The following is a 57,671-nucleotide window of genomic DNA, read 5'->3' as shown; positions in this document are numbered from 1 at the left end:
CTGATTCATACTTTGTCCCAATCTCATTTAAGCTGTTATAAGAAAGAGTCCCGTCGTACATCAGAATAGGAGGCACCGTAATGAGTGCAACTAAACCTAGGCTGATCAGTGGCCTTTTAAATGAAAAACGCCCAGCCCATTCCCACATTTTACTTTGCGGGTGGCGAATGTTTTCTCTTTTAGATGGCCAGAAAAGGGATTTTCCAAAAACAGACATAAAAAAGGGAACGATGGTGACAAGGGCGATCAGCAGGATGCCAACTCCTACAGCAACACTAACAGCCGATTGATACAATTGAAATTTGGCAAACCCAATGCTTGAGAAGCCGACTAACACGGCTAAGCCACTGAAAAGGACCGTTTTCCCTGCACATTTATATGTGATGATAATTGACTCTTTGACATCACGACCTTGACCGATTTCTTCTTTAAAACGGCTTAAAAGCAAAATACAATAATCTGTTCCTATACCGAACATAATCGCTACCATAAAAATCTGAGTAAAATTAGATAGAGGAAATTGCATATATTCTACTAGAAAAGCCACAATACAACGGCTGACAGCATAAGAAATGCCGATCGTAATGAGCGGAACAACAGGTGCCAAAATCGATCTGAAAACAATGATTAAAATAAAGAAAATAAAAATGATCGTTATAAGTTCAGTTTTCTTCAGACCTTGTTGAGAGCTTTGAATGACATCTGAATCCACAAATTTTTGTCCCGTCATTTCATATGAGACATGATAGGGCTTTAAAACTTCCTCAATTTGTTCTTTAATCTTCACAGCTTTTGTTTCGTAGTGGTCGAATTTGAATGGAACAAGAAGTGTACTTTTATCCTTTGATAAAAGTTGTTTTTGAATGTCCGGATCTACATGAAAATACGAAGTAATTCCGTCAATGTGGAGGTCTGGAGCATGTGTCATGAGTGCAGATAAAGCCTTTTTTAATTCCTGCTCTTTCTTAGGGAACAGATGTTGTTCGGAGAATACAATAACACCCGTATCTTTTTTCCCGTTTTGATCTGTGAGCTTATCCAATAAGTGAAGTGCCTCAGCTGTTGGTGTCCCCTCCGGAACCTTTAATTGCCCTTTTTCTCTTGTTAATTCCTCTAAATTGGGCGCAGTAATAAACAGAATCACAGCTGTTATCATCCACACCACTAATACAATCCATCTTGCTTTAATTATTTGCAACATAGCTGCTTCAAGCTCCTTCTAGTTCATCAATCAATTTGCTATATTTGAGCGTGTCTGAAGTGCTGACTGCGTCTCCTTCAACGTGCTAATGGCAGGATGACCTATTCAATTGTCTTTTCGTGTTGAAGAAACACACATTCATCATCACCACGCGAACTCAATTTCTGCCTAAAGAAGGACAGAAAATGAATGTTTTTGAACACCTCCCGCTTGGAATAATTTAAAAGATATTACTATACATTAGTTTAACTATCAAAATTTTACATGTCAATTTATAAAAAAGAAAAAAGATGGCAAAATACCGTCTTTTTTCTAGATTAAACCGTTTTTAATTGTTCACTTTCATCTTCTTCATCTGGCTGGATGAAGAAGATGACCAAAAATAGAGAAATAAGACTGCAAATGGTCGAGAGAATAAAAACGATGGAGTCCCCTTTATCCATGAGATAAGCGTAAATCGGAGGTCCTAAAGCGACACCGATAAAACGCATACTGCTGTAAAACGACGTAATGGTTCCGCACTGCTCTTTTTCAATTCCTTCTGTGATCAGGGCATCAAGTGCAGGCAGGACAATACCGATGCCAACACCACCAATGCTTAAGCAGGTAAACAATACGTAAAAGCTGTGATTCCACCATAAAAACATATAGGAAAGTGATAACAAGGCCATGCCTACGATTAAAAAGATTCTCATTTTCCCTTTTTCTTTTCCAATCGTTTTCCCAGCAACGTATGAGCTGATGGATAGAAAAAGGAGCGGAATGCTAAGCAGGAGCCCTTTTTTGACACCCTTAATTTGATAAGCTGCCTCTAGGTTATCAGATAAGTAAAAAAGCACACCAAAAAGAAGAAACATAATAAAACCGCCAATTGCAAAAATGGCATACAGCCAGCGTCCTTCATGCTTAAATATGGTCTTTGTTGATTTTAAAAATTCTTTAAATGAAGGCGGGTCCTCCTCTTTTTTCGCGGATTCTACCATGAACAGTACCATGAGAAAGCTGATGATTGAGAAGAACGGAATAAACCAAAACGGCACAAACCAAAACCATGAAGCCAAAAGCGCCCCAATAATCGGGCTCAATACCTTTCCAGCTGTGTTAGAGGTTTCAATGGCGCCTAGTCCCGCACTGACTTCTTCATCATCATGAAACAAATCTCCAATAAACGGCATCACGACAGGCGCTGCCCCGGCTGAGCCAACACCTTGAAGGACCCTGCCAAATAGAATCCACATGTACGGTTCTTTCATGATCGTTGAGGCAACTGCTGCCACAGCCCCTCCAAGTCCTGCGATTAACAGACACGGCAGGAGTACCTTTTTTCGCCCGATTCGATCTGATAAATAGCCGGCGATCGGAATACATAAGATCGCGACAACGGAGTATACCGTAATAATGAGGGAGACTTGAAAGGAAGTAATGGAAAGTGTCTTTTCTATCTGTGGCAATACGGGAATGAGCATCGAGTTCCCAAGTGTCATGATTAAAGGCACTGATGATAATGCAATAATATTCTTTTTACTGACTGTTTTCTCGCCCAACATCATTCACCCAATTCTATATACTGTTACGTATTAGTGTGGCAAGTTTTACGGGTATTATGTATGGGCAAACAAAAAGCAACCGCTTATGAAAGCGACTGCTCGTTAAAATCGTTTACGTATCACATGAAAGCTGAATTTATCCGCTCGAAAATAATTTAGCGAGTATAAGACCGGCTGATCATCCTGATCATAGTGTATTTGTTTCAGTAATAATAATGCTGTTTCAGGGTCACATTCTAGTATCGGTGAAACCTGATCGTGGTAGCCGATTGGTTCAATGTCAGCAACTGCATATTTAATCCCGCTGTGTGGTTCTCTTCCAAACAGCTCAAAAAGAGACTCTTCTTCATGGGTAAAAGATGCAGGAAGATGCTTGACCGGAATTTTATCTAAACAGTAAACCACGGGCTGTCCATCGGCCGTTCGAACGCGCTCCATTGAAAAAATCTCATCAGATTCATCACACTGAAAACGAATCACATCATTCTCTGTTGGCTCCCCTTCTTGCGAGGATAAAAAGATGGTACCAGGCGTCATATTGACCTGCTCTATCATTTTCGTGACACTTGCCAGCTGTTCTATGCCTGTTGAAAAGAGTGGTCTTGTGTTGACGAACGTACCCACACCATGCCTTCTAATTAAATATTTCTCTTCTTCTAATATACGAAGGGCTTCACGCAGTGTCGCTCTGCTCACGCCTAAAAGCTTTGAGAGCTCAAATTCAGAAGGTAGTTTCTCTTTTTCGGCATATACGCCTGATTGTATATCTTCTTTAATACGGTCAATCACTTTCAAATATAAATGGCGATTGTCTGTTTTGGTCGACATGTTTTCCCTCCGTCTAATCAATGCAAATGATAAGATGAGAAATCTCTATTCCGAGATAAGTTGAACATAACTATATCATGTTTTTGCAAATAAATAAATAGTCTGACTTCCAGTTAACATAATCATACTATCGTTCACTTTTTTTAGAAAGCTCTCTTCGTTTTATGAAGAGAGCTCGTCATATTGTTCTTTTGAAAGCAGGACTTCTCTCGGTTTACTTCCTTCATAAGGACCGACAACGCCTCGCTCTTCCATTGCGTCAATCAGGCGGGCGGCCCGGGTATAGCCGATACGGAATCTTCTTTGAAGCATAGAGACAGAAGCCGTCTGCATGCCGATGATGAGTTCCACTGCTTCATCATATAAATCGTCATCCACAGCTGTAAGCTGATCCTGTGTTTCTTCAGTTGGAATCATTTCTTCTTGATATTGTGCTTTTTGCTGAGTGATCACATGATCAACGACATGTTCTACTTCTTCATCTGATAAAAAGGCGCCCTGCACACGAACTGGTTTGTTTGCTCCAACTGGTAGAAACAGCATATCCCCTCTGCCGAGCAGTTTTTCTGCGCCCCCCATATCAAGGATCGTCCTTGAATCGGTTTGCGAGGACACGCTAAAGGCAATGCGAGATGGGATGTTGGCTTTAATGACACCTGTAATGACATCGACAGAAGGTCTTTGTGTGGCAATAATTAAATGAATTCCGGCTGCACGAGCCATTTGCGAAAGTCTTGTAATCGAATCTTCCACATCAGAGGAAGCGACCATCATTAAATCTGCAAGCTCGTCTACAATGACAACAATATAAGGAAGTTCTGGCTGTTTCGCCTCTTCTGATTGATTCATTCGTTTAATGTAATCATTGTACCCTTCAATATTTCTTGTCCCCGTATGAGAAAATAATTCATAGCGGCGTTCCATTTCACTGACGACTTTTTTCAGTGCCTGTGAGGCTTTCTTAGGGTCCGTTACAACGGGAGCGAGCAAATGCGGAATGCCATTATACACATTTAGTTCAACCATTTTCGGATCAATCATCATCATTTTCACTTCATGAGGTTTCGCTCTCATCAGAATACTTGTGATAATGCCATTGATACACACACTTTTTCCGCTTCCAGTCGAACCTGCTACAAGTAAATGCGGCATTTTGTTCATTTCAGCCAGAACGGCTTCACCCGAAATATTGCGGCCGAGTCCAATCAGTAGCTTGGCATTTGGACGGTCATTTTGCTTCGATTCTAATACCTCTTTTAAAGAAACCATCGCAATTTCTGCATTCGGAACCTCAATACCGATGGCTGATTTACCAGGAATCGGCGCCTCAATCCGAATATCTTTTGCTGCGAGAGCAAGGGCTAAGTCATCACTTAGATTGACGATTTTACTTACCTTCACGCCGACATCTGGATAGACCTCATATTTGGTAACGGCTGGTCCTAAGTGAACCTGTGTGACTTTTGCTTTGACGCCAAAGCTTTGAAACGTTTTTTCAAGCTTTCTTGCATTTTCGTATATATTTTTCTTGTCTGTTTGCTGCCCTGAGTGCTGCGGCTCTGCCAAAATATCCAGTGACGGCAATTCGTAATCTTTGTTTTCAAGTTCCGTAAACGTCATCGGCGGCGCCTCTTTTGGTTCATCAGCTGAATCTGATGGAACCGGCGTACTTTGCACAGATTCTTGAAGAGGTGAAGTCTCTTTTGCCGTCTGCTCTTTTTGAACGAGCGGTGTGAGAATGTCATCTCTGTCAGCAAAGCTTGAGATAATCGGCTGACTATTGTCAGGCACCGGTGTTTCCTCTTCCATTAAGATCTGATCATCTTCGTCCTCTTCTTGAATACGAGACCGTTTTTTCTTTTCGACCGTTTTCTGAGAGGGCGCGCTCTTTTTCGCCTGCCTGATTCCTTTCATATCTTCAACAAACGCTTTCCACTGCTTCACCATAAATTGCGAGACAGGCAGCGTCACTTTTTTCACCATTTCTTGAAGAGATCGATTTGTAATCAGAACAATTCCAATCAGCATCAGAACGATTGCCATGATTTGAGAGCCTGCTTGTGCAAATAAGAAATAAGAAGCAGCAAATAATACGGCACCGATCATGCCGCCTCCTAAATCAGGCGACCCCGTCTCACCTTTCATGTCCATCAAGAAAAGCTCAAATGTATTTCTAATCACACTTTGAGAGCCTATCGCACCCGCAGATGAAAGGTGCTGAAAAAGCTTCACATGAGACAAAAGCAAGATACTCGCAATGATGCAGTATAGCCCTGCCTTTCTCCTTGTCAACATATCTGGGATTTGTTTTTTCCAGAAGATGGTCACGCCAAAAAGAAATAATCCGATAAGGCAGAGAATGAACCATTCACCTGCAAAAAATCGGAATAAATGTACGAAGGTTTGTCCTACGACGCCTAGCTGTAAAATGGCGATGATCGCTATGGCAATACAGACTAACCCATTTAATTCATATTTCAGTTTTAGCTGTTTATTTTGTTTTTTTCTCGTTTTCCGTTTTCTCTTTTTAGCCATACTCATCACCTTACTACGAAAGAAAATATAACCTACCGAAAGATCAGAAAGAAAGCAGCCTGGTTTTGGCTGCTGCATCTTGTTGTAAGTTTTCCCTTTATTATAGCATAGAATCATTCATATGAGTCGGTTTGATTGGAGCCTAATTGTAACTTCAATCGCTTGCCTGGTGCAAGCTCTTGATTCAGAAAGTCCATTGGGTTGGTGCTCATGACTTGAACGATTTCTGCTTCATCCTCTTTCATTTCAACCATAACTGGCACGCCTTGGATGTTTACCTGCTGAAGTTTCCGGTCTCCTTGTTCCTCCGCGTAAATGGCTTCATATGGCATAGTTGTGTATAAAATCATTGGATCAGCCCCTCGTTTTGAGATGCCCTTTCTCCAATCAGCTCGTTCAACTTTTTAATCGCTTGTCCTACACCGCCTACTTCATTCATAAGTCCGTATTCTGCTGCCTCATGACCAACAACATTTGTTCCAATGTCTCTTGTCAAATTGCCTTTTGAGAACATGAGCTCTTTGAACTTCTCTTCTGTAATATTGGAGTGGCTTGTCACAAAGTTAATGACTCTTTCCTGCATTTTATCTAAGTATTCAAAGGTTTGCGGGACACCAATCACAAGACCAGTTAAACGCACAGGATGAATGGTCATCGTGGCTGTTTCCGCAATATAGGAATAGTCACACGATACAGCAATCGGGACACCAATAGAGTGGCCGCCGCCAAGTACAATCGATACAGTCGGTTTTGATAAAGATGCAAGCATTTCTGCAATCGCTAGTCCCGCTTCTACATCGCCGCCTACTGTATTTAAGATGATCAAAAGCCCTTCAATTTTTGGATTTTGCTCTACTGCTACGATTTGCGGTATGACATGCTCGTATTTGGTTGTTTTATTTTGTGGTGGAAGCTGCATGTGGCCTTCAATTTGTCCAATAATGGTAAGGCAATGGATATTTGTATCTTGCGGCAGCTGTGGTATGGCTGTTTCACCAAGCTGCTGTATTTTGCTCATAATGCTGTCTTTTTCTTCTGGCTTTCGCTCAGGCTGCTGTTCATTTTTTTCGTCCATTTGTCTCCATCCTTTCCTCAAACTCTCCTCCTATTATGAACAAGAAGGCCGTATTCAATCCGCATTCCTCACACCACATCAAAAAAGCCCAAAGAGCTTATGCACCTTGGGCTTTTTCATCATACTTCCATAATAATTGGAATGATCATCGGCTTACGTTTTGTTTTTTCATATAGGAATTGATTGAGTACGTCGCGCATGGATTGTTTCAATGTTGACCATTCAACAATTGAGTTTTCCGTTTGCTCTTTGACAATCCCTTTGACCATTTCTGTCGCTTTCACAATCAGCTCTTCAGATTCTCTGACATACACAAACCCTCTTGTAATAATTTCAGGTCCAGAAATTAATTGTTTCTTTTGTTTATCAAGTGTAATGACGACAATTAAGATACCATCTTGAGACAATAGGCGTCTATCGCGTAACACAATGTTTCCGATATCACCAACGCCAAGACCATCGATCAAAATATTGCCTTGGTGAACTTTTTCACCAATCTTGACGTTCTGTCCTCTAAACTCCACAACATCCCCTTTATCAATCAAGAAAATGTCACTGCGTTTCATTCCCACTTCTTCAGCAACACGAGAATGTGCTTTTTGCATACGATATTCGCCATTCACCGGAATTAAATACTTCGGCTTTAGTAAGTTCAGCATGAGCTTTAACTCTTCTTGGCAGCCATGTCCAGAAACATGCACACGTTTTTGCGCAAAAATGACTTGTGCGCCGCTTCTTGTAAGGAAATCCACTGTTTTTGAATAGGTGAGTTCTTGTCCAGGAAGAGGTGTAGATGCAATCACAACCGTGTCATCTTTTTCAATATGAAGCTGTTTGTGATTTTGTTTCGCCATTTTTGTTAACGCAGCAAGAGGCTCTCCGTGGCTTCCAGCTGTCAGAACGACCACATCGTTTTTCGCCATTTTCTTCACTTCTTGAACTGGTACAAATAATTCTTCGTCTGCTGTGACATAACCAAGTTTGATCGCCAGCTGTAGAGTCGTCATCATATTCTTTCCTGCTACCGCAAGCTTACGGCCATTTTGATTTGTTGCATTAATGATCTGCTGCACTCGGTTAATGTTAGATGAAGATACAGCCACAATGACACGATTTTCAGCATTGTACATCGCATTTGAGATTTCGTCTTGGACGAGCGCCTCAGAAGGTGTATAACCTGGTTTTTCAGCATTGGCACTGTCTGAAAGAAGTGCTAAAACGCCATTGTTTCCAATTTTCGCAATCTCTCCGATGTCACAGGCTTGGTTAAGCGCTGGGGTTTGATCAAATTTAAAATCACCTGTGCATACGATTGAACCAAGAGAGGTTTTGAAGCTGATCCCAACTGAATCAGGGATGCTGTGATTCGTTCTAAAGAATGATACCTTTGTTGTTTCAAACGTAATGACTGATTTTGCATGTACCTCACGCAAGTCAGCTTTTTGATTGAAGCCATACTGTTTTAATTTTTCTCGAAGTAACGCAAGGGTCAGCTTCGTTCCGTAAACTGGTACAGACAATTTGCTTAAGCAATGGAATACGCCTCCGATTGCTTCATCATGTCCGTGGGTAAGAAAGATTGCTTTCACCCGATCAGCACGTTCTGTTAAATAAGAGATATCAGGAATGACGACGTCAATGCCTAGCATTTCGTTTTCTGGATGCATCAAGCCTGCATCTACCACATATATGTCCGAATCAATTTCAATGACATATAAGTTTTTTCCGATTTCTCCAACGCCTCCCAGTGCAATAATTCTTACGTTCTCTGTATTTTTCTTTTTCAAAATTCTTTTCCTCCTAGTCTCAAGCCCGTCCATCATCGCTTAATGCTATTATAACTGAATCTAATTTTAGAAAACAAGATGAAGTCACATTTTAAGAAAGTGTTTATGTATAAAAAACGGTCATACTCAGGGACATCTGAGAATGACCGCTTACGAAATCTTTTGTTTTGATCAGCTGTTTAAGACGCTGCTTAAATCCAGTCTCTCTTCTTCTGACAAAGGTAAAAGCGGAAGACGAACCGATCCGACATCTAGTCCTTTCAGCTGAAGAGCTGTTTTGACAGGCGTTGGATTTGGCGCTGTGAAAAGCTGTTTCATGATTGGGAGCAGCTTTTGATGGATTAATGCGGCATTGGCCGTTTGACCTGAAGCATAGCTTTTCAGCATTTGCTGCATATCAAGCCCTACGATATGAGACGCCACAGAGACCACTCCTTTTGCACCAACAGATACAGCTGGAAGTGTTAAGCTGTCGTCACCTGAATAGACATCGAAATCTTCTGGTGTCTCTGCTATGATTTTTGTCATGGCATCAAGATCACCGCTTGCTTCTTTGATCGCGACAATGTTAGGTATTTGTGCAAGCTTAATGGTTGTTTCTGGGGCTAATGACGCAACCGTTCTCCCTGGTACATTGTAAAGCATGACAGGAAGAGATGTAGACTCGGCAATGGCTTTAAAGTGTGCATACATGCCTTCCTGTGATGGCTTGTTGTAGTAAGGTACGACAAGCATCACTGCATCAACGCCCGCTTCTTCTGCTTTTTTCGTTAGTTTGATAGACGCATTTGTATTATTACTGCCTGTTCCTGCAATGATTTTACAACGACCATTTGCTAATTTTACCGATTGCTGAAAAAGAGCGACTTTTTCTTCAGTCGATAAAGTTGGCGATTCGCCTGTTGTCCCTGCAACGACTAACGAGTCACTGCCGTTTTTTAACAAGTAATCAATGAGAATTGATAGCTTTTGGAAATCAATGTTGCCCTTTTTATCAAAAGGTGTAATCATAGCTGTTGCGATATTTCCGAAATTCATTTTTTTCACCTCATCATGATTCAATCACATTTATCTTGAAAGTTCAAACACTTCGTGCAGGGCATTGACAGCTGCTCTCATGTTTTCTTCGTTCACTAGCACCCAAATGGTCGTATGGCTGTCAGCCGATTGTAAAATCGGAATGTTTTGCTCGGATAGAGCCGATACAATTTTAGATGTGACACCTGGTACACCCATGATACCTGCGCCAACAGCTGATACTTTCGCACAATTTGTTGTGACAATTGGCGTATAACCAAGATCTTTTAGGATCGAGGTTGCCTTTTCAGTCATTGCACCTGTCACGGTATACACAATCTCACTCGGTGTAATGTTGAAGAAATCGACACTGATTTGTGCATTAGCCATTGCTTTAAAGACCTCTGTTTGGACGCTGTATTGCCCTTCTTTTGCCGGGACTTTGATTTGCGTCACATCATTGACATGTGCAATACCCGTAATGAGGCGGTCGTACACATCATGGCTCATTTTATCTGAGTAGTGTGACGTGACAAGTGTGCCCTCTTCATCAGAGTATGTTGAACGAACCCTCATTGGTACTTTTGCTTGCATCGCAATTTCGACAGCTCTCGGGTGAATGACTTTTGCTCCTTGATATGCAAGGTTGCAAATTTCTGTATATGTCACGACTCTGAGCGGCTTTGCATTTTCAACAATGCGGGGATCTGCCGTCATGACGCCTTCTACATCTGTAAAAATATCAATAAAGTCTGCCTGCAATGCAGCACCTAAAGCGGCTGCGGACGTATCACTGCCGCCTCGTCCAATTGTGGTCACGTCTCCATTTTTCGCGGCTCCTTGGAACCCAGCAACAACGACTACATCATGTTCAGATAGTGCCGCCTCGAGACGTTCGCACTTCATATCAATAATTTTCGCACTCGTATGTTCCTTATCTGTCACAAAACCAGCCTGTGCGCCTGTCATCGCTACAGCTTTTAGCCCGTTTTCATTCAGCATACTTGAAAACACAACAGCTGAAATATTCTCTCCGCAGGAAACGAGCAAGTCTTTTTCTCGATTTGTCATATGCTGCGCGCTGCCGTATAGCAGACCAAGCAGCGTATCTGTCGCATAAGGATCGCCTTTTCGTCCCATTGCAGATACGACGACAACCGACTTATAGCCTTTCTCTTTTGCCGATAAGATATGTGCAAGTGCCCTTTTTCTACCTTGATCATCTTTGACAGATGTACCGCCAAATTTTTGGACAATTATTTTCACTGTTTTCACTCCAAGTTCATTCTGACGTAACAGAAGAGAGCAGGCGAAAGATGCCTAACTCTCTTCTGTTCGTCCTCATCATCCATTGAATGTTAAACTAATTTTAATGCTTTTAAGCTTTCTGCAATTTGAACGGAGTTCCATGCAGCGCCTTTTAGCAGGTTATCAGATACAATCCACATATGGAACCCGTTTGGACGGTCCAAATCTTTCCGAATGCGGCCGACAAATACGTCGTTTTTCCCAACAGCATCTGCAGGCATTGGATAAATTTGCTGAGACGGATCATCTTGCAGTGTAATGCCTGGAGCATCTTTTAGAATGGACTTGACGTCTTCAACTGTTGCGTCGTTTGATTCTAGTTCGACGTAAACAGATTCTGAATGTCCTGTTTCAATTGGAAGTCTCACACATGTTGCCGCTACTTCCAGCTCTGGCATATGCATGATTTTTTTCGTTTCGTTGATCATTTTCATTTCTTCAAATGTGTAGCCATTGTCTTGGAATTTATCAATTTGCGGAATCGCATTAAATGCAATTTGATAAGGCATGACTTCCGGCTTCACATCTTCTTTATTTAAAATGGCTTGTGATTGGTTATATAGCTCGTCAATGGCTTCATGTCCTGCACCTGATACTGCTTGGTAAGTGGACACGATGACTTTTTTCATGCCATACGCCTGACGAAGCGGTTCTAATGCCGCTACCATTTGAATCGTTGAACAGTTAGGGTTTGCAATGATTCCTTTATGGTCATGCAAGTCTTTTTCGTTTACCTCTGGTACGACAAGAGGGATGTTTTCGTCCATACGGAAAGCACTTGTGTTGTCTACAACAATCGCACCTCGTTTGACCGCTTCAGGAGCTAGCACCTTGGAAACATTTCCTCCAGCACTGAATAATGCAATGTTCACTCCTTCAAAGCTTTCAGGTGTTGCTTCCTGTACGGTATACTCTTGACCTCTGAATGTCACTTTTGTTCCAGCAGAACGTTTTGAGGATAGTAGAGTCAGTGTATCCATTTCAAAATCTCTGTCAGCTAGTGTTTTTAACATTTGTTGACCGACAGCTCCAGTCGCTCCAACTACAGCTACATGCAATCCTCTTCCCATCAGTAAAACTCCTTCCGACCCATCCATGATTCTTTTCTTTCGGATGGCCATCCTATGACTTTTTACATTTTATTTTACCATAGAAAAGCAAGGCTTGAAGCATCTTTTTTGAATCTTTCATGATTTTCTAGTGAATCTATTATTCGTTTGGTCCAATTAAAATTGGCTGAATTTGTCTATGCTGAAGTGCCTCTTCTACTGTTTGAGAAAGCAAATCCATGTTCGCGACCATGGAGGTCGGTTTTTTAAATGGATCATCTTGACCAAATGGAATAAAGAAAATATTCTTTGTCGACATCAACCTCATCAGATTTGTACCATTTAAGCCTAGCGCATCATTTGTTGAAATTCCTAAAACGACAGGACGATGATTTCGAATGGTTGCTTTTGCAGCCATTAAAACAGGGCTGTCTGTCATAGCATTTGCGAATTTCGCCATCGAGTTCCCTGTTAATGGAGCAATGACCATACAATCAAGTGGCAGCTTAGGTCCGAGCGGCTCTGCTTTCACGATTGAGTCAATCGCCTTAAAGCCAGTCAGCTTCTCAATCCGCTCAATCCAGTCCGCCCCATCTCCGAATCTTGTATTCGTGTTCTGGACCGTATATGACACCACTGGACGCACTTCTGCTCCTTCTTTTACAAGTGCTTCGATTTGCGGATAAACAGCTTCGTACGTACAGTGGGAACCAGTTAAGCCAAAACCGATTCTTTTCCCTTTTAATGTTGTCATGATTCCATCCCCCTTTTTTCCTCTGCAAGTTCACATAAGAGCCCAGAAAGCACTTTTGCAATGATTTGCCCTGCTGTCTTTGGTGCGACAATCCCCGGGAGTCCTGGTGCAAGAAGCGCCTTCACTCCATGTTTTTGTGCAAAGTCAAAGTCTGTTCCTCCTGGGCGGGAGGCGATATCTAAAATGAGTGTCTTTGGTGTCATGCTGACGATGACAGATGAATCTAATACAAGGCTTGGAATGGTATTGATGATGATATCTATATCTGTTACTTCTTCTTTTAACCGATCCATTGAAAATGGATCGGGTCCCATTTCAAATGCCCGCGCTAAATGCGCTGTATCTGCTGCCCCTACTTTTACATCCGCACCGAGTGCCCGAAATGTGCGGGCAATGGTGAGTCCTGTTCTTCCGAGTCCGAGAACAGCGACACGTGATCCATGAATCGTATAATCCGTTTGCTGAATGGCCATCATGATAATCCCTTCAACTGTTGGAATAGAGTTATATATGGCAATATCATCTCGCTCAAACAGCTTCACAAGTTTTCGGTTCACCTGCTTTGCCAGATTGTCTAAGTACGTATTAGAAATACCTGAGTACAAGGTACAATGGGCAGGGGTTCTTTCTAAATATGTTGCTTCTAGTAACACCTGCTCATTTGAGAAAACTGTCGCGACAACACCTTCATCCGTTGCGCCTGATACTGGCAGGATCATACTGTCTACCTGTTCGAATGGAAGTTCTGACATTTTTAGCTTTTCAGCCCCAATAAATCCGTGATCCAGCTGATCAAATCCAACCAAAAACACTTTGGCATGCTGCTGTGACAGCTTGCGAATAATTTCAAGCTGCCTTGCATCTCCCCCGATCACCGCAACCGTTAAACCGCTCAACATACTGACCGTTCACCTTCTTTATTTAAAAAAGTCTGTAATATTTTCTGAATCTCCCTTTTAGCATATGAGGAGAGGATTCAGCCTGTGAACGAATCGAAGAGAGAAAAGAAAAAGAGCACCCATTTATGATGGATGCTCTTTTTCCCCGGGCGGCTGAAGTCCTTCAGGCACATCGAGAATGATCATATCTGATCCTATTTTTTGAATGTGATTCCACGGGACGCGGATGTCATTTCCTTGCTTTCGAAAGCCAAACCACTTCACCGAAGGTATGATGAGTGCTGTGATTTGACCGTCCTGTTCATTGATTTCAAGGTCGGTTTGTCCAAGCACGCCAAGCCGCTCCGCTCTTTTGATATCGACGATCTCTTTTCCTGACAGCTCACTTAGCCTCAAAATCGCATCACTTCCCTTCCGTATCATATATGCAGCCACAAGAAGAAATAGACCGTCACGCTTTTTCAAGTTATGAATGATGCCAATTTGAATACCAAGCTGGTTTCAGTTGATGAAAGTGATCATGGTCTGCCAGCATTTTCTCCACTCGGTTCACCATACCTTTTACATGTTCAGTGTCATAAGAAAGCGTCCAAACAATAGAAGAAAAGCAGCTCATTGCTGTATAGATAGAAAAAAGAAGCCAAAAATCGTCTGTGGCCTGCTTACTTACATAGTAATCCAGTTGCCCTGCTGAAAACGGAATACTATTTTCTCGGCTAAATAAGGACAGTTTATAAAAATCATGAACCGGGTCACCCCAGTCAGATTGATCAAAATCAATGATGCCGGCATACTCACCTTCTTGTATGATAATATTCCCCAAATGAAAATCATCGTGCTGGAATTGATTAGGTCTCGCCTTTACCGCATCAGCATGTGATTTGATAAAATCTAATACGAATTGCTCTTTCGTAAAGGTCACTCCACTTGATTGATAGGCATGTACATACCGCTCATATTTCGCCATGACTCTCTCATCCCATGGCACGACATGAGAAGGTGCGGGACATGTATGCATGAAATTCAGCTCTCTGCCTGCCCGTCTTCCGATTTCATACTGCTCTTCATTTGTAAGCAGATGGATGGATGCTCTAGCGTTCTCTCCTTCAATAAAAGAGAAAATACGATAGGTACACTTAAGTTCAGGATTCATTCCAACCTCCATGACTTCAGAACATAGAAGCCCTCGATTTTTAAACTTTTGCTGAACTGACGCTTTTCTTTTAAAATTAGCATACGTTTTGAGATTTGATAATTTGAGCACCAGCTTTTCACTTGAGGATGTTGTGACGAGATAAGTACGGTTTCCAGAAAAGCCAGATGTCATCGGCTGAAAGGAGATGGCTTGTGTCAGAAGCGGAGAGAGGAGTTTCAGTTTTTCAAGTTCCATGTAAGCAGTACCCCTTTCTACTTGATATACAATAAACGGCAGACCTCTTAAGAAGCCTGCCGTGTTGTTTACATTATGATGGCTGATCACCCGTAGGACTAATAAGCGAGAGTGCATAATCCTCTGTAAAGATTCGTTTTGATAAGTTATTCACACCGTCTAATGTGACTTTGTTGATTTCGTCAATAATTTCATCAAGTGTACGATGTTTGCCAAGGAGCAGTTCGTTTTTACCGTTTCGGCTCATTTTGCTGTTTGTGCTTTCAAGACTGAGCATCAGGTTTCCTTTCATTTGCTCCTTAGAGTTTTCAAGCTCTTTTTGCGTGATTCCCTCACGCTTTAAGACGTCTAGCGTTTGTAAGATGGTTTCAGAGAGCAGGTTTAACTGCTTCGCTCCTGTCCCGCCATAAATTGTCAGCATGCCGTTATCTGCAAATGAACTGTGATAGCTGAAAACAGAATAGGCGAGTCCTTTGTCCTCTCTTACATCCTGGAACAAGCGGCTGCTCATGCTTCCGCCAAGAACATTATTTAAGACGATTAAGTCATAGATGCCTTTGTCTCCAGCTGGGAGGCCATTAAACCCCATGCATAGATGCGCTTGCTCTGTTTCCTTTTTGCGTGTGAGCTTGTCATAGTGAAATTGCGGCGCTTCTACAGGCTGTTTTTTTCCTTTCGTTTCATACGAACCGAACAACTTTTCAACTTCACTAATGAATGTGTCATCCACATTCCCTGCAACAGAGATGACGACGCGATCCGGCGTGTAGAATTCATCCATATAAGCTCTAAGAGAGTCACCGTTAAAGGTAGAAAGTGTTTCTTCTGTTCCTAAAATCGGGAACCCTAAAGAATGATCACCATAAATCGCTTTGCTCAACAGATCGTGAACGATATCATCAGGTGTATCCTCATACATTTTGATTTCTTCATATACTACATTTTTTTCTTTTTTCAGCTCTTGTTCATCAAAAGCGGAGTGGAAGAACATGTCGCTTAATACATCGAGGGCGTAGCCAGCATGTGAATCAAGCACCTTTGCATAGTAGCAAGTGTATTCTTTTGACGTAAAGGCATTCACTTGACCACCAATGCGGTCAAAGGATTCTGCGATATCACGTGCAGATCTCGTCTTTGTCCCTTTAAAGAACATATGCTCTAGAAAGTGTGAGATCCCATTAATTTCTGGTGTCTCATGTCTAGAACCCGTTCCAATCCAGACGCCAATTGCGACAGATCTGACAGTGGGATTGTTTTCAAGTACAATTCTTACTCCGTTTTGGCATGTATACGTTTTGACCAAGTTTTGCTCCTCCTATTCAACAAACAGATCGGATCACGGATGTCTTTTTTCACTTAGGAGGTCAGAAACCGTTCCTAATTCATATCCTCTTTCCTTGATTTGAGTGATAAGTGCGTCAAGACTTTTCGCCGTCGAATCTGTTGGATGCATTAATATCATCGCCCCATTGTGAATTTTCCCAAGCACCCGTTTTTGTAGTATGTTTGGTGACGGTTTTTGCCAGTCAATGGTGTCTACCGTCCACATAATGGTTTCCATTCCTTCTTCTGCGGCAAGCTTCACTGTTTCTTCTTTAAAGCTACCGCTTGGAGGGGCGAACCACTTCGGTTTTTTTCCAAGGGATTCTTCAATTTGACGATTTGTTTTGGTAATCTGCTCTAATGCTCGTTCTCTTGTCAGTGTGCGCATATCCGGGTGATTGTATGAATGGTTTCCAATTTCATGACCATCTGCCACGATTTTTTTAGCAAGATCCGTGCTTTTTTTCACCCATTTGCCTTCTAAGAAAAAGGTCGCCTTGACTTGATGCTTTTCCAGTGTCTTTAACATCTTGATTAAATGCTCGTCACCCCAAGCCACGTTGATGAGGAAAGCATTCATTTTTTTATCTGGATGTCCCTTGTAAATGGGTTCAGCACCAAGTTCATGTAAATGAATAGAAGGTTTTGTTTCATTGAAAACAAGCAGCTTTTCATCAAATGACCCTTGTTTTTTCATTTTTTCGTAAGAGGCATCGATATTGACCGTCTGTCCATTTAGACCAGGCATCTTTTTCCACACTTTATCAATCTTAGCATTTTGCGCCTTCACTTCATAGTCAGAAGACTTCGATTCAATCTCTTGATATAAAATATCTTTTGAAACAGATGCAACCTCAGCATGCTCTTTCATTGATTCAATATATGTAACAGCAGCCGGCTGCTTCATCGTTTGATATGACACGAGCAGTAAAAATACAAACACAATGAATGGTAACGTTTTTTTCAATGGTTGTCCCTCCCCTTTACCACAAATTATGATGGGGAGAAACAAGCTAGAACTATTGTTAGCGCAAGAAAAGAAAGAAGCCTGGTACGGATACCTGGCTTCTAACATATTTCATTAAGACTGTTTTTCTTCTTTTTCCTTTTCTTCACGTAAAACAGCTTTGCGAGAAAGGTTCACACGGCCTTGTTTATCGATTTCAGTGACTTTGACAAGTAATTCATCGCCAATCTTCACGACATCTTCTACTTTGCCTACACGATCAAGCGCAAGCTCAGAAATATGAACAAGTCCATCTTTGCCGCTGAAGATTTCAAGGAAAGCACCGAATTTTTCAATGCGTTTTACTTTACCTAAGTAAAGTTGTCCTACTTCAACTTCTCTCACAAGATCTTCAATGATTTTCTTCGCTTTTTGGTTCATGTCTTCTTCTGTAGAAGAGATAAAGATTGTACCATCTTGTTCAATATCGATTTTCACACCGGTATCTTCGATGATTTTATTGATTTGTTTACCGCTTGGTCCAATGACATCGCGAATTTTATCAGGATTGATTTTCATCGTTAAGATTTTTGGTGCATAACGAGACAATTCACCTCTAGAAGCAGGAATCGTTGACAGCATGCTATCTAAGATTTCCATTCTTCCTTTTTTCGCTTGTTGGAGAGCTTCTTCCAAGATGTCTTTTGATAGACCATCGATTTTGATATCCATTTGAAGTGCTGTTACACCTTTTGATGTACCTGCAACTTTAAAGTCCATATCGCCAAGTGCATCTTCCATTCCTTGAATGTCTGTCAGCACTGTGTAGTATTCACCGGATTTCACAAGTCCCATTGCAATCCCTGCAACTGGTGCTTTAATTGGAACACCCGCATCCATCATCGCAAGTGTGCTTGCGCAAATACTTGCTTGTGAAGTAGATCCGTTTGATTCTAGTACCTCAGACACAAGGCGAACCGTATAAGGGAAATCTTTTTCAGATGGAATCACTGGTTCTAATGCCCGTTCACCTAGCGCTCCATGTCCGATTTCACGGCGGCCTGGGCCACGCATTGGACCTGTCTCACCAACACTGAATTGAGGGAAGTTGTAATGGTGCATGAAGCGTTTTGATTCTTCAACGCCTAGACCGTCAAGAATTTGCACATCGCCAAGTGCACCTAATGTACAAATACTGAGCGCCTGTGTTTGTCCTCTTGTAAATAGACCTGAACCATGCGTTCTTGGCAGAAGTCCTACTTCTGAAGAAAGTGGACGGATTTGATCTACACCACGTCCATCTGGACGTACTTTCTCTTCAGTGATCAGACGACGAACTTCATTTTTGACAAGCTTGTTTAATACGTCTTTCGCTTGTTTAATTGTCGCTTCGTCGCGATCTTCTTCTTCAAATTTCTCAACCACAGCTTTTTTCACAGCACTGATTGCATTTTCACGTGCATGCTTCTCATGTACTTGAATCGCTTTCAGCAGGTCTGTTTCAGCAAGTGCTTTTACTTCGTCTGCTAACGTTTGATCTACTTCATATAAAGGAATATCGATCTTTGCTTTACCAACTGCTTTGACAATTTCCTCTTGGAATTCGATTAAACGTTTGATCTCTTGGTGACCATACATGATAGCTTCAAGCATTGTTTCTTCTGGTACTTCATCAGCACCAGCTTCGACCATGTTGATCGCATCTTTTGTTCCAGCGACTACAAGGTTGATGTCACTTTGTTCAAGCTGTTCTACATTTGGATTGATGATAAACTTTCCATCAACTCGTCCTACTGTAACGCCGGCGATTGGTCCCTCAAATGGAATGTCAGACACACATAATGCTAAAGATGAGCCAAACATTGCAGCCATTTCAGATGAACAATCTTGATCCACACTCATGACGATACTAATAACTTGTACTTCGTTTCTAAATCCATCTGCAAATAATGGACGGATTGGTCTATCAATTAAGCGGCTCGCAAGGATCGCTTTTTCACTTGGACGGCCTTCTCTTTTAATGAAGCCACCAGGAATTTTACCTACTGCGTATAATCTTTCTTCGTAGTTCACAGTGAGCGGGAAGAAATCAAGTGGTTTTGGTTCTTTAGAAGCTGTTGCTGAGCTAAGCACAGCTGTATCTCCGTAGCGTACGAGGACCGCTCCGTTTGCTTGCTTTGCAAGCTGGCCAGTTTCAACTGTCAGTTGACGTCCAGCCCAGTCTATGGTGAAGACATGTTTCTCTTGTCCCATTCTGAGAAAAACTCCTCTCTTATCTTGAAATTTTAGTTAATTCTTATTATGAACAAAATGATTTTCACATATCAATGTGAAAGGTGTATGTAGAAGGGTTTTTGCCATTCTTTCAACATTTTAACCATAAAATATTAGTGATTATACGATAAAAAAGCGGGAATCCTCCCGCTTTTTACGATTATCGACGTAAGCCTAGTTTGTTAATTAACTCACGGTAACGAGTTACGTCTTTATTACGTAGATACGTAAGAAGATTACGACGTCTACCTACCATTTTCAAAAGACCGCGACGTGAGTGGTGATCTTTCTTATGAGTACGTAAATGCTCGTTCAAGTTGTTAATTGATTCTGTTAGGACAGCGATCTGAACTTCTGGAGATCCAGTATCAGATTCGTGTGTTTTGAACTCATTAATTAATTGAGTTTTACGCTCTTGAGTAATAGCCATCCTGTTTCACCTCCAAATCATGTTAGCCCCATCTACCTCGCAACCGTCGGTGAAGTCGGCCTGCCAAGTAAGTGGTTTTAAAGCTACAGGAATAATCATACTAAAAATATGCTGAATTTGCAAATGGTAGAGCTGTTTTTCTATGATTTTTTTGTTTAATTTCGCTGATGTTGAAAAAACTGAATCGCTTCTTCTTTATCTTGTCTGATTTGAGCCGTTAACTCCTGGATTCCGTTAAATTTTTGCTCACTGCGAATGCGCTTGAACCACTGTAATTTAATCGGTTCACCATATATTTCTTCGTTAAAATCAAAGAGGTTTACTTCAATGGCAGGCTGATCAGGGCGTTTTTCATAAAAGGTTGGTTTATAGCCAACATTACAAACACCGTCATACACTTTGCCTTTCACTTCTGCTCTTACTGCATAAACCCCTGTTGGCGGAATGATATATTCAGCAGATAAACCGACATTCGCAGTCGGAAAGCCGATCGTCCGTCCTCGTTTATCACCATGAATGACAATACCGCGCAGCTGATAAGGTTTTCCTAAAAGCTCACTCACATATTCAACATCCCCATTTTTCAATGCAGAGCGTATGAGTGTTGAGCTGACTTTTCGGTCTTGATTGGACAACTTAGGAACGATGGTGGCTGTAATACGCCCTTTTCCGTACTCATCGAAGGTTTCCATTGTGCCTGCACCAAAACGGCCAAACGTAAAATCAAAACCAGCTACTGCGTGCTTTACATTCAGCTCATCTAAATATTGATCGACAAACTCTTGAGGAGATAACGCTGCAAAGCTTTCGCTGAACTGCACAATGTATAAATAGTCAGCGCCCAGCTGTTCGATGAAATCAATTTTATCCTCAAGCGGTGTAATTAAGTCCTTGGGTTCACGTGCTTTTTGCAAAACATGTGATGGGTGCGGATGAAAGGTCATGACCGCTAAAGCCAATCCTTCTTTTCTCGCAATGCTTTTTGCTGCGCCAATCACTTTTTGATGTCCGAGGTGAACACCGTCAAAATACCCTAAAGCCATAACAGACGGGTCTTGATCCTTTTGATTCAATGTATGTGGGTGTGAAATATGTATAGTCTTCACGAGATGGTCACCTTTTCTTTAAGATTGCTTGTCCTGAGATAAGATCTTCGCCGGCTTCATCAGATTCTGTTTGGTCGGGTGCTTCATATATATCGCCATACACCGGCCTGAAGGAGCAAAGACAGCGACACGATCTTCCTCTGCGAAATGAGCGAATTCATCAGGCATTGGCAGGACTGCACCGTTTTCCACTTTACTTGCTAATGTATCATTTATCTCCCATTTCGGCAAATGATTGAGCGCACGCTCGATCGGGACAAGGTGCTCATCTACTGTGCCTTCTTCGCTTATATCACGCAGCTCATCAAGGGTGATGCACTCATCTAGTGTAAAATCACCTGACCCTGTGCGTATGAGGTGTGACATGTGAGCTGGAAATCCTAGTTTCTTTCCAATATCAACTGCTAAGGTTCTAACATACGTTCCTTTTGAACATAAAACGGTAAATCTAAAAGATACTTTTCCGTTTTCAAATACAGCAGGTGTTGTCCGCTCGATACGGTGAATTGTAATCTCGCGGCTCGGCCGCTCAATTTCAATGCCTTCTCTCGCATATTCATAGAGCTTTTTCCCGCCAATTTTCACAGCAGAAAACATTGGAGGAGTTTGTTCAATGGTTCCTTGAAACTGTTTCAGCACAGCATCAATGTCTTCTTCTGAGATGGGGTTTTGCACCTTTTTTTCTTCTACGATCTCACCTGTTTGGTCTTCTGTCGTCGTAGAAAAGCCAATCGTGATTTCTGCATCATACGTTTTCGATTTATCTGTTAAATACTCAACGATTTTCGTCGCTCTTCCAATACAAATGGGCAGAACACCTGATACTTCTGGGTCGAGGGTTCCTGTATGTCCGACTTTTTTTGTGTGCAATATCTTTCTCACTTTGAACACACAGTCGTGAGAGGTCATTCCTCTTTCTTTATGTAATAAAAGAACACCATTTATCATCTGCGTTCTCTCCTTTCATAAACGATGAAAAAGGACAGACGATCATCGCCTATCCTTATTTCAACGTCTTATTCGTGATCTTTTGTGTTTAGTTCAGCAATCAGGCTTTCAATTCGGTTTCCGTAATCCACGGATTCATCGAATTCAAAGTGTAGTTCTGGTGTTTTGCGAAGTCTAATTCGATTGCCAATTTCAGAGCGGATATACCCTTTAGCCTTTGCTAGGCCTTTTAAGGTTTCCTCTCTTTTCTTCTCGTCGCCAAGAACAGAAATGTAGACTTTGGCAATTTGCAAATCACCGGTCACTTCGACATCGGTTACAGTCAAAAAGCCGATTCTTGGATCTTTCAGCTTTCTGCCAAGGATGTCGCCCAATTCTTTTTTCATTTGCTCACCCACACGGGTCGCTCTCATACTCATGATCTTATCACCTCTAATTAAAACCACTCAGTTTTCGTGATCGTTCGTTCAATTTCAGGAAAAGAATCAATAAAGCTTAATACACGCTGCAGTTCCTTTTCCACTTGAACCCGAGATGAAGAAATCACGGCGATTCCAATTGATGTACGCTGCCATGTATCCTGATAATCCATTTCAGCCATGGTCACATTGAATTTATGGCGCGTTCTTGTCAATATACGCTGAAGAACCGCACGTTTTTCCTTCAGTGAGGATGCATCATAGATGATACACTCACATTCGGTATAACCGATCATTTTCTTTCGATTTCTTGCATAACGAATGATTCCAGAACATCGCCTTCACGGATATCATTGTATTTCTTAATGGTAATACCACATTCATAGCCTTGTGAAACTTCTTTCACGTCATCTTTGAATCGTTTTAATACGTCGACTTCGCCTTCAAAAATGACGACGCCATCACGGATTAAGCGGATACCACTATCTCTTGTGATGGTTCCTTCAGTGACATAGCCACCAGCAATTGTACCGATTTTAGATACTTTGAACGTTTGACGAACTTCAACTTGACCAATGACTTTTTCTTCATATTCAGGGTCAAGCATCCCTTTCATCGCAGCTTCAATTTCATCGATGACTTTATAGATAATGCGGTGCAAGCGGATATCTACGTTTTCTGTTTCAGCTGTGCTCTTCGCATTTCCATCAGGACGTACGTTAAATCCGATCACGATCGCATTAGAAGCACTTGCTAAAATGATATCAGATTCTGTAATCGCTCCAACACCCGTATGGATAATTTTCACTTTTACGCCTTCTACTTCAATTTTTTGAAGAGCTGCCGTCAGTGCTTCAGCAGAACCTTGTACGTCTGCTTTCACGATCAGGTTGATATCTTTCACTTCGCCTTGTTTGATTTGCTCAAATAGGTCATCTAAAGATAATTTTGCTTTGTCTGAACGCTTTTCATCAAGCTGTTTTGAAGCACGCGCCTCACCCACTTGACGAGCTGTTTTTTCGTCTTTGAATACGAGGAACTGATCGCCCGCATTTGGTACATCATTTAAACCAGTGATTTCAACAGGTGTAGATGGTCCCGCTGTTTTCACACGGCGTCCAATGTCATTGACCATTGCTCGTACACGGCCAAATGTATTTCCAACAACGATTGGGTCACCTACTTGAAGTGTACCAGTTTGAACAAGAAGGGTTGCAACAGACCCTTTTCCTTTATCAAGCTCAGCCTCAATGACAGTTCCTTTAGCCGCACGATTTGGGTTGGCTTTCAGTTCTGCTACTTCGCTGACAAGAAGGATCATCTCGATCAATTCATCGATGCCTTCACCTGTTTTTGCAGATAGTGGAACGAAGATCGTTTCGCCGCCCCAAGCTTCTGGTACAAGGCCATGTTCAGTTAATTCCTGCATCACACGGTCAGGGTTAGCTGTTGGTTTGTCAATTTTATTGACAGCGACAACGATTGGTACCTCTGCCGCTTTCGCATGGTTAATGGCCTCAATCGTTTGCGGCATCACGCCATCATCTGCTGCAACAACTAGGATTGTTGTATCAGTTACCTCGGCACCACGTGCACGCATCGTTGTAAATGCTGCGTGTCCAGGGGTATCAAGGAACGTGATTTTCTTGCCGTTTTCTTCAATTTGGTATGCACCGATATGCTGCGTGATTCCACCAGCTTCGCCTTCAACGACTTTCGTTTTACGAATGCTGTCAAGAAGCGTTGTTTTCCCATGGTCAACGTGTCCCATGATCGTAACAACTGGAGGGCGTACTTGCATATCTTCTTCTTTATCTGCAACTTCATACTTTTCAAGTTCAGTTTCTTCTAAAATGATAACTTCCTCTACTGGAACGCCATATTCAGAAGCGATTAATTCAACTGTATCTTTATCAAGCTCTTGGTTAATAGTTGCCATAACACCAAGCATCATCAGCTTCTTAATGATTTCAGCTGATTCTTTTCCAAGCTCTTCGGCAAGCTGGCCAACTGTCATTGAATTTGTAAATTCAATTTTTTCAGGAAGCTCTTTTTTAGGCTTCACAGGTCTAGCTTGCTGATGCTGTGACTTGTTGCCACCGCGTTTGTTTTTGTTTTTGTTTTGGTTGTTGTTTTTTTTGTTTTTATTAAATTGATTATTCTGCACGTCATTCTTCTTTCTATCATTGATTTTGTTAGATGATTGGTTTTTTTGTTCTGCGGGTTTCTCGTTAGCTGTCTCTTTTGCTTTGGCTTTTTTATATTTAGCGTCTAGCTTTTTCACAATGTCGTCTTCAAGCGTCGCCATGTGGTTGTTCACTTCCACGTTCATATCCTTAAGCGCTGCTATAATATCTTTACTTGAAACATCTATGGCTTTTGCATATTCATATACTCTCACTTTAGCCATTCGTTCACCCCCAAATAAATTAATCGAGCAAGCTTATAAGCTTCTTAGCGAAGCCTTGGTCAGTGACAGCGACAACTACGCGAGCTTCTTTCCCAATAGAACGTCCGAGAACGGAACGGTCTTCAATTTTTCTAACCGGAACATTATAAAATTTGCATTTGTCAGATACCTTTTTCTCTGTGTTCGGTGAGGCATCTGCTGCAAGAAGAACCAGCTTAGCACGCGCATGTCTAACTTCTTTGATCACAAGATCTTCTCCTGACACGACTTTACGAGCTCGATTTGCTAGACCAAGCAAAGGATACCACTTAGAATCAGTCATTTGGTTTTTTCACCTTTTCAGCTAGTTCTAGTAATTCTTCAAATATGTGTTCGTCAATCTGTGTCTGAAATTGCTGTTGTAAACTGCGTTTGTTCTTTGCCGCAAGAATGGTTTCTTTATCGAGAGAAAGGTAAGCTCCGCGTCCGTTCTTTTTTCCGGTTGCGTCAACAGACACTTCACCTTCTTTAGAACGAACAACACGGATCAGTTCTTTCTTTGGTTTCATTTCTCCCGTCACGACACATTTTCTAAGCGGGATTTTTTTTCGGCTATTCACCTTTTACATCACCTCTTATTCGTCAGATTCCTCAGCTACTGGTTCAGCCTCTAAGAAAAGAGATTCAGAGTCTTCAGTTCTTGGGAAAATACCGAGTTCCCTTGCATCTGTTTCGCTTTTAATGTCAATTTTCCAGCTAGTCAGCTTTGCTGCAAGACGAGCATTTTGACCTCTTTTACCAATGGCTAACGACAGCTGATAATCAGGGACAATGACTGTTGTCGCCTTATCTTCTTCATTCACAATAACATCAAGTACTTTTGATGGACTTAATGCATTGGCAACAAATTCAACTGGGTCATTAGACCAATGGACAATGTCAATTTTTTCGCCTTTTAGCTCGTTGACAATTGCTTGTACACGCTGGCCTTTTGGACCAACACAAGAACCAACTGGGTCAACATCAGGATCATCAGTACGAACAGAGATTTTAGAACGGTCCCCAGCTTCTCTAGCAACCGATTTAAGCTCTACAGTACCATCATAAATTTCTGGCACTTCAATTTCAAATAAACGCTTTAATAGACCTGGATGTGTTCTAGACACATAAATTTGTGGTCCTTTTGTTGTTTTTTCGACTTTTGTAATAAACACCTTAATGCGGTCATGTGGTTTGTAGTCCTCATTTGGCATTTGTTCGTTGACCGGAAGAAGGGCTTCGATTTTGCCAAGTGACACGTAAATGAATTTACTGTCAATTCGCTGAACGATTCCCGTCATAATGTCTTCCTCGCGATCGATAAACTCAGTGTAGATCACACCTCGCTCTGCTTCTCTCACTCGCTGCGTCACCACTTGTTTCGCAGTCTGAGCTGCAATGCGTCCGAAATCTTTTGGCGTGACTTCAATTTCAACGACGTCACCTACCATGTAATTCGGGTTCATATTGGCTGCATCATCTACAGAGATTTCAAGGCGAGAATCATACACTTCATCTACAACATCTTTTCTTGCAAATACGCGAATTGTTCCCGTTTCGCGGTTTAAATCAACACGAACATTTTGCGCTTGATTAAAGTTACGCTTATATGCAGAAATGAGTGCAGCTTCTATCGCTTCAATAATAATTTCTTTACTAATACCCTTCTCTTTCTCGAGAACAGTCAGGGCATCTAACAACTCACTACTCATTTTTATGGTTCCCCCTTATATCAATGAAAAGGTTAATTGAACGAAACTGCTAATCTTGCGTTAGCTATTTTTTCGTATGGAATATTGATCTCTTTCTTTCTTGTCTTGATCTTCACTGTCACTGTTGCAATCTCACCATCAAAGCTTGTAAGCTCACCTTCAAACGCTTTTTCACCATCAATTGGTTCATATGTTTTCATGAAAACATTTTTTCCAAGTGCTTTTTCAAAATCAGCTTTTTTCTTTAATGGGCGCTCCGCTCCAGGAGAGGACACTTCAAGAAAGTAGTTTTGGCTAATCGGATCTGCCTCATCAAGCTTTTCGCTCAAGGCTTCGCTCACTTTGGCACATTCTTCGATATCGACGCCTTTATCAGAGTCAATAAACACGCGAAGGAACCAGTTTTGACCCTCTTTGACAAATTCAACATCAACGAGTTCAAGCTGTAAGCCATCTAAAATTGGCTGTACCATTTCGCTTACGACATCCACTACTTTTTTGCTCATTCTCTTCCTCCTTGTGCTTTCGATAAACGCTCTTATCAATCATTCTGCATAAAAACCCTGCTTTATGTGAGCAGGGGGAGCAGAAAACGGATGAATAATGTCGAGACAAAAATTGCCTGTTCAATACAAAAGAGCGGGTTTCCCCACTCTTGTCTCGGTAATCGTTAGCATTTCCATAAAAACTATACCATATCCAAATTTTTTATGCAAATGAAGTTCCTTATTCAGCAGGCATTCGCCATCAGTTCTTTTCGTTCATTCTTTTCGCATGTTCACTGATAAGTGCTGCCTCCCTGCTCCCTTTTATGATGCGGAAACCGTCATAATCGGGATAGAGCGAATCATCGTCCTGAATGCTTGTTAAAATCCAAAATTGACTGCCAGCCCCTCCGAGCCGCTCAACCGCTGACAGCCAGCTTTGGTATACGTCAGGACGTGCTGATTGATTTTGATAGCCAAACTCTTCTAACACAACTGGTTTTCCGATTGTCTTCCCGCGGGTGATATGGTCTTCGATCCATTTCACTCCCCAAGCAGCAGACTTGTTCCAGTGATCTGGGTACAGATGATAGGTTCCATAATCGATATTAGAGAGAGCTGTCAAACGGTCCCAATCGACGCCTTCTCCGCCTCTGTAAAACCAATCTTCGTGGCCTGGTATGCGAAAAAACCCTTCATCTCCTACTGCAACAAGATGGTGACGATCCAGCGATTTAATCCATGTACTCATTTCATCTGCCCATTTGACTAGTATATTACCCGTTGGATCTGACTGCACACGCGGCTCATTGGCCAATTCCCAAGTCATAATAGCTGGATCGTCCTTATATTGAACACCTGTGTACGTATTCGTTCTTTCTAAAACATAACGCACATAATTTTTGTAAGCATGTTGAATACGAGGATCTGTATAAAAGGCATCATGTGATCCTGCATTGAACCACTTTACGTATTGATTCATCCCGCCAAAGTCATCCCAATTGTTCACTAGCGGGATGACAAGCTTTATTCCTTCCTGTCCCGCTTTATAAATCGCATAATCTAGTTTTTGAAAACCCGATTCTTCATAGACCCCTGGACTAGATTGTAAAACGGAGTTTTCTTGAGGGGCCCCGTCGTGAAATCCCCAAATACGTAAGACCTTTAAATTCATTGCTTTCATATCATCGAACACTGCATCTACCATCTTTTTAGATTTGTAATGGAAATAGTAATTATTTGTACCAGCAAAGTAAAATGGTTGATTGTTCAGCGTAAATTGTGTACCAGATGTCTGCACATATGCGGCGGCTTTAATCGTAAGTGAAAACCAGCCGGCCCATATAGCGACCACAAGTATGAAGCAGGACACTCTTTGAGTCCATTTTTTCATTTACATTCTCCTCACAATCTATCCTTCTTCAGGTACAATCACATCGAGCCGAAGCGGTGTTTGTTCTTTTGAATCAAGTTCAATTGTCTGTTGTTTCAACAGTTTACTTTCTTTACCGATTCGAATTTCATATGTCCCGTGAAATGCTCGACATGTCACATTGCCATTAGCATCTGTTTTTTCAACTCTTTGTGTCGTCCACTCATTTAGAAGCTTTTCGTAACGTCTGCCTGCTTCATTTAAAGTCCAATCGTAATTTACGATGGCCGCATGCTCACCTCTCCAATGGGCACCTGCCCAAAATCCCCACATTAGCACTCCTTTTACGGCTGGATGACTAAATGCGACGCGATATAAAGCCTCTAGGTTATCCGCTCTTCTATTAGCGTCAGGGTGAACAGAGTCGTACTCTGTAACCCATATAGGAAGACCAAGCTCAGCAAGCACATCGAGCCTCTCTTTTACAATGACTGGATCGACCCGTTCTTCAAAATGTCCTTGAACACCAATCGCCTCAATAGGTGCGCCTAACTGACGCAGTTCATTGATATGTGCTTTATAAGCCTGGTGCTCACCATATGAGATCACATTATAATCATTCACAAACAATAGTGCTTGAGGGTCAATTTTTTTCGTTTCTTCATACATCCACTTCCAAATACTTTTCCCGAATCGGTCTTTAAAAAATGAACCATGCATCATTTCATTGTTTACATCCCAATGGCGGAATCTCCCTTTAAAATGATTGCCTGCATGCTCAAGCCGGTTTTTCATGGCTTCATACACTTCGTGATTCGGTAGTGACCTCAGCCAGCTTGGATTGGCCTCCTCTACCTCCCAAAATAAAGCGTGCCCCCTTACTGGAAGTTGATGTTTATCTGCAAAATTCAGCATCGCATCTGCTTTTTCGTAGGTGATTCTCCCTCTTTCCGGCTCATTCGCATACCATTTTGCCTCGTTTTCAAAAACAGCCCAATTAAAATGCTTCACAAAAAAATCGGCATATTGTTGATTAAATAACACTTGGTCATTCATCGCTGAACCAAATGCGAATTCATGCCTGATTTGCTTCAACTCAACCTCTATTCCTGCTATTGGCTTTTTATCGTGATTTGTGACGTTTATTTCAAGATCTCTTTGTCTATGCTCTGAGATTCGATCATTCGCCTCTTTTTTCCACATCAGATTGTTCTGCTCATTTTCGCCCTTGTTTATTGATTGATGAAGAAAGCTTCTTTCTTTGACCATGTAAACACACCCTTATTTTCACTGGATTTATATTTCTTAAACAAACTGCCGGCTCAAAGAAACCGGCAGCTTAAATTTCACCTGTTAGTTGATCAGACGATGATATTCTGCGTAGGCAGTGGCCATATCCACTTGTGACCAAAAACGATGATAAGTGAAAACCGGTGCCCCATTTTCCCATTTGCCTGTTGCTTCATTAAATGAAGACTGATATTTACTCTCGAGTGAAGACCATGCTGGATCTTGTTTAATGTTCGGACGAAGATCAGCAAAACTCGTATAGACCCCATTACCTCCTCGCTGCGGATCAGAAGGAATAGTGCTTGATCCAGGAATCTGATTCCCTTGACCAAATGTCCCGTTCCAACCATTTGGGAAATACACCTCTTTTTTAAAGAAGCGGTCATAGTCCTCTCTTTCTTCCTCTGTCACAATGCCCACGCCATCATTGTAATTCCACGCAACCTCAAGGAGCTGTGCGGCGGCATCTTTCGCTCTAACACCAAGCGCTGTATAATCCCCTGTTTCTAGCTTAGTGGCAGCAGCAAAGAATGTTAAAGCCTTGACGAGACTCCCTAGTACGCCCGTATCCTGAGTTGGATCTTTTGTGACAGCTGTTAAGTTTGGATTTCCTGTTGCAGACTGGAATCCATTCCAAGTGTCAGGCTGTCCGCTCCATGCAATATTTCCAGGAAGCCAAAACTCGCCAGGTGCACTCGTTGTGGCAACAGCAGCATTTGTTCCTCCTAGAATTCTTTGTCCTTGGTCATCTAAGAAATAACCCTCTTCATCCGACACAGGACGGCTGCCGATAAAAATGTAATCTAATGCATAGTCGACCCATTTTGTGATGCAAGATTTGGCCATTTGGACATTTTCAGATGTTTTGTCTCCGTCTTTCACAAAAATATAATAAAGCTCTGCTACGCGCTCCATCGGCCATGCCTGCATCCCGAACCAGTTATTAGAAGGCGGATCAAGATATACAGGTGCATCCTCATATGCCATATCATAAAAAGTACTTTTTCCCGCCGGATATGCACTATAGTCTCCATTCCAGCTATTGGTTGCGCCTCCTGCTATCGCTCCCTCTTTTGATTGAAGCCATACATAAAATTCAAGCTGCCTTTTTAATGTTTTTTCCCAATCGCTTGCACCGGTAGCGGAAGATGGCTTTAAACCACCATTGTCTGAGGACAAAGCATAAGCGGCGACAGGGTTTTGATACCCTTGGTGGCAGTGGCTCGCTCCGATACGCCATGACCAGTTTGCATAGTCGCCAAGTCCTCCGCCCCAAGAGGTATACCACGCCATTAAGTAATGACAGGCACCCTTTCCGTTTCCAGGGTACGGATTCCCTTGCTTGCCGCTTCCAATCGTTTGAAAATACTTATCGTACATACCGTAACGGAGAAAATCACCCATTTTTTTCGCTTTATCAAGATAGGTTGAATTATTGTAGCCGAGTTCCTTTGCCCAATACATCGCTTGTATTGCACGCGCATCAGCATCCGTCGCATTGGTATAGCGCCACTGAGCAGCTGGTACTTGGTTTTCTTTTGTGAACAAGCTCATAAAGCCTTCATTTGGCTTCCCAAAAGATTTATCATCTTGTGATGGATGTGGGATCGCCTCCCATACAGATTCCTGCGGCCCGCGCTGGAACGTATTCACATATGCGGCTGTATGTGATGGATTGAGCAAGTTCCCATATTTATACCAGTTATCGACATCAAGCAGCCAGTGCATTAAATACGTTTCATTCGTTCCATAGGTTGATTTCAATTCACCATCAATCGGATCTTGACCAGCAGCACGAGCTCCGCTCAGCTGACTAGGATATTGATCTGGATATGGTTTTTCCGCTGCGTATGTGGCTGGGCTAGAAGGATTGTAGGCGCTCATATGCGGCTGCTCATCATTTCCATCTTCATTTACTGGGATGATGTACTTCTCCATATTGTCCCAGGCTGCCTCTAATTTGCTCCAATCCCCTGTGTAATGTCCGTACAACACCTCTAGCCACAGCCAATAGCTATACGCTTCTGACGTTGTCATATGCCCATAATCAGGCGCTTCGCAAATAAGCGTCTCAATTGAATGATACGGAATTCCTTCTGATGAAAAATATCCATTCCCATCACTTTTAATTTGATGATAAAGCGTTAAAAACCGTTCTTTGTTTGACAAATCCTTCACCCTTTCAAAAAATCTTGATTTTTATTTGTCTGGAAGTGTACCAAATACTAAAGCACCATCATCAAAAACAGGAATTCTCGTTGTTTTTTGCATATTGGATGTTAAGCCTTGAAAGGAATAATCATTTGAGGCATCCCATATATTCGACCCATTTGGTGCAGATAATCGAAATTGTATTTCCTTCTTATGCTCTGATTCTCCTCCAGGAAAAATCGCTACGCCTGTAAAATCAATTTCTGCATAATACACGTGAGCTGATGCGTCATATACCTTGAGCGGAGATAAGGAAGCGCCTTCATTGTAGGCTGCTGTCACTTGAATATCTTTTTCTGTGAATCCCTTTGCAAAGACCTCACTCAGATTGACGTAATATCTAAAGGAGAGCGTTTGACTACGTCTAGCCGGCCATCCGGACCGATTGTATAGAACCGCCTTTACTTGAGTAGATGTTACATCGTTATTCATCACTGCTGCCTCTACAAAAAACTCATCCTCTGGTTGTTCTTTAGGCGGGAAATTGGGCAGTTTTGATTGCCCTTTTCCAAACAGCTGCACCATTTTGGCTATATTTCCTGTAAAAGCGGCATTATAGTCCGTCGCCACCTCGTTTGATACATAATCAGAGATGTCATCGTCATATTGATCCTGTGCATTAGGTCCGCCAACGAGCGCCCCATAAAGAGTGTGACGATGATTCGAAGGATTTGTCAGTTGATTAGACCATGAACCGTGTGCAGTTCGGTGGTGTGGATGCTTCGGCGGGTTCTGGCCAAACCCAACGACATAGCTTCTATTAAGCGGATTATCACCAAGCATATAGTGAGTTTGGTTGATCGCGAACGTTTGGTATCGATTCTTTTTTTCTTTATCTGACACCCAATCAGCGTAAACAAAGGCTAAAAATGCTGCATTTGCTGTATAACGCAGTGAGCCCCATTGATCTAGCCATGCCAAACCGCCAGGCGTATAAGTGATTCTTTCGACTTTTCCATTTTGAACAAAACCCGTCGTCCAGTAATCGAGATTACGCTCTGTCGATTCTATAAATCGATTCTCTTTCGTGATTCTGGCGAGTAAGATTTGCGAAGCAAAAAAAGTATTGTCCCAAGACATGGTAAACGTATAATCCCAATCCTTCGGCCATTCCTCTACTGCTTTTAATGCTTGATTTAAATAGGTTTCTTCATTTGTTGCCAAGTACAGCCAGATTCCGCCCCAAATGAGTTCATCAATATAGCCGCTCCATGAGTTGTAAAACGGCTGAGCGTTTGTGACACAATCTGTATACTCGCCGCGATACCTGTCAGCAAATGCATAAAGCTGTTTCGCGTGCGTCAGAAGCTTTGCTGCATAAGGGGCATCTGTCTCTTTAAAAATGATAGAACCCGCTGCTAAAGCTGCCGCAGTTTGGGCGGCCACTTCTGTTCCAGGGCAATTTTCATCAATTTTAAAAGCTGGCCGGCTCATCGGCATCACTTCTGCCGGTCCCCACCAAGCATGATCAGCATTCCCATCACCTACCTGCGCCCAAAACTCATTCGGACCTGTATGTGCTTTCAAAAAATAATCTGTTGCCCACCTGATTTGATCTAAGATGTCATCAAGCAGTTCTGCCTCTTCATAGGCTTCTCGGTATTCATATACTGTCCATGCAAGCACAGCTGCTGAGTAGGCCATCGGAAGTCCAAATTTCACATGATCACCTGCGTCATACCAGCCGCCAGTTAAGTCATGCCCTACATCCTTCCCATCCTCTAGTCCAGAATCTCCCCGCCAGTTGAGACGGTTGCTTTTAGGTAGCTTTCCAGACCGCTGCGCTTCATAAAACAACAAGGATTTTTGAAGAACCTCTACATAGTTATAAGATGCCATTTCTGTATGACTCACCCCTTCTATTTAGTCAAACATGAATAGACAAGCCACCTCCTTTTATTCAGAACGTGATTTGAACAGCTTTGAAAAGAATCAAATATGTTTCAAAAATAAGCATAGTAAACAGCAATCAGCTTTGCGCTCATCGAAGTTTTTTTCTCTTGATTCTTTCTGTGACTGTACCCAGAATGATCATATGTCGCATGAGAACATTTCAGACGGCGAAATTCTCTTTTTTGCTCTATTTGGGTAGAAAGAATGACATACAATCTCTTCTTTTAAAACATCACGCTAAATCAAGGTATATGAATGAATTAGAAAATGATTCCATTTGGTGGAAATTCTTTATTAGTTAACATAATAATATTATTGTATAAATAAAAAAAGAAACGCCCCTTTAAGGGCGCTCTTCATTAATCGCATTAAAACAAAGAAAGCTGGTTTTGATCGGGAAGTGCTTCTAAGCAGCCTTGACGATCTAAATATTCTAGGATCGTTTTCGACACTTTTCCGCGTTTTTGTAAATCTTCTTTTGAAAGGAATTCCCCGTCTTGTCGTGCGCGAACAATATTTAACGCAACGTTCGTTCCGAGTCCAGGGATTGAGTTGAATGGCGGAATCAATCCGTCACCATCAATGATAAACTCTGATGCACTTGATCGGTAAAGGTCCACTTTTTTGAAATGGTAGCCTCTTTCACACATTTCAAGTGCAAGCTCTAGTACAGTTAATAGGTTCTTTTCTTTCGGTGATGCATCTAAACCTTTTGAGTTAATATCGTCCATGACCGCTCGAATCGCATTTGATCCTTTTGTCATTGTTTCAATATCAAAGTCATCTGCACGAACGGTAAAGTAAGCCGCATAGTATAAAAGTGCATGATGCACCTTAAAGTAGGCAATCCGTACAGCCATTAATACGTAAGCAGCTGCGTGGGCCTTAGGGAACATGTATTTGATCTTTTTACAAGAATCAATATACCAGTTCGGTACATTATTATTCTTCATTTCTTCTTCCCATTCAGGGGGAAGTCCTTTTCCTTTACGAACAGACTCCATGATTTTAAAGGCAAGTGACGGTTCTAAGCCCTGATAGATGAGATAGACCATAATATCGTCACGGCACCCAATCACTTCACTTAGTTCACACGTTTTATTGTGAATGAGCTCTTGCGCGTTCCCGAGCCATACATCCGTCCCGTGTGATAATCCAGAGATCTGAACGAGCTCTGAGAAGGTTGTTGGTTTTGTATCCTCAAGCATTTGCCGAACAAACCTTGTCCCAAACTCTGGAATACCGAGTGTACCTGTTTTACAGCCAATTTGCTCCTCTGTTACACCAAGAGGCTCTGTTCCTTGGAAAATTTTCATCACTTCTGGATCATCTGTTGGAATCGTTTTTGGATCAATTCCACTTAAATCCTGAAGCATACGAATAACCGTAGGATCATCGTGCCCTAGTATATCAAGTTTAAGCAAGTTGTCATGGATTGAGTGGAAATCAAAATGCGTCGTTTTCCAATCAGAACCTGTCGCATCTGCTGGAAATTGAATTGGTGAGAAATCGTAAATGTCCATATAATCCGGCACTACAATAATACCGCCTGGATGCTGGCCCGTTGTCCGTTTTACCCCTGTACAGCCTTGTACAAGCCGGTCGATTTCTGCGCCCCTCATATGAAGATTATGATCTCCAGCGTAGCCTTTCACGTAACCATACGCTGTTTTTTCTGCAACAGTACCAATCGTACCTGCTCGGTATACATACTCTTCACCAAACAGCTCTTTCGTATAATTATGAGCAATCGGCTGATATTCACCTGAGAAGTTCAAATCGATATCAGGGACTTTGTCTCCTTTAAAACCTAAGAACGTTTCAAACGGAATATCATGCCCGTCTTTTTTGTACGGCGTGCCACATTCCGGGCAGTCTTTGTCAGGAAGGTCAAAGCCTGAACCAACAGATCCGTCGTTAAAGAACTCGGAATGCTTACAGCTTGGACATACATAATGCGGCGCAAGCGGGTTCACTTCGGTAATCTCTGTTAAAGTTGCAACAAGAGATGAGCCGACAGATCCCCTTGAACCAACAAGATATCCGTCATCAAGTGATTTTTTTACAAGCTTATGAGAGATTAAATAAATAACGGCGAATCCATGGCCGATAATACTTTTTAATTCTTTCTCAATACGGTCTTCTACGATTTTCGGCAAATCATCTCCGTAGATGCTACGCGCCATTTGATAGCTCATTTCCCGTATTTCTTCATCTGCACCTTCAATTTTTGGTGTGTATAGGTCATCTTTGATTGGTTTAATGCTTTCGACCATCTCAGACACTTTTTTCGTATTTGTCACGACGATCTCTTTCGCTTTTTCCTCTCCTAGAAAGGAGAATGCTTCAAGCATTTCATCTGTCGTTCTAAAATGAACTTTTGGCAGTTCATGACGGTTCAGCGGATTTGCTCCACCTTGTGATGAAATTAAGATTTTACGATAAATTTTGTCTTCTGGATGAAGATAATGTACATTTCCAGTTGCTACGACTGGTTTATTCAGCTTTTCGCCAAGCTTCACAATGTTTGTGATGATTTCTTTTAACGCCCGTTCATCTCGAACAAGCTCCAGCTGCAGCAGATGCTGATACACTTCTGGCGGATGAACTTCTAAATAGTCGTAAAATGCTGCAATGTCTTCCACCTCATCAGGTGATTTTTGCATCATTCCTTCAAACACTTCACCCTTATCACAGGCAGACCCGATAATTAAACCTTCTCGATATTTCTCAAGCTGTGAGCGCGGAATGCGCGGCACTCGGTAGAAATAATGAATATGAGAAAGAGAAACAAGCTTGAATAAATTTTTCAGCCCAGTCTCATTTTGTGCGATCAGAATGGCATGGTAAGGACGTGAGCGCTGGTAAGCATTAGACTGACCCATGTTTTCATTCAATTGATCGTGATAGGCAATATCCTTTTCAGCGGCATCTTTTAGCATTTTCAGCATGAGGTAGCCCGTCGCCTCTGCATCGTAAATGGCCCGGTGATGCTGCGTCAGTTCTATATCGAATTTTTTGCAAAGTGTGTTCAGCCGGTGATTCTTAAATTCAGGGTAAAGGAATCGGCCAAGTTCCAGTGTATCAATCACAGGGTTTGACGCTTTATCTGTTTTTAACAGGCGCTTGTACGCTGTATTTAAAAAGCCCATATCAAAGCTTGCATTGTGCGCAACAAGGATATCTTGTCCAATCCATTCTTTGAAATCCCGTACGACATCGACGACATCTGGAGCATCTCTGACCATATCATCCGTGATACCTGTTAATTCGATCGTTGTCGCTGATAATGGGTGATGAGGATTTGCAAATGCCTCAAAACGGTCAATGATTTCTCCGCCTTTTATTTTCACTGCTGCCAGCTCAATGATCGTGTCATACACAGCTGAAAGTCCAGTTGTCTCGACGTCAAATACGACATACGTTGCATCCTCTAACAAACGGTGCTCTGGGTTATAGGCAATAGGTACTCCGTCGTCAACCAAGTTGATTTCCACACCATACATCATTTTGATGTCATGCTTTTTACTTGCTGCATACGCATCTGGGAAGGATTGTACAACCGCATGATCCGTCAGGGCAATTGCTTCATGTCCCCATTTTTTTGCTTGTTCTACCAACTTGCCGATGCCAGTAACAGCATCCATTTGACTCATTGGGGAATGCAAATGAAGCTCGACACGCTTTTCACCCTCAGGTGCCGTATCTTCTTTCAGCTGAGGTTTCATTTCGTTTACATCATTGGCAATCATGACAAGGTCTCTAACAAACGTATCGTTTTGAATGCTTCCTCTTGCTTTGACCCACATGCCTTTTTTTAATGATTTCATCAGCTGGGCATCTTCTTTTTCTCTTGCAAACATTTTGATTAAAATACTGTTTGTATAATCTGTAATTTTAAAAATACAAAGCGTTCTGCCGCTTTTCAGCTCACGCGTTTCTGCATCGAATACGTAGCCCTGGACGGTGATTCTTCTTTCCTCATCCATAATACTATCAAGCGTACGAATTTCTTCATTGTCTTTAATTTGATAGCCAATCATGAGAGGGCCAGACGGACCTTCCTCCTGCTCCTCACTTTCCTTCTTCTCCATCTCAGTGAGGGCTTGCATCGCTCTTTCTTGATCTTCAGCAAGCTTTTGTTCTCTGAACTTCTGAATCTCTTGATCTGATACAAAAATTTCTGTATCAAATTGAAGTTCTGGAAAGCCTACTTGTTTAAAAGCAGCCTGGAGCATTGGACTGTACTTCTTCTTGATGGCCAAAGCCTCTGTTTCGCTTTTCGTTTTGATAATGATTTTATGTCCAGACAGCGATGGTTTTTGCTGCTGAAGCAAGCTGATGATTGGAGGAGAAATTCCTTGAAGCTCTTCCACACAATGTGACCAATACGATTGAACGAGCTCTTCAGAGATGCTTGGATCATTGACTTCAATCGTACAAGTAACTTGTGCAATATGAGAAAATGCATTTGTCAGCCTGCTGAGAAACATCGCATATACCTTGTAAGGCAGAAGCGCCTTAAATTTAAAAAGAAAATGCCACGTTTTCGTCGCTTTATGCACCGTCAATTTGACGATTTCTCCTTCTTCAAAGTAACGACTGAGGTCATCATCTGTCATTTGAATCTGATTGAGTAATATATGAAATTGCCGCCGTGTGATCGGTAATTGTTCATCCAAGACAGGACCCTCCTTTTGTCAATCAGAAAGGTACCTCTTTTCTACAGGAGGTACCTTCATTTTTTTGTTCGTTTTTTATGCTTGGCGTATAAATGAAATCAGCTCATCAACAGATACTTCGTGTGATTCCCCTGATTTTCTAAACTTCACTTCAACAATGCCTTCTTCTGAACGTTTTCCGCAGCTAATGCGAATTGGCAGCCCAATTAAATCACTGTCTGCAAATTTCACTCCGGCACGCTCCTGGCGGTCATCGAAAAGTACGTCAAAGCCCTCATCTTCTAAGCGCTCGTATAACGTTTCAGCTAGCTCTTTTTGAGCATCGTTTTTCATATTTAATGCAAGGAGGTGAAGGTCATATGGCGCAACAGCTTCCGGCCAAATGATTCCTTTCTCATCGTGATGCTGTTCAACAATCGCTGAAAGCGTTCTAGAGATACCGATACCATAGCAACCCATAATCATTGGCTGCGCTCGACCATTCTCATCAAGGTACGTCGCATCCATTGACTCAGAATAACGAGTGCCTAGTTTAAAGACTTGTCCTACTTCAATCCCCTTGGCAAACTGGATTGTGCCTTCTCCATCTGGAGAAACGTCTCCTTCTTGAATCAAACGAAGATCTGTGAATTCTTTCACTGACACATCACGCGCAGGATTGACATTGACATAGTGATGATCCGCCTCGTTTGCACCTGCGACAGCATTTGTCATGCCTTTAACCGCAAGGTCTGCATAAATATCGACTTCTGCTTCCAGCTTCACTGGGCCAACAAATCCGGGCTCTGTTCCAATGACTTCCAGTACTTCTTCGCGAGTAGCAAGCTCTACAAGCTGTGCTCCTACCAAGTTTTTCACTTTCACATCATTTACTTCATGGTCGCCTCTCGTCAGGATGAGAACATACGCATCATCTGCTTTAAACAAAACAGACTTGATACAAAGAGAAGGATCAACTTCTAAAAATCCAGCGATGTCTTGAATCGTTTTCACTTGCGGTGTATGGACTTTTTCAAGTTCTTTGAAGTCCGCAGGGTTTGCTTCTTCCCCTTGATATACAGCTTCAGCCATTTCAATGTTCGCAGCATAGGAAGATGTGTCAGAGTATGCGATTGTATCTTCTCCTACTTCTGACAGTGCCATAAACTCATGTGTATCTTTTCCTCCCATTGCACCAGAATCTGCAATGACTGGTCTAAAATTAAGACCTACTTTTGAGAATACATTGGAGTAAGCTGTAAACATCTTATTGTAAGTGTCATCAAGGCTTTCTGGTGAAGAGTGGAATGAGTACGCATCTTTCATAATAAATTCACGTCCGCGCAGCAGCCCAAAACGCGGTCTCTGTTCGTCGCGGAATTTTGATTGAATTTGATAAAGAGTTAAAGGAAGTTTCTTATACGATTTCACTTCGCTGCGTACGAGTGATGTAATCACTTCTTCGTGCGTTGGGCCAAGTGCAAACTCACGGCCATGACGATCTTTCATACGCATCAATTCTGGACCGTATGTATACCATCTTCCTGACTCTTGCCACATTTCTGCCTGCTGCAGCACTGGCATTAACAGCTCAGCTGCTCCCGCCTTTTCCATCTCTTTGCGAACGATGGATTGAATATGCTGGATGACTTTATGAGCAAGCGGAAGATAATGATAGATTCCGCTTGTATTTTGTCTAATGAACCCAGCTCTTACTAATAGCTGGTGACTTTTTGCTTCAGCATCTGCCGGCACCTCTCGAAGAGTTGGAATAAAAGTCAGGGATTGTCTCATGTCGTTACACCTCATTTATGAAATAGGACTTCTCACAAAAACTCTTGTTTCCCGTAATGAGAAACAAGAGACATTGGTTTTTATAAAAATAATCGCTGGATGTCATTCCACGTAACCACTAGCATTAACAGCATGAGGAATGCAACACCGATAAAGACAACAAGTGCTTCTTTCTCACGATTAATTGGTTTACCGCGAATGGCTTCAACAAACAAGAATAGTAAACGTCCTCCGTCTAGTGCAGGAATCGGCAATAAATTCACGATGCCTAAGTTAATACTAAGGAACGCCGCAAACTGCATTAATGTTAACACACCTTGCTTAGCTACTTCTCCTGTCATGTCATAAATCCCAACAGGACCTGCTAACATATCTAATGAAAATTGCCCTGTGACAATTTTTTGCAAGTTCGTTAAAATCAAACCTGCTGTTGAAATCACAGTCGTTCCTGAGGATGAAATAACCTTCAGAAATCCATTTTCCGTTGGCGGATAAGATCCGAAACGGCCAATGTTTTTTCCGTCTGCTTTCACAGCTTCTGGTACAACCTGCACAGTGCTTTCTTTACCGTCTCGGTCAATGACGACATTCATTTTTTTCTCAGGGTTCTTTTGAACGGTTTGAACGACGTCTGTCCAAGAATTCATTTTATCCCCGTTAATGGACACGATGTGGTCTCCCTGCATGAGTCCAGCTTCTGCCGCTCGGCCGTCTTTCGTCAGCTTGCCGAGTACAGGATCATCAACGGTGACCCCTTGAATAAATCCTAGAGCAACTAAAATCACATACGCCAAAATAAAGTTCATAATCGGTCCAGCTGCGATCGCTTTAATACGCTGCCATACCGTTTTTGATCCAAATTGACGATTGTACGGTGCGATTTGAATCTCTTCACCATCTGCAATATAAAAGCTTGTTTGACTCACATTGTAGCCAGTCAAAATATCTTCATTTCCAGCTTCATATCCTGAGATTCTCATGGCATGATCTAAATCAATCTGCTCAACTTCGATGACAAGTGCATCAGGATATTTTTCTTTATCATTTAAGATGATTTTTTCTACTTCATTTTGCTCATTGAATAAGAGCCCCACTGTATGACCTGGTTTAATTTCAATGACTTCAGGGTCCTCTCCTGCCATTTTAACAAATCCGCCAATAGGGAGAAGTCTAATGGTATAAACGGTTTCCTTTCGTTTAAAGGAGAAAATCTTCGGTCCAAAACCAATTGCGAACTCACGGCATAAAATCCCCGCTCGCTGCGCCATAATTAAATGGCCAAGCTCGTGGAAAAAAACGAGCGTTCCAAAAATAATAATAAACGCAATCACTGTATTCACGAACATACCACCTTATGTGAGGATTGATTGAACAAAGTCTCGTGTATCTTTGTCCACTTCATGGATATCTTGCAAACTAGGCGTTGAAATCACATGATGTCTGTTTAGTGCCTTTTCAATCAATTCTTCAATTTGCAGGAACGTTACTTTGCCTTTCAGAAATGCATCGACTGCCATTTCATTTGCTGCATTGAGCACAGTAGGCATTGTCCCCCCTATTTTACCTGATTCATAAGCAAAATGTAAGCAGCGATACCTGTCAAAATCCGCTTTTTGGAAATTCAATTGTCCAATCTCCCAAAGGTTCAATGATTTCGCTTCTGGTAATGACGCCCTGTCAGGGTATGTGAGTGCATATTGAATGGGCACTCTCATGTCAGGTGTCCCTAACTGAGCCATGACGCTTTTGTCGTGAAATTCCACCATCGAATGGATAATGCTCTCCTTATGTAACAGCACATCAATTTGGTCATAAGGTATATCAAACAACCAATGCGCTTCAATCACCTCGAGCCCTTTATTCATCATCGTCGCTGAATCAATGGTAATTTTCGCTCCCATTGACCAGTTTGGGTGGTTCAGCGCTTCTTCAACCGTAACACCTTCAAGTTCAGTTCGTTTTTTATCTCGGAAACTACCACCTGAGGCTGTCACGATTAAGCGTTCAATGTTTTTAGCTTGTTCACCTTGCAGGCATTGAAAAATAGCGGAATGCTCACTATCGACAGGAAGTAAAGGTACATCATATCTTTTCGCGTACTCTTTTACTATATGACCAGCTGTCACAAGTGTTTCCTTATTTGCGAGTGCAATCGTCTTTTTTTGTTCAATGGCCTTTAATGTTGGAACAAGCCCGACACTTCCGACAAGGGCATTGACCACAACGTCCACTGCTTCATAGGTCGCGGCTTCGATGTTGGCTTCATCACCAGCAGCTATCTTGACATCGTATTCAAATGAATGACCTTTTAGCGTGTGATAGGCCTCTTCACTTAAGCATCCGACAAATTCAGGCTGAAACTGTTCAATGATTAGTATGGCTTTGTCTACATTTCGGCCAAAAGTCATGGCTTTCAGCTTAAATTTGTCTGGGTGCTGCCTCATCACATCTAATGTTTGTTCTCCAATTGATCCTGTTGCGCCTAATAGCGAAATATATCTCAAATTGCCACTCCTTCTCTCGTTCAATAAGTTTCTATGAGGTTAGCTGGCAAACGTGTCCAGCAGTAAATATAAAAACGGTAGAACGAATAAAAAGCTGTCAAATCTGTCCAAAATCCCGCCATGTCCTGGGAGAATTGCCCCTGAATCCTTCACGTGGTAATGACGCTTTAAAGCAGATTCCACAAGGTCGCCAAGCTGGCCAAAGATACTGAGCAAAAGCGTAATAAACATAACAAGCAGATATGATGGCAAAAAATCTGTAACCGCTTGAAACACAAATGACAACACGACAGCTGTGACAATCCCTCCGATAAATCCTTCTACTGTTTTGTTTGGGCTGATCTCTGGCCAGAGCTTTCGTTTCCCCATCGATTTCCCAATAAAATAGGCACCTGAGTCAGTGGACCAAATAATCACTGCTGCGAAGAAGATCCCAGTCATACCATATAAGCCTCTAATTTGGATAAAATAATAGAAACTGACGCCAATATATAATGTCGCCAATATCACAAAAGCAACCTCATCAAATGTGAAAGAGTTTTTGCTCAACACTGTATAAGTTAAAAGGATTAAGACTGCAAATAAAGCAATTTGCAATTTTGATTCGTCTGCGTTCGGGAAGAAGCTGTTCTCTCCGCCCATTAAAAGCCAAAGCAATATTAAGCTGACAATACCAGGAAAGCTGAAAATCGATATCTTTTTCATTCTTAGAAGCTCAAAGAGAGCGACACTTCCCATTAAGTAAATCAGCAGGGTAAATGGCATCTGTCCATATATAACTGCAAGTAAAAAGACTGCAGCTGCCAAAACACCCGTCAAAATTCTTTGTTTCATCTGCACCACCCTCTAAATTCCACCGAACCTCCGGCCGCGGCGCTGGTATTCTCCGATAGCGCCTATAAGATGCTCATCAGAAAAGTCAGGCCAAAGCACATCCGTAAAGACAAACTCGCTGTACGCAATTTGCCAAAGCATAAAGTTGCTTAATCTAATTTCTCCACTTGTGCGAATAAGCAAATCCGGATCTTGAAGAGATTCTGTCATTAAATAAGCTGAAAACATCTCTTCTGTGATGTCTTCTGCTTGAAGCTTACCTTCTTTGACTTTTTCAGAAATTTGTCTGCATGCGGAGACGATTTCTGTGCGCCCTCCATAGTTGAGCGCAAAATTCAAAACGAGTCCGTCGTTATTCGCCGTACTCTTTACTGCGTTCTCTACCGCTCTTTTCGTATGCTGCGGGAGGCCGTCTGGATCACCTGTTAAGCGCACACGGACATTTTCCTCGATGAGCTCGGGCAGGTAGATGTTCAAAAATTCTTCAGGAAGTTTCATTAAAAAGTCTACTTCTAGTTTTGGACGTTTCCAATTTTCCGTAGAGAAAGCATACAAAGTCAGCACTTTGACATTCAGCTCATTTGCAAGCTTAGTCATGCGCTTGACGACTTTCATTCCTTCATGATGTCCTGCTACCCGCGGGAGAGCACGTTTTTTCGCCCATCTTCCGTTCCCATCCATGATAATGGCGATATGTGCAGGAATTTCTCCATTTAATATGTCTTCTTTTGTCAGACTTTCTAAGTTGGAAGCTGCAGTTTGCTGATTCTTCCAATTTTTGAGTATATTGAGCATGAGATTCCTCCATCACCCAAAAAGGTTGCGTTTCCGCTAATAATATAGTCACCAACAGTATTAACAAAAAAACCCCCTGTAAACATGAAGAGGGTCTTTTCACTATTATCTATTGTACATAGTTTTTTCTTAAACTTCCATGATTTCTTTTTCTTTATCTTTCGTCACATCATCAATTTTAGCGACATATTCATCTGTCAATTTTTGAACATCCTCTGTTGATGATCTTAATTCATCCTCAGTGATCTCACCATTTTTCTCGAGCTTTTTCAACTCATCGTTTGCATCACGACGAACATTACGAACAGCTACTTTTGCTTCTTCTGAATATTTTCTTACCACTTTCACAAGCTCTTTACGTCTTTCTTCTGTTAGTGCAGGAATCGCAATACGGATCACATTTCCGTCACTTGTTGGCGTGATGCCAAGATCAGACTTTTGGATCGATTTTTCGATATCACCGATAGCTGTTTTATCATAAGGTGTGATAATCAGCATACGTGCTTCTGGCACTGTGATTGACGCGATTTGGTTAAGTGGTGTTTGTGCACCGTAATAATCAACCGTCACTTTATCAAGCAATGAAGCATTTGCTCTGCCCGCACGAACAGTTGCAAGTTCACGTCCGTATGCTTGAACGGCTTTTTCCATTTTTTCTTTCGTTTGGTTCAATACTTCTTTTGACACGTTATTTCCCCCTCACTATCGTTCCAATTGATTCGCCATTTACGGCACGTTTAATATTTCCTTCTTCCATAATAGAGAATACGATTAATGGAATGTCATTGTCCATACATAATGAGGACGCAGTAGAATCCATTACTGCAAGCCCTTCTTTTAGCACATCAAGATATGAAAGCTTGTCATATTTTACTGCATCCGCATCTGTACGAGGATCAGCACTGTAGACACCGTCTACATTATTTTTCGCCATTAAAATGACATCTGCTTCAATTTCTGCTGCACGAAGTGCTGCCGTTGTATCTGTAGAGAAATAAGGGTTACCAGTACCTGCAGCAAAAATCACGACACGTTTCTTCTCAAGATGACGGATCGCTTTTCTTCTTATGTATGGTTCTGCAACCTGTCTCATTTCGATAGAGGTTTGTACCCTAGACTGAATGCCAAGCGTTTCTAGGCTGTCCTGTAGCGCGAGTGAATTCATCACTGTTGCCAGCATGCCCATGTAGTCTGCTGTTGCACGGTCCATTCCTAAGTCACTACCTGTCTTACCGCGCCAAAGGTTTCCTCCGCCTACAACAACTGCAACCTCAACATCTAGCTCTGCAATTTCTTTTACTTGCTTTGCAATTGAATGAATGACAGTTGGGTTAATTCCATTTCCAGCATCACCTGCTAGTGCTTCGCCACTTAGCTTCAGTACAATGCGATTATATTTCGGTTTGCTCATGATAACCTCCAAGTGTATACTATACCGTCTCTTATTATGCGTAAGAAACTGCCTTTTGTAAATCAATATCCTCTAAAAAATAGGGAACACAGTGCTTGTGCTCCCTAAAAAAGCCCCAGAGAGCTTTTCAAACATTATTTTTTCACTTGGCTCATCACTTCATCAGCAAAGTTGTCTTGACGCTTCTCGATGCCTTCGCCCACTTCATAGCGAACATAAGTTTGAATGCTTGCGTTTTTCGCAGCTACTACTTGTTTCACTTTTTCATCTGGGTTTTTAACGAAAGCTTGGTCAAGTAAACAAATTTCTTCGAAGAATTTGTTTAGACGGCCTTCTACCATTTTAGCAACGATGTTTTCAGGCTTTCCTTCTTGAAGCGCTTGCTGCGTTAATACTTCGCGCTCACGGTTTGCTTCTTCTTCTGACACTTGGTCACGAGAAATGTATTTAGGGTTTACAGCAGCAACGTGCATTGCGATGTCTCTTGCAAGCTCTTCGTCAGTTGTTCCGTTAAGAACAGCTAACACACCGATGCGTCCGCCCATGTGTAAGTAAGAACCGAATGCTGCGTTATCTTCTTTCGTGATAACAGAGAAACGACGTAGAGTGATTTTCTCTCCGATTTTCGCAATTGCAGATGTAATATGCTCTTCAACTGTTGAACCGTTTTCCATTTTAGAAGCATGAGCTTCTTCAATTGTTGCAGGTTTAGCAGCAAGCAAATGATCAGCAAGTTCGTTAAGAAGTGATTGGAATCCTTCGTTTTTCGCAACGAAATCAGTCTCAGAGTTCACTTCTAGGATCACGCCTGTGTTGCCGTCAGTTTTGATAAGAGTTAATCCTTCTGCAGCAATACGGTCTGCTTTTTTCGCAGCTTTTGCAATTCCTTTTTCTCTTAGAAGATCGATTGCTTTATCGATGTCACCATCAGTTTCTGTTAACGCTTTTTTACAGTCCATCATACCTGCACCAGTTTTTTGACGCAGTTCTTTCACTAATTGAGCAGTAATAGCCATTTTACATTTCCTCCTTCTATGTTAAAACACGGATTACTAGGTGAAAAAAAGGTGATAAAAGGCATTTCCCTCTTATCACCTTTTGAATAGGTTACGCAGTTGTTGTTTCAGTTTCTGTCGTTTCTTCTACAACAGCTTCTTCTTCGCCTTGTTTAGACTCAAGAATCGCATCTGCCATTTTAGCAGTTAGAAGTTTTACAGCACGGATTGCATCATCGTTTGCAGGGATCACAACATCAATTTCGTCTGGATCACAGTTTGTGTCAACGATACCGATGATTGGGATATTCAATTTACGAGCTTCTGCAACTGCAATACGCTCTTTACGAGGGTCGATAATGAAAAGTGCATCCGGAAGACCTTTCATGTCTTTGATTCCGCCTAGGAATTTTTCAAGACGTTCTAATTCTTTTTTCAGTTGAACGACTTCTTTCTTAGGAAGAACATCGAATGTACCGTTTTCTTGCATTTTTTCAATATCTTTTAAACGTTTGATACGTTTTTGGATTGTTTCAAAGTTTGTTAAAGTTCCACCAAGCCAGCGTTGGTTCACATAGAACATACCAGAACGGATTGCTTCTTCTTTCACTGAATCTTGTGCTTGCTTTTTCGTACCAACGAAAAGGATTTTTCCTCCGTCAGCAGCAAGGTTTTTCGTGAAGTTGTAAGCTTCTTCTACTTTTTTCACCGTTTTTTGAAGATCGATGATGTAGATACCGTTACGCTCTGTAAAGATGTAACGCTTCATTTTTGGGTTCCAACGGCGTGTTTGGTGACCGAAGTGTACACCAGCTTCTAGCAATTGTTTCATAGAAATAACTGACATGTTGTTGCCTCCTAATATAATGGTTTTTTTTCCTCCGCTCAAGTCATGTTCACATAAAACTGCGCCACGGCAGCACCTTCATACGAATCATTAAGCGTGTGTATTTAACACCAAGAAATAATATAACACATGATGGACTGACAATCAAGAATCCTTTACAGCTTTCCGCTAAATTTTAATAAAAGCTCGATTTCTGTCTTTCCAGTTTTCAGTTCTTTCGCTATTTCTTCTAGCGAATGCCCTTGGTCATATAAGGTCTTCACCTGATCCTCGAATGTTTCTTCTATTTCATTTTCAGAAGGCACAGAAGCTTCTGATTCAAGATGTGGAACGGGTTCGTTTACCTTCTCTTCCTGCACTTCAACTTCGCTCAGGAGAGCCGACAAGTGCTCTGGTACTGGCTCTTCACTTTCTACCGATTGCTGGGATTCAATTGGTGTTTGTGGCTGCTTTGGTGTCTGAAAATCCGATTTCAGCTCTACAGCAGAAAAATCAGGGGAAGCGGCTGCCACTTTTGATAGTTTGTCATTCTCTTCTTTGACTTCCATCAAAAATGCAGTCAGGGTATTTTCCGTTTCTTCTAGAAGTTCTCGCTGCTTTTGTTCAGTTGCCTTCAGCGAATTCATTCTCGTATATAAAATGATCACAAAATAAATAAGTGCAGCATGAAGCATGAAGCTAATCAGCCATAACATATTTTTTCACTCACTAACTCTTTAAGATTGAATGGCTTTATCAAGCAGATGCTTAAGCTTGAACAATGCCTTTGAATGAATTTGCGAAATGCGTGAGGTCGATAAATTGAGCACGTGACCGATTTCCGTTAACGTCAGTTCCTCTTTATAGAATAGACTGATCACGAGCTTTTCTTTTTCAGATAGCTCGGTCATTTTTTCAGCAAGCTGTTCTATTAATTCATCTTTCAGCATCTTCTCCTCAGGTGTCACAGTTTTCTCGTCGCGAATCATGACTTGGACGTTTTCACCGTCTTCTTGATCATGCAGCTTCTCGTCGATTGAAAGCAGATTTGCAAAGAAACCTTCATTCATTGTTGTGACAACATCCTGTTCACTCATGCCAAGTTCCTCTGCCACTTCTGTCGGCGTCACATTTCGTAAATAGCGTTGTTCAAGCTTTTCAATAGCCGCTTCTACTTTTTTTGTTTTTTCTCTTGATGTACGAGGCAGCCAGTCCTCTTTACGAAGACCGTCGATGATGGCCCCGCGGATTCTGAAGGATGCATATGTATCAAACTTCAGATCTCTTCCGGGGTCGAATTTTTCAAGGGCATCATATAAACCGAGCATCCCTAGACTGATCAAGTCTTCTTTATGCACTGACTTCGGGAGACCGATGGAAATTCTTCCAACATGATATGTGACGAGCGGCATATAGCGGCGCATAAGATCATCTCCAGCAGCTGGGTCCTTCCACTCTTTCCATCTAGCCCATAGCGCCTGATCTTCGTAATTTAAGGATTGCATCTTTCTCCCCCTATACTTCCTTAGTTATATCTTCATAATGCCTTGCTTCACAGTGCGGATCTCAAGCTCTGTCGTAAGCGGGTCAAATTCAATCGTACGGCCATTGTTCCCGCCCGTATCCTCACTAATGATCGGGATGCGATAAAGAGACAGATGTTCTTTAACAGCTGATACGTTTCTAGGTCCAATTCTCATTAGATCATTGGTTGTCTTAAACTTAAACATTTCTGCGCCACCAGCAAGTTTTGCCTTTAGCGCATGTTTGCGCGCTCCTTCTTTAAGGAGCAGATCAATTGTATGCTTGACACCTGTATCTGCATATTTAGCCAAGTTCTCCACTGCCCCTTTTGCAAGGGATGCGTCTGGAAGCATGACATGGACAAGACCTGCCAGTTTTTTTTCTTGATCAAACAGAACAAGCCCTACACAAGAACCAAGTCCGGATGTCCGAATGCGGTCCGGTGTTTTCACAAGCTGAACATCCGCAATACCAACCTTTACAACTGCCGGAATCTGAACGTTCATTACAGGTTACCTAATGCTTTGAATAGTTTTTCAAACGATTCAAAGTCTGGTAATAGAAACATATTTCCTTTCAGCTCTTGCTTATTTTGATCATCAAAAATTGATGTATCAATCACAATTGCCTGATCACCTAGAGGGCTAAATTGCATTAATCCTTCGCTAATGACTGCCCCGAACATATCGAGCGTAACATCTGGAACACTTGGGTAAAGCTGCAATTTTGTTAAATCGGCAAGGGCTGATAAATAAGAGCCTGCTAAAATATTTCCCAGCTCGTGTAGTGCTGACGTCCCCATCACATGCTCGTGAATGGTATCAATATCAAATGCTGGATCTCGTACAAGCTCTCTTACAAATTGCTCGGCTTGCTCAAAGGGCATAATGAAAAAGATAGAGCCAGATAAATCTCCTTCCATTCGCAGGAAAATACTTGCAACTGGGAGGTCTGCACCGCCAAAGAAATCCATTAATTCTTCAAAAGAGAGAACCTTGACAAACGGAACAGCCATATCTATTTTGCGATCCAATAGGCTGGCAAGAGCAGACGCGGCGTGGCCTGCTCCAATATTCCCGACCTCTCTTAACACATCCAGCTGTTCATCTTTTATTTCATTGAAAATGCTCATTTCACATCCTCCTTAATGAACAGGTGCATCTTGAACGCTCTTATCGAGGACAGCACCAGGATGAATGATATTAAATAGACGCTGATCATGCTTAATGATACCTGTCACCCATGATTGTCCTTCTTTTTCAGCTGATTCAGGAGAAGATTCTACTTCTTCCTGATGGACTGTAATGACATCATTTGCTTCATCAACAACCCAGCCGACTTCAATGTCACCAACCTGTACAATAATCATTCTAGTTTCATCTGTAATCTCGTTGTCAGTAGATCCAAGTCTCACTCTAAGATCGATGACAGGCGTCACGACACCGCGCAGATTAATAACACCGCATATATAAGGGGCAACGCCAGGGATTCTTGTCGGCTGCTGCCATTTTTCAATGGACTTTACTTCTGATACTGAAATGGCGTATTCTTTTTTGTTTACGATAAACACAATCATCTTTTCGCCAGTTTTGATATCTGTACTCATTTCAGACCGCTCCTCTATTGTTTTTTACTTGATCAGTGCATTACAGTCAACGATGAGTGCAACCTGACCGTCGCCTAGGATTGTTGCGCCTGAGATCGCAAACACGTTTGGCAGGTAATCTCCTAGTGATTTCAATACAACCTCTTGCTGACCAATGAATGAATCGACCACAAATGCTGTCAGCTTGTCTCCTTTACGAACAACGATGATGTGCAGTTCTTCCTCTAATTCATTCGCATTTGGTACGTGGAATTGTTTCTTCAGGTACACAACCGGTACGATAAATCCGCGGAAATCAATCACTTCACGATCATGCGTTTGAAGGATGTCGCTTTTCTTAATAACAGCCGTTTCAATAATAGAAGAAATCGGAATCGCAAATGTTTCCTCTTCCAGCTTCACAAGAAGAACGGAAATAATTGACAATGTAAGCGGGAGCTGGATAGAGAACAATGAGCCCTGTCCTTCTGTTGAGTTGATGCTCACAGATCCGCCTAGTGATTCCAGCTTGTTTTTCACGACGTCAAGACCTACACCGCGGCCTGAGATATCAGATATCTCATCAGCTGTAGAGAATCCTGCTGCAAAGATCAATGAATCAATTTGATGATCTTCGATGGTTTCCGCTTCTCTTTCGGTAATAACCCCGCGCTCTAGTGCTTTTTCAAGCACCTTTTTACGGTTAATCCCGCCGCCGTCATCTTCTACTTCAATGAAGACGTGATTTCCACTATGATAAGCCTTTAATAGAACGGTTCCTTTTTCTGGCTTGCCTTTTTTCACACGTTCTTCTGGCGATTCAATCCCGTGATCTAGACTGTTTCTGAGTAAGTGTAAGAGCGGATCTCCAATCTCGTCGATCACTGTTCGATCAAGCTCAGTATCAGCGCCTTCAATGATCAGTTCAATTTTCTTATTGAGCTCTTTTGTCAATTGACGGATCATACGAGGGAATCGGTTAAACACAGTTTCTACAGGTACCATTCTCATGTTCAGGATGATCGATTGCAGATCGCCTGAAATACGTGTCATTCTTTCGACCGTATCAGTGAGTTCGTTATTTTCAAGCTCTTTTGCAATCTGTTCTAAACGTCCTCTATCAATAACCAGTTCTTCAAATAGATTCATAAGAGAATCTAGACGATCGATGTTCACACGAATCGTTTTCGTGCCACCGGCAGCTGCACCGTTATTGCCATTTGCTTTTGGCGCATCGTTTGCTGGTGCTTTCGCAGCAGGCACGGAGACTTCATCTTTTTTCTGTTCAGGTTTTGCTTCTTGTTTTTCAGCTGGAGTCGCTTCTTCAAATGCAGAAACTTCTGAGATCTCAACTTGTTCAACTTCTGAGATCGTCATCACGATTTTTTTCACTACGTCCATCGGTTGTTTAGATAAATAAGAAATACTGAATTCAGATTCGAAATCTTCTGATTCTAAAAGTTCTGCATTTGGAACTGTTTTGACGACCTCGCCTGCTTCGTTCAGTCTTTCAAAGATCATATAGACACGAACGGCTTTTAATAAGCATGCGTCACTTAATGTTACATTGAGTTCATAACATTTAAAGCCTTGTTCCCTCGCTTCATCAAGCACTGTTCGTTCAAATTCGTTATAGTCTAAGTCGTTAGCAGCAGCCGCTGATACAGCCGCTGTTTCAACACTAGGAGCTGCCTCAGCATGGCTTCCTGTCACATCTAGCTTTTTACTAATCTCTGTGACATCGCGTTTCCCATCTCCGCCTTCTGCAATTGATTGAACCATTGCTTCAAGGTGATCAAGTGCTTCAAACATCGTGTCCATTGACTCAGGTGTGACAATCATTTGTTCATTTCGAATGGCATCAAACATGTTTTCTAAATGATGTGTTAGCTGAGCCATATCAGCGTAGCCCATCGTTGCACTCATGCCTTTCAATGTATGAGCCGCTCTGAATATATCATTCACTAGCTGCAAGTCGGTTGGGTTCTTTTCTAAATCAAGAAGTTTTTCATTACAAGTTTGTAAGTGTTCTCTGCTTTCATCTAAAAAGATATCTAAGTATTGGTTTACATCCAACGTGTTCACGCCCTCTCTTTTTTCATGGAGCTTATAATTGCATGTGCGATGTCATCCACATGCCTTGTTTCATGTGCAAGGCCTGCTTTAATGACTGATTTAGGCATTCCGAAAACAACACATGATTCTTCTTTTTCTGCAATGACTTTTGTATGACCGCTTGCGACCATTTTTTTGACACCTTCTGTGCCGTCACTACCCATGCCTGTCATAATGACAGCAATTTTCTCGTAACCCTTTATATGACTGATGGATTCAAATAAATAGTTAACAGAAGGTTTGTGCCGGCTTTCCGTGTCCTCTGGAGATAGCCTGATGACTAAGGATGCCCCTTGTTCATGAAGTGACATATTCATTCCACCAGGCGCTATGTAGGCTACTCCATTTTTAGCGATGTCTCCATCTTGTGCTTCTTTAATCGAAATTTGAGATAAATGGTCTAACCTAGTAGCAAGTGATGCCGTAAATCCTGCCGGCATATGCTGCACAATCAAAATAGGTGCTTCTATGTCCTTGGGCAGCTTCGTGACAACTCGTTGAAGTGCCCTTGGCCCTCCCGTTGATGTTCCGATTGAAATAATCTTTCGGAGTGAGCCGCTTTTCACTGCTGACGGCCGAGGTGCAGCCACTGGAATTGGCGGCTTCATCACCGGCGGCTTTGGAGAAACCTGTACTTCAGTGCGTTTCCTTGACAGCCCTGCCGCAAGCACCCGCTCTACAATTTGGCCTCTTACTTTGTGTAAATCGAGCGAAATACTTCCTGAAGGCTTTGTCACAAAGTCAAAAGCACCAAGTTCTAAGCAATGGATGGTTAAATCTTTCCCTTGCTTTGTCTGGCTTGACACCATAATCACGGCAAGGTCGTGTTCAGCCAGAATTTGTTTTAATGCTTCTGTTCCATTTAAAACAGGCATTTCCACATCTAATGTGACGACATCTGGATTCAGTTCCTTGATCCGTTTTAAGGCATCTTCCCCATTTCGCGCCGTTCCGACGACTTCTATTTCTTGCTCGGCACTTAGGAAATCACTAATGAGCTTTCGCATAAAGGCCGAGTCATCTACTACAAGCACTCTAATCATGAGTCCACCTTCCTCCTTTTAAAAAAAGAGGACAACTTATCTATAAACGTATGCTGCTCTCTCTGTGCCTCTCTTATCTGCTGTTGATAAAGTGTTTCTGCCAGCATCTTGATCGTTTTACTCAGCCGTGAATGAGGCTGCTTCATATAAAATGGAATTTGTTCAGCCACCGCTTTTGGAACCGCAGGATCATCCGGCACAGCACCAGCAAATACTAGTTTTCTGTGTAGAAATGATGTGACCACTCCTGCTAATTTCCGGTAGGTTTCTGACCCTTCTGACGGGGTTTTACACCGGTTGACAATGATTTGCACAGATTGTTCGAACTGATGAATCGCTAAGTGTTTAATTGCGCTGTAGGCATCCATGATCGATGTTGGTTCCGGCGTTGTCACAACCACAACTTCTCCTGCTGATAAAACAAAAGGTAGTTGATCTTTAGACAAGCCAGCCCCCATATCAAAGAAGATACAATCAAAGTCGTGCATCATTCTTTCCATTTCCACTAGAAAAAACGACCATTGATCTTTATCTAAAGAAAACAGCTGTTCAAGTCCGCTTCCGCCAGAAATGTAATAAAGGTTGTTCGTTCCTTGAGTCATAGCTGCTTGGAAGGATTTCTTCCTGACAAGAACATCTAATATAGAGCTAGTCGATGTTTTCCCTAGTAAAATATCAATATTCCCCATACCAAAATCAAGGTCGATGACTAACACTCGCTTCCCTGCATTTGCGATAGACAGCGCCATATTCAGCGTCAAATTCGATTTTCCAACCCCGCCTTTACCGCTGATGACAGCAATGGTTTTTGCCTGTCCGCTTATACCAAGAGGAGTTGGTGTGATCGTTTGATTCTGCTGAACGAGCTTTCTTAAACCTTCTGCTTGGTCGGGCTTCATCATTGTAAGACCATCCTTGTTAATTCAAGAGGAGAGCCCTCAAGAATATCCTCAGGAACATTTTGACCATTTGTTAAAAAGCCAAGTCCAATTTGAGAGTCTGCAATGATTTGAAAGATGGTTCCCATCGTGTCTGTTTCATCTACTTTTGTAAAAATGAATTGATGAATTGGAACATGTTCAAAGCGTTTGACCATGGCGTTCATGTCCTGATACTTCGAGGTCGCACTCATCACTAGGAAACTTTGAATGCTTTCATCAAATGGAATGATGTCTGTCAGTTCTTTGATATACGCTTCTTCTTTAAAGTTACGACCCGCTGTGTCTACGAAAATATGATCATACTCTTTAAAAGTCTCTTGAGCTTTTACAAAATCCTCTCTCGAATAACAAACCTCAAGCGGTGCATTGAGCAGTTCCGCATATGTTTTCAGTTGTTCGATCGCTGCAATTCGGTACGTATCTGTTGTAATAAAAGCGATTTTCTTTTGCTTCTGAATGGCCGTTTTGGCAGCGAGCTTTGCAATCGTTGTTGTTTTACCAGCTCCAGTTGAACCAAACAGCACAATGTATTTTGAACGAATCATCGGCTCATCAGAGGTGTGAGCCGGCAGCATATCTGCCAGCAGTTGTTCAAGTTCTTTTTGAATTTGATCTTCCTTGACAGCACCCTTTGTTAAAAGACCTTTGAGGCATTCGTCTCGAATGGCATCATCAAGACCTTGATCCTTCAGCTTTTGATCGATTACCATGAGAGGATCAGGCAGAATACCAGCATGCCGCTCATTCCTCGCATATTCTAAAGGCTGAGCTTGAGAAGGTACTGGTTTCACTGCCTCAGGAGCAAAAGACGGCTCTTCAGGCCGCTGTTGAATTTGCTCCTTTTTCGGAAATACTGGAAGAGGAGGCGCAGGGTGTCCACCTTTACCCGCTCTTTCTTCAAAATCTTGATCCAGCACTGCAATCACTTCAACCATTTGCTGTTTCTTTAAACCGAATAGCTTTCGTTTCACAACAGTTTTGGAATTTAAAATGACGGCATCCTTCCCAAGTTGCTGCCTAATTTGAATCGTCGCCTCTTGCATTGAATTCGCTATGATTTTTTTCATTTTCATTAGATATCCACCACTCCGATGCTCTGTACTTCCACATTTGCTTCTAGTTCGTTATAAGATAGTACCGGTAAGTCCGGGAAATATCTTTCTAACAGCTGCTTGACGTACATTCTTATAGGAGGTGAGCACAATAGAACCGGCGTTTCCTGACGGAGCGAAAGCTGCTCAATTTCTCTAGCCACTGATTGAATCACACTTTCAGAGGATTCTGGATCTAACGATAAGTAGTTGCCATGCTCTGTCTGCTGTACACTGTCAGCAATCACCTTTTCCACTCGGCCTGAGCATGTCACGACTTTGAGCGATTCATTTTCTCTCGCATATTGTGCGGTAATCTGTCTTGCCAGCGCCTGTCTGACATACTCTGTTAACAAATCTGTATCCGTCGTTAATTTTCCGTAGTCTGCAAGTGTCTCAAAAATGGTGACAAGATTTCGAATAGAAACCTTTTCTTTCAGCAGTTTTGCCAACACTTTTTGAATATCACCAACTGCTAGTGGATTTGGCGTCACCTCATCCACTAAGACAGGATAACTTTCTTTCAGATGATCGATTAATTGCTTCGTTTCTTGGCGTCCGAGCAGTTCGTGTGTGTTTTGTCTGATTTTCTCTGTGATGTGAGTAGACACAACCGATGCAGGATCTACAACTGTATAGCCAAGCATCTCAGCCTGATCTTTTTCTGCTTCTGAGATCCATTTAGCCGGAAGACCAAAGGATGGCTCGATTGTTTCAATCCCTTCAATCGGATCATCATCCGGCGTAGGAGACATCGCTAAGTAGTGATCAAGCAGTAGCTCCCCTTTTGCCACTTCGTTCCCTTTTATTTTAAGCCGATACTCATTTGGGTTAAGTGCAATGTTGTCTCGAATTCGAACAACTGGAATCACAAGACCTAATTCGAGGGCAAGCTGTCTTCGGATCATTACAATTCGGTCTAACAGGTCACCGCCTTGATTTGCATCGGCTAGCGGAATCAAACCGTAGCCAAATTCAAATTCAATGGCATCCATTTGCAAAAGGTGAATGACGCTTTCTGGACTTTTCATCTCTTCTACCTCTGCCTGTTCCTCTAGCACCTCTTCGATTTCTTCTTGATCCTGTTTGTTTTTCGACATCAAGTATGCGCCGAGAGCAAGTAAACCTGCGATCGGTCCAGTCAACAGTACGCCGATTGGAGTAAACAACCCAAGAAGGAAGATCGTGCCTGCTGTGACGTAAAGCATAGCAGGGAATGCAAACAGCTGTTCAGTGATATCTGACCCAAGGTTCCCATTAGAAGCAGCCCTTGTGACGACAATTCCTGTCGCTGTTGAAATGAGAAGTGCAGGAATTTGTGAAAC

Annotated in this window: 51 protein-coding genes (2 of these 51 cut by a window edge); all 51 read right to left on the bottom strand. The window is 42.0% G+C overall.

Features of this window, described 5'->3' with window-relative positions; genetic code table 11:
* Positions 1-1,201, bottom strand: partial view of an MMPL family transporter gene (locus MKY83_RS08680; protein WP_126741672.1) — the 5' portion only. It extends 1,916 nt beyond the left edge of the window; 1,201 of the gene's 3,117 nt are visible here — the first part of the coding sequence; its start codon is at positions 1,199-1,201; the stop codon falls past the left edge of the window.
* A gap of 317 nt (positions 1,202-1,518) precedes the next feature.
* Positions 1,519-2,751: an MFS transporter gene (locus MKY83_RS08675; protein WP_185107272.1), complete on the bottom strand. Its 1,233-nt coding sequence runs from the start codon at positions 2,749-2,751 to the stop codon at positions 1,519-1,521.
* 99 nt (positions 2,752-2,850) lie between these two features.
* Positions 2,851-3,576 carry a GntR family transcriptional regulator gene (locus MKY83_RS08670; RefSeq protein WP_003211791.1) on the bottom strand — a complete coding sequence of 242 codons (726 nt, stop codon included), beginning with the start codon at positions 3,574-3,576 and terminating at the stop codon, positions 2,851-2,853.
* Positions 3,577-3,738: 162 nt separating this feature from the next.
* Complete coding sequence (locus tag MKY83_RS08665; RefSeq protein WP_044141872.1) at positions 3,739-6,111, bottom strand: DNA translocase FtsK; 2,373 nt, start codon at positions 6,109-6,111, stop codon at positions 3,739-3,741.
* Positions 6,112-6,224: 113 nt separating this feature from the next.
* Positions 6,225-6,461, bottom strand: a complete 237-nt coding sequence (locus tag MKY83_RS08660) for a YlzJ-like family protein (protein ID WP_044141873.1) — start codon at positions 6,459-6,461, stop codon at positions 6,225-6,227.
* A complete protein-coding gene (locus MKY83_RS08655; protein ID WP_003212436.1) occupies positions 6,458-7,186 on the bottom strand; it encodes a ClpP family protease in 729 nt (242 codons plus the stop codon). The genes MKY83_RS08660 and MKY83_RS08655 overlap by 4 nt, the downstream gene beginning before the upstream one ends.
* Before the next feature lie 119 nt (positions 7,187-7,305).
* On the bottom strand, positions 7,306-8,973 hold the full coding sequence (gene rnjB, locus MKY83_RS08650; RefSeq protein WP_003212233.1) for a ribonuclease J2: 1,668 nt from the start codon (positions 8,971-8,973) through the stop codon (positions 7,306-7,308).
* A gap of 171 nt (positions 8,974-9,144) precedes the next feature.
* Positions 9,145-10,011, bottom strand: coding sequence for a 4-hydroxy-tetrahydrodipicolinate synthase (dapA, locus tag MKY83_RS08645; RefSeq protein WP_044142095.1), 867 nt, complete (start codon positions 10,009-10,011; stop codon positions 9,145-9,147).
* A 30-nt stretch (positions 10,012-10,041) separates the two neighbouring features.
* Positions 10,042-11,256, bottom strand: coding sequence for an aspartate kinase (dapG, locus tag MKY83_RS08640; RefSeq protein ID WP_012010005.1), 1,215 nt, complete (start codon positions 11,254-11,256; stop codon positions 10,042-10,044).
* A gap of 92 nt (positions 11,257-11,348) precedes the next feature.
* Positions 11,349-12,368 carry an aspartate-semialdehyde dehydrogenase gene (gene asd, locus MKY83_RS08635; RefSeq protein WP_044141875.1) on the bottom strand — a complete coding sequence of 340 codons (1,020 nt, stop codon included), beginning with the start codon at positions 12,366-12,368 and terminating at the stop codon, positions 11,349-11,351.
* Between the two features lie 139 nt (positions 12,369-12,507).
* A complete protein-coding gene (dpaB, locus tag MKY83_RS08630) occupies positions 12,508-13,101 on the bottom strand; it encodes a dipicolinate synthase subunit B (RefSeq protein WP_044141876.1) in 594 nt (197 codons plus the stop codon).
* On the bottom strand, positions 13,098-14,000 hold the full coding sequence (dpaA, locus tag MKY83_RS08625) for a dipicolinic acid synthetase subunit A (protein ID WP_342488513.1): 903 nt from the start codon (positions 13,998-14,000) through the stop codon (positions 13,098-13,100). The genes dpaB and dpaA overlap by 4 nt, the downstream gene beginning before the upstream one ends.
* Before the next feature lie 123 nt (positions 14,001-14,123).
* Complete coding sequence (locus MKY83_RS08620; protein ID WP_044142096.1) at positions 14,124-14,396, bottom strand: YlmC/YmxH family sporulation protein; 273 nt, start codon at positions 14,394-14,396, stop codon at positions 14,124-14,126.
* 70 nt (positions 14,397-14,466) lie between these two features.
* Positions 14,467-15,390, bottom strand: a complete 924-nt coding sequence (locus MKY83_RS08615) for an aminoglycoside phosphotransferase family protein (RefSeq protein ID WP_342488512.1) — start codon at positions 15,388-15,390, stop codon at positions 14,467-14,469.
* Between the two features lie 73 nt (positions 15,391-15,463).
* A complete protein-coding gene (locus tag MKY83_RS08610; RefSeq protein WP_044141880.1) occupies positions 15,464-16,693 on the bottom strand; it encodes a pitrilysin family protein in 1,230 nt (409 codons plus the stop codon).
* A gap of 33 nt (positions 16,694-16,726) precedes the next feature.
* On the bottom strand, positions 16,727-17,620 hold the full coding sequence (locus MKY83_RS08605; protein ID WP_223252865.1) for a polysaccharide deacetylase family protein: 894 nt from the start codon (positions 17,618-17,620) through the stop codon (positions 16,727-16,729).
* Positions 17,621-17,794: 174 nt separating this feature from the next.
* Complete coding sequence (gene pnp / locus MKY83_RS08600) at positions 17,795-19,912, bottom strand: polyribonucleotide nucleotidyltransferase (protein ID WP_044141882.1); 2,118 nt, start codon at positions 19,910-19,912, stop codon at positions 17,795-17,797.
* Between the two features lie 181 nt (positions 19,913-20,093).
* Positions 20,094-20,363, bottom strand: coding sequence for a 30S ribosomal protein S15 (rpsO, locus tag MKY83_RS08595; RefSeq protein WP_008354438.1), 270 nt, complete (start codon positions 20,361-20,363; stop codon positions 20,094-20,096).
* A 155-nt stretch (positions 20,364-20,518) separates the two neighbouring features.
* Complete coding sequence (gene ribF, locus MKY83_RS08590) at positions 20,519-21,469, bottom strand: bifunctional riboflavin kinase/FAD synthetase (RefSeq protein ID WP_106067479.1); 951 nt, start codon at positions 21,467-21,469, stop codon at positions 20,519-20,521.
* Positions 21,470-21,487: 18 nt separating this feature from the next.
* Positions 21,488-22,417: a tRNA pseudouridine(55) synthase TruB gene (gene truB, locus MKY83_RS08585; protein WP_106067478.1), complete on the bottom strand. Its 930-nt coding sequence runs from the start codon at positions 22,415-22,417 to the stop codon at positions 21,488-21,490.
* A gap of 68 nt (positions 22,418-22,485) precedes the next feature.
* Entirely contained in the window at positions 22,486-22,836 is a 351-nt protein-coding gene (gene rbfA / locus MKY83_RS08580) for a 30S ribosome-binding factor RbfA (protein ID WP_003210803.1), read from the bottom strand.
* Positions 22,837-22,853: 17 nt separating this feature from the next.
* Positions 22,854-23,132 (bottom strand): DUF503 domain-containing protein, encoded by a 279-nt coding sequence (locus MKY83_RS08575; protein ID WP_012009994.1) that lies wholly within the window; start codon positions 23,130-23,132, stop codon positions 22,854-22,856.
* Positions 23,129-25,246 carry a translation initiation factor IF-2 gene (gene infB, locus MKY83_RS08570; RefSeq protein WP_106067477.1) on the bottom strand — a complete coding sequence of 706 codons (2,118 nt, stop codon included), beginning with the start codon at positions 25,244-25,246 and terminating at the stop codon, positions 23,129-23,131. The genes MKY83_RS08575 and infB overlap by 4 nt, the downstream gene beginning before the upstream one ends.
* A 19-nt stretch (positions 25,247-25,265) precedes the next feature.
* Positions 25,266-25,568 carry a YlxQ family RNA-binding protein gene (locus MKY83_RS08565; RefSeq protein WP_034619894.1) on the bottom strand — a complete coding sequence of 101 codons (303 nt, stop codon included), beginning with the start codon at positions 25,566-25,568 and terminating at the stop codon, positions 25,266-25,268.
* Positions 25,561-25,845, bottom strand: coding sequence for a YlxR family protein (locus MKY83_RS08560; protein WP_003210758.1), 285 nt, complete (start codon positions 25,843-25,845; stop codon positions 25,561-25,563). Before MKY83_RS08560 ends, MKY83_RS08565 begins: the two co-directional genes overlap by 8 nt.
* 15 nt (positions 25,846-25,860) lie before the next feature.
* Positions 25,861-26,976 carry a transcription termination factor NusA gene (nusA, locus tag MKY83_RS08555; protein WP_003211013.1) on the bottom strand — a complete coding sequence of 372 codons (1,116 nt, stop codon included), beginning with the start codon at positions 26,974-26,976 and terminating at the stop codon, positions 25,861-25,863.
* Between the two features lie 32 nt (positions 26,977-27,008).
* Positions 27,009-27,482 (bottom strand): ribosome maturation factor RimP, encoded by a 474-nt coding sequence (rimP, locus tag MKY83_RS08550; protein WP_003211398.1) that lies wholly within the window; start codon positions 27,480-27,482, stop codon positions 27,009-27,011.
* Positions 27,483-27,723: 241 nt separating this feature from the next.
* Positions 27,724-28,854, bottom strand: a complete 1,131-nt coding sequence (locus MKY83_RS08545; protein WP_106067475.1) for a cellulase family glycosylhydrolase — start codon at positions 28,852-28,854, stop codon at positions 27,724-27,726.
* 18 nt (positions 28,855-28,872) lie between these two features.
* Positions 28,873-30,102 (bottom strand): endo-1,4-beta-xylanase, encoded by a 1,230-nt coding sequence (locus MKY83_RS08540; RefSeq protein WP_106067474.1) that lies wholly within the window; start codon positions 30,100-30,102, stop codon positions 28,873-28,875.
* Between the two features lie 84 nt (positions 30,103-30,186).
* On the bottom strand, positions 30,187-32,292 hold the full coding sequence (locus MKY83_RS08535) for a glycoside hydrolase family 48 protein (protein WP_065097295.1): 2,106 nt from the start codon (positions 32,290-32,292) through the stop codon (positions 30,187-30,189).
* A 30-nt stretch (positions 32,293-32,322) separates the two neighbouring features.
* Positions 32,323-34,173 (bottom strand): glycoside hydrolase family 9 protein, encoded by a 1,851-nt coding sequence (locus MKY83_RS08530; RefSeq protein WP_044141890.1) that lies wholly within the window; start codon positions 34,171-34,173, stop codon positions 32,323-32,325.
* Between the two features lie 422 nt (positions 34,174-34,595).
* A complete protein-coding gene (locus tag MKY83_RS08525) occupies positions 34,596-38,849 on the bottom strand; it encodes a PolC-type DNA polymerase III (RefSeq protein WP_254110845.1) in 4,254 nt (1,417 codons plus the stop codon).
* 135 nt (positions 38,850-38,984) lie between these two features.
* A complete protein-coding gene (locus tag MKY83_RS08520; protein ID WP_065097292.1) occupies positions 38,985-40,682 on the bottom strand; it encodes a proline--tRNA ligase in 1,698 nt (565 codons plus the stop codon).
* Positions 40,683-40,762: 80 nt separating this feature from the next.
* On the bottom strand, positions 40,763-42,028 hold the full coding sequence (rseP, locus tag MKY83_RS08515; RefSeq protein WP_106055909.1) for an RIP metalloprotease RseP: 1,266 nt from the start codon (positions 42,026-42,028) through the stop codon (positions 40,763-40,765).
* Positions 42,029-42,034: 6 nt separating this feature from the next.
* A complete protein-coding gene (gene dxr / locus MKY83_RS08510; protein WP_065097291.1) occupies positions 42,035-43,186 on the bottom strand; it encodes a 1-deoxy-D-xylulose-5-phosphate reductoisomerase in 1,152 nt (383 codons plus the stop codon).
* 39 nt (positions 43,187-43,225) lie between these two features.
* Positions 43,226-44,020: a phosphatidate cytidylyltransferase gene (locus MKY83_RS08505; protein ID WP_065097290.1), complete on the bottom strand. Its 795-nt coding sequence runs from the start codon at positions 44,018-44,020 to the stop codon at positions 43,226-43,228.
* A 12-nt stretch (positions 44,021-44,032) separates the two neighbouring features.
* The gene (locus tag MKY83_RS08500; RefSeq protein ID WP_044141896.1) at positions 44,033-44,815 is read right to left on the bottom strand and encodes an isoprenyl transferase; all 783 of its coding nucleotides are present in this window, start codon (positions 44,813-44,815) and stop codon (positions 44,033-44,035) included.
* A gap of 129 nt (positions 44,816-44,944) precedes the next feature.
* On the bottom strand, positions 44,945-45,502 hold the full coding sequence (gene frr / locus MKY83_RS08495) for a ribosome recycling factor (RefSeq protein WP_003212469.1): 558 nt from the start codon (positions 45,500-45,502) through the stop codon (positions 44,945-44,947).
* A gap of 1 nt (position 45,503) precedes the next feature.
* Positions 45,504-46,226 carry a UMP kinase gene (gene pyrH / locus MKY83_RS08490; RefSeq protein ID WP_003210919.1) on the bottom strand — a complete coding sequence of 241 codons (723 nt, stop codon included), beginning with the start codon at positions 46,224-46,226 and terminating at the stop codon, positions 45,504-45,506.
* A gap of 134 nt (positions 46,227-46,360) precedes the next feature.
* Complete coding sequence (gene tsf / locus MKY83_RS08485; protein ID WP_044141897.1) at positions 46,361-47,242, bottom strand: translation elongation factor Ts; 882 nt, start codon at positions 47,240-47,242, stop codon at positions 46,361-46,363.
* A gap of 91 nt (positions 47,243-47,333) precedes the next feature.
* Positions 47,334-48,068: a 30S ribosomal protein S2 gene (gene rpsB / locus MKY83_RS08480; RefSeq protein ID WP_003212093.1), complete on the bottom strand. Its 735-nt coding sequence runs from the start codon at positions 48,066-48,068 to the stop codon at positions 47,334-47,336.
* Positions 48,069-48,223: 155 nt separating this feature from the next.
* Positions 48,224-48,763: a Swarming motility protein SwrB gene (locus MKY83_RS08475; RefSeq protein WP_113767673.1), complete on the bottom strand. Its 540-nt coding sequence runs from the start codon at positions 48,761-48,763 to the stop codon at positions 48,224-48,226.
* A 21-nt stretch (positions 48,764-48,784) separates the two neighbouring features.
* A complete protein-coding gene (locus tag MKY83_RS08470) occupies positions 48,785-49,552 on the bottom strand; it encodes a FliA/WhiG family RNA polymerase sigma factor (protein ID WP_012009976.1) in 768 nt (255 codons plus the stop codon).
* 24 nt (positions 49,553-49,576) lie between these two features.
* The gene (locus tag MKY83_RS08465) at positions 49,577-50,077 is read right to left on the bottom strand and encodes a chemotaxis protein CheD (protein ID WP_342488507.1); all 501 of its coding nucleotides are present in this window, start codon (positions 50,075-50,077) and stop codon (positions 49,577-49,579) included.
* Complete coding sequence (locus tag MKY83_RS08460) at positions 50,077-50,703, bottom strand: chemotaxis protein CheC (RefSeq protein WP_106067473.1); 627 nt, start codon at positions 50,701-50,703, stop codon at positions 50,077-50,079. Before MKY83_RS08460 ends, MKY83_RS08465 begins: the two co-directional genes overlap by 1 nt.
* Positions 50,704-50,715: 12 nt before the next feature.
* The gene (locus MKY83_RS08455; protein ID WP_065097287.1) at positions 50,716-51,177 is read right to left on the bottom strand and encodes a chemotaxis protein CheW; all 462 of its coding nucleotides are present in this window, start codon (positions 51,175-51,177) and stop codon (positions 50,716-50,718) included.
* Positions 51,178-51,201: 24 nt separating this feature from the next.
* The gene (locus MKY83_RS08450; protein ID WP_185107258.1) at positions 51,202-53,232 is read right to left on the bottom strand and encodes a chemotaxis protein CheA; all 2,031 of its coding nucleotides are present in this window, start codon (positions 53,230-53,232) and stop codon (positions 51,202-51,204) included.
* Between the two features lie 5 nt (positions 53,233-53,237).
* A complete protein-coding gene (locus MKY83_RS08445; protein WP_268454392.1) occupies positions 53,238-54,314 on the bottom strand; it encodes a chemotaxis response regulator protein-glutamate methylesterase in 1,077 nt (358 codons plus the stop codon).
* Entirely contained in the window at positions 54,311-55,216 is a 906-nt protein-coding gene (locus MKY83_RS08440; protein ID WP_126741935.1) for a MinD/ParA family protein, read from the bottom strand. Before MKY83_RS08440 ends, MKY83_RS08445 begins: the two co-directional genes overlap by 4 nt.
* Entirely contained in the window at positions 55,213-56,328 is a 1,116-nt protein-coding gene (flhF, locus tag MKY83_RS08435; RefSeq protein WP_342488506.1) for a flagellar biosynthesis protein FlhF, read from the bottom strand. The genes MKY83_RS08440 and flhF overlap by 4 nt, the downstream gene beginning before the upstream one ends.
* Positions 56,328-57,671, bottom strand: partial view of a flagellar biosynthesis protein FlhA gene (gene flhA, locus MKY83_RS08430; protein WP_044141909.1) — the 3' portion only. It continues 690 nt past the right edge of the window; only the last 1,344 of its 2,034 coding nucleotides appear in the window; its start codon lies beyond the right edge, outside the window — the gene reads right to left on this strand; it ends in the stop codon at positions 56,328-56,330. The genes flhF and flhA overlap by 1 nt, the downstream gene beginning before the upstream one ends.

It is taken from the genome of Bacillus sp. FSL M8-0266 (assembly GCF_038613425.1).
In the GTDB taxonomy this organism is placed as follows: Bacteria; Bacillota; Bacilli; order Bacillales; family Bacillaceae; genus Bacillus; species Bacillus pumilus.
Note: the sequence above shows the minus strand (reverse complement) of the source record. Positions and strands in the feature narration are given on the sequence as shown.

What these genes read in the sequence shown, in the direction of transcription:
- MKY83_RS08455 (WP_065097287.1), bottom strand. Translation starts at nt 51,177, where the DNA reads ATGAGTACAGATATCAAAACTGGCGAAAAGATGATTGTGTTTATCGTA.
- pyrH (WP_003210919.1), bottom strand. Translation starts at nt 46,226, where the DNA reads ATGAGCAAACCGAAATATAATCGCATTGTACTGAAGCTAAGTGGCGAA.
- rseP (WP_106055909.1), bottom strand. Translation starts at nt 42,028, where the DNA reads ATGTTCGTGAATACAGTGATTGCGTTTATTATTATTTTTGGAACGCTC.
- tsf (WP_044141897.1), bottom strand. Translation starts at nt 47,242, where the DNA reads ATGGCTATTACTGCTCAATTAGTGAAAGAACTGCGTCAAAAAACTGGT.
- MKY83_RS08505 (WP_065097290.1), bottom strand. Translation starts at nt 44,020, where the DNA reads ATGAAACAAAGAATTTTGACGGGTGTTTTGGCAGCTGCAGTCTTTTTA.
- pnp (WP_044141882.1), bottom strand. Translation starts at nt 19,912, where the DNA reads ATGGGACAAGAGAAACATGTCTTCACCATAGACTGGGCTGGACGTCAA.
- MKY83_RS08470 (WP_012009976.1), bottom strand. Translation starts at nt 49,552, where the DNA reads ATGCAATCCTTAAATTACGAAGATCAGGCGCTATGGGCTAGATGGAAA.
- rimP (WP_003211398.1), bottom strand. Translation starts at nt 27,482, where the DNA reads ATGAGCAAAAAAGTAGTGGATGTCGTAAGCGAAATGGTACAGCCAATT.
- nusA (WP_003211013.1), bottom strand. Translation starts at nt 26,976, where the DNA reads ATGAGTAGTGAGTTGTTAGATGCCCTGACTGTTCTCGAGAAAGAGAAG.
- infB (WP_106067477.1), bottom strand. Translation starts at nt 25,246, where the DNA reads ATGGCTAAAGTGAGAGTATATGAATATGCAAAAGCCATAGATGTTTCA.
- MKY83_RS08520 (WP_065097292.1), bottom strand. Translation starts at nt 40,682, where the DNA reads ATGAGACAATCCCTGACTTTTATTCCAACTCTTCGAGAGGTGCCGGCA.
- dapA (WP_044142095.1), bottom strand. Translation starts at nt 10,011, where the DNA reads ATGAATTTCGGAAATATCGCAACAGCTATGATTACACCTTTTGATAAA.
- truB (WP_106067478.1), bottom strand. Translation starts at nt 22,417, where the DNA reads ATGATAAATGGTGTTCTTTTATTACATAAAGAAAGAGGAATGACCTCT.
- MKY83_RS08445 (WP_268454392.1), bottom strand. Translation starts at nt 54,314, where the DNA reads ATGATTAGAGTGCTTGTAGTAGATGACTCGGCCTTTATGCGAAAGCTC.
- rbfA (WP_003210803.1), bottom strand. Translation starts at nt 22,836, where the DNA reads ATGAGTATGAGAGCGACCCGTGTGGGTGAGCAAATGAAAAAAGAATTG.
- MKY83_RS08565 (WP_034619894.1), bottom strand. Translation starts at nt 25,568, where the DNA reads ATGACTGATTCTAAGTGGTATCCTTTGCTTGGTCTAGCAAATCGAGCT.
- flhF (WP_342488506.1), bottom strand. Translation starts at nt 56,328, where the DNA reads ATGAAAATGAAAAAAATCATAGCGAATTCAATGCAAGAGGCGACGATT.
- MKY83_RS08460 (WP_106067473.1), bottom strand. Translation starts at nt 50,703, where the DNA reads ATGAGCATTTTCAATGAAATAAAAGATGAACAGCTGGATGTGTTAAGA.
- MKY83_RS08530 (WP_044141890.1), bottom strand. Translation starts at nt 34,173, where the DNA reads ATGGCATCTTATAACTATGTAGAGGTTCTTCAAAAATCCTTGTTGTTT.
- MKY83_RS08605 (WP_223252865.1), bottom strand. Translation starts at nt 17,620, where the DNA reads ATGAAGCAGCCGGCTGCTGTTACATATATTGAATCAATGAAAGAGCAT.
- MKY83_RS08675 (WP_185107272.1), bottom strand. Translation starts at nt 2,751, where the DNA reads ATGATGTTGGGCGAGAAAACAGTCAGTAAAAAGAATATTATTGCATTA.
- MKY83_RS08440 (WP_126741935.1), bottom strand. Translation starts at nt 55,216, where the DNA reads ATGATGAAGCCCGACCAAGCAGAAGGTTTAAGAAAGCTCGTTCAGCAG.
- MKY83_RS08575 (WP_012009994.1), bottom strand. Translation starts at nt 23,132, where the DNA reads ATGATCGGTTATACCGAATGTGAGTGTATCATCTATGATGCATCCTCA.
- MKY83_RS08545 (WP_106067475.1), bottom strand. Translation starts at nt 28,854, where the DNA reads ATGAAAAAATGGACTCAAAGAGTGTCCTGCTTCATACTTGTGGTCGCT.
- MKY83_RS08465 (WP_342488507.1), bottom strand. Translation starts at nt 50,077, where the DNA reads ATGAACGTTCAGATTCCGGCAGTTGTAAAGGTTGGTATTGCGGATGTT.
- MKY83_RS08540 (WP_106067474.1), bottom strand. Translation starts at nt 30,102, where the DNA reads ATGGTCAAAGAAAGAAGCTTTCTTCATCAATCAATAAACAAGGGCGAA.
- MKY83_RS08475 (WP_113767673.1), bottom strand. Translation starts at nt 48,763, where the DNA reads ATGTTATGGCTGATTAGCTTCATGCTTCATGCTGCACTTATTTATTTT.
- MKY83_RS08500 (WP_044141896.1), bottom strand. Translation starts at nt 44,815, where the DNA reads ATGCTCAATATACTCAAAAATTGGAAGAATCAGCAAACTGCAGCTTCC.
- dpaB (WP_044141876.1), bottom strand. Translation starts at nt 13,101, where the DNA reads ATGACAACATTAAAAGGGAAAAGAATCGGTTTTGGCTTAACTGGTTCC.
- asd (WP_044141875.1), bottom strand. Translation starts at nt 12,368, where the DNA reads ATGGGAAGAGGATTGCATGTAGCTGTAGTTGGAGCGACTGGAGCTGTC.
- MKY83_RS08655 (WP_003212436.1), bottom strand. Translation starts at nt 7,186, where the DNA reads ATGGACGAAAAAAATGAACAGCAGCCTGAGCGAAAGCCAGAAGAAAAA.
- rpsB (WP_003212093.1), bottom strand. Translation starts at nt 48,068, where the DNA reads ATGTCAGTTATTTCTATGAAACAATTGCTAGAAGCTGGTGTACACTTC.
- MKY83_RS08525 (WP_254110845.1), bottom strand. Translation starts at nt 38,849, where the DNA reads ATGACAGATGATGACCTCAGTCGTTACTTTGAAGAAGGAGAAATCGTC.
- MKY83_RS08615 (WP_342488512.1), bottom strand. Translation starts at nt 15,390, where the DNA reads ATGGAACTTGAAAAACTGAAACTCCTCTCTCCGCTTCTGACACAAGCC.
- dpaA (WP_342488513.1), bottom strand. Translation starts at nt 14,000, where the DNA reads ATGTTGAGCGGTTTAACGGTTGCGGTGATCGGGGGAGATGCAAGGCAG.
- rpsO (WP_008354438.1), bottom strand. Translation starts at nt 20,363, where the DNA reads ATGGCTATTACTCAAGAGCGTAAAACTCAATTAATTAATGAGTTCAAA.
- MKY83_RS08665 (WP_044141872.1), bottom strand. Translation starts at nt 6,111, where the DNA reads ATGGCTAAAAAGAGAAAACGGAAAACGAGAAAAAAACAAAATAAACAG.
- MKY83_RS08660 (WP_044141873.1), bottom strand. Translation starts at nt 6,461, where the DNA reads ATGATTTTATACACAACTATGCCATATGAAGCCATTTACGCGGAGGAA.
- MKY83_RS08670 (WP_003211791.1), bottom strand. Translation starts at nt 3,576, where the DNA reads ATGTCGACCAAAACAGACAATCGCCATTTATATTTGAAAGTGATTGAC.